Here is a 56,570-nt window from a genome sequence, read left to right as displayed (position 1 = left end):
GCGACGACCGCCGCCACGACGGCCGCAAGTAGCCGGTAGGAGGTGGGCGGGGCGCGATCGCCGCGGCGACGCTTCCTGCTGGGCCGGGCGCAATCGCCGCGGCGGCGCCCCTGGCGGGCCGGGCGTGATCGCCGCGGCGGCGCCGCCTGGTGGCCTCGCCCGGCGTGGCCCCCCGCCCCACCTCCTACGCTTGCCTCTCGTGGACATTCGCCCCAGAACCCCCGCAGACCTGCCCGCCTGCGTCGAAGCGCTCGCCGCCGTCCAGACCGCCGACCGCTACCCCGTGAACTGGCCGGACGACCCGGGCGCCTGGCTGACCCCGGACGGCATGACCACCGCCTGGCTGGCGATCGAGGCGGACGCGGTGCTCGGCCACGTGGCGATCACCCGGGACCTGGAGCTCACCCGCCTGTTCGTCACCCCCGCCGCGCGGGGCCGCGGCGTGGCCGCCCGCCTCCTCGACGCGGCCCGCGCCTCGACCCCGCTGCCGCTGAAGCTGGAGGTCTCCTCCGAGGGGCACGCCGCCATCAGGTTCTACGAGCGCCTGGGCTGGCGCAGGGTCGGCAGCAGCCGCGCGACCTGGCTGAACGCGGCAGGCGAGCCGGCCCTGCTGCACCACTACGTGAGCCCCTAGACCCCGATGTTCGCCTGCCGCCCCGCGTGCGCGCGCGTGAAGGCGGAGCCGCCGACGCGCAGGCGTGCGAGCACACCGTGGAGAGACACCTGAGCGGGTGGCGCGTAAAGGAAGGCGGGGCTTTACTCGGAGCAATCCAGCCTTAGAGTAACCGTATCAGCACTCCTGGTTACGATGGCGAAGTTCGTGCATCCATCACTCCAGGGGGCGGAAAATGACCGATGAGACGCAGGCCCAGAAGACAAGGGTCAACGGGGCGGAAGAGAGCGTGCTCGGTACCGAGGCCGCGCTGCTGCACGCGCAGGACGACCCGGTGGCCTCGGCCGCCGTGGACGAGGCCGTCGAGACCGAGCTGCTCGAGGAGACCGGGGCGGTCGACGCCCGCAGGGAGAGCGAGCGGCAGATCGCCGAGCTCAGCTCCAAGGAGCAGGAGCGCGTGCGCGGCATCCAGCGCGAGCTGCGCACCATGGGCGCCGAGGTGTGGCCGGTGTCCAGGTGGTGGGGCTACGAGATCCACCTCAACGAGTCGGCCGCGCTCCTGGCCGCCGAGATCCCGCAGCTCATCGGGCAGGTGTCGAGCGCGGTGCTGGGCTCCTGGCTGGCTCCGCTCATCGAGCGCGGCGTGCGCGCCAAGGCCGAGTGGATCGCCTCGATCGCCCGCCCGTACGGGGTCAAGCTGGCCTCGCCGTGGACGGCGCCCGGCACGCTGATCCCGGCCCGCCAGAGCGGCGGCGACACCAGCCTGTACTGGACGGTCCACGAGCCGGGCGACGGCTGGAGCCCCGACCAGCGGTTCGTCGACCACTTCAGCGTGTCGGGCCCGGCCCTGGCCGAGTTCCAGGACCGGCTGTTCCTCGCGCACCGGGGCACCGACGGCGACTCCAGCCTGTGGTGGACGTTCTACGACGCCGAGCAGGGCTGGAACGACGACGCCCTGTTCCCCCGCCACTTCAGCGCCGCGGCTCCGGCGCTGGCCGCCTACGACGGGCGGCTCTACTGCGTGCACCGGGGCAGCGGCGGCGACACGGCGCTGTGGTGGGCGCGCTGGGACGGCTCGTACTGGAGCTCCGACCAGCGGCTGCCGCAGCACTTCAGCGAGAGCGCGCCGTCGCTGGCGGCCTACGACGGGCAGCTCTACTGCGTGCACCGCGGCGCCGGCGGCGACCAGGCGCTGTGGTGGACCCGCTGGGACGGCTCCACCTGGAGCCCCGACGAGCGGCTGCCGCAGCACTTCAGCGCCTCGAACCCGGCGCTGGCCGTCTACCGCGGCCACCTCTACTGCGTGCACCGCGGCGCCGGCAACGACACGGCGCTGTGGTGGACGCGCTGGGACGGCTCCCGCTGGAGCCCCGACCAGAAGCTGCCCGGCCACCACGCCACCGAGGGCCCGGCCCTGACCGTCTACAAGGACCGGCTCTACTGCGTGCACCGCGGCGCCGCCGACCAGAGCCTGTGGTGGAGCAGCTTCAACGGCTCCGGCTGGACCGCCGACGAGCGGCTGCCGCACCACTTCAGCGCCGAGGGCCCGGCCATCATCGCCTACCGCGACAAGAACGCCACCCACGACCAGCTCCTGTGCGTGCACCGGGGAATCCGCTAGACACGGCGAACGCCGGCTCGCGAGATCCGCGAGCCGGCGTTCTCATGCCGGCATTTCCTACCCTCGGATCACCAGCCGGCGAGCTGCTCCAGGAACCACTCGATCAGCGGCCGGGAGACCGAGGTGTGCTCGGTGTTGGTCGCGTCGCAGCAGAACCGGTCGAGGAACGTCTCGTCCTTCGGCAGGTCGCTGAGGTCCAGGTACAGGTCCTCCTGCCACTGGAACGGGTCCCTGGCCAGCGCGACCGCGCTGACGGCGGGCACGAACGCGCTCGACCTGAACCGGTCCTGGATCGGCAGCCCGACCGCGTCGGCGAGCCGGCCCCACGAGTCGAGCGTGCCGCCCGGCGCCCCGTCGAACGCGCGTACGTGCGAGGTGGCGCTGGTCCACACCGGCGCGCCGAAGCGGACGGTGCCGATGTTCTGCAGCTCGCCGCCGTCCGGCTGGATGCGGGCGGTGAGCTGCAGCGCCTCGTGCTGCAGGTCGAAGACCGGCGTGCCGGGCGGCAGGTCGGGGCCGGCGCCGTTGCCGGTGCCGTTGGCCAGGCCCAGCTTGTACGGGCGCATCGGGAACCAGCCCACCCGGCGCAGGTCGTCCAGGAACTCCCGGCGCAGCGGGCTGGAGGTGGTGACCGGGCCGGAGTAGTCGGCGCTGTCGACCCAGCCCCACAGGAGCTGCTGCGCGGCCGGGCTGCGGATCAGCTCGGCCTGCCCCGGCCCGCCGGAGCGCGGGGCCAGCGCCTCGTGCAGGTAGGCGAGCTGCTGGAGCACCAGCGGGATCCACGCGCCGAGGTGCGGCGCGTCGTAGGAGAAGTACTTGTCGGTCTGGTGGTCGACGCGCTCGTTCTCCATGCGGGCCAGCGCGTAGCGGGTGACGATGCCGCCCATGCTGGCGCCGCCGACGACCAGCGGGGTGTCGCCCCGCCGCTCCTCGATGGCGCGCAGCACGGCGGTGACCGCCACGGCGGCGTTGGCCTGGATCGCGATGTGCCGCTGGTCGAAGCCCAGCAGGACGACGTCGATGCCCATCGACCTGAGCTGGTCGAGGAAGCCGGGCACGCCCTGCTGGTAGGGCTGGTTGAAGTGCCGCCACAGCGCGTCCAGGTCGCTCGGCCCGTAGTTGAAGCCGTCGGCCAGGATCAGCGGCCTGGTCAGGGCGTCGTGCCCCTCCGCGAGGTGCACGGCCGCGCGGCCGGTGGCCGTCTGGCCCTGGTGCGGCCGGTCGCCGACCAGGTCCCAGACCTGGTCGGCGGGGCGGGCGTCGCCCTGCCGCTGCGGCGGGGTGGCGAACCAGACCCCTTGCTGCCCGAGCGCGTCGGCGATCCGCTCGACCTGCTCGGCCGTCAGGCTGCTCTCGATGCCGGAGGCTCTGGTCTCGACGTCGATTCTCGGTTCCTGCGCCATGCTCGATCCTCTCGCTTTGCTGAGGGGCCGCTGGGGCCACTGAGCACACCATACGGTCACTCTCCGTGATTGCCCGGGAACGAAACGTAGTGGTATTTCCGCAGGTCAACGGCGATGACGTGACAGCCCGCGAGCACGGGGCAGAGGGCACGGACGACGACTTCCGAGCGAGGCGACGAGCCCTTCCGGACGGGCCTTTCCGAACGGGCCCTTCCGGACCGGGCACTTCTGGAGGCGAGCCGATGAGAGACCGCGACGACGACGAGTTCTTCGCCCCCGTGCTGCGGGAGCCGCCGCCTCCCCGGCAGGAGGACGTGAGCGACACCGGCGTGCCGGGGGTGCCCGGCGCGGGCCGCGGGCAGTGGGCGGAGCAGCCGCCGCCCTCCAACCGGCTCGGCCTGCGCCTGCTCGCCGCCGGGCTGGCGCTGCTCGCCGGGGTGGTGCTGACCGTGCTGGCGCTGCTCGCCGGCCGGCCGCCGCTGGCGATCCCGCCCGCGCTGGTGGCGCTGGCCGCCGCCGTCTACCTGGTCGTGACCGGCGTCCGCCGGGCCCGCTCGAACGGTGGCCCGCCGGTCTTCGGCTGAGGTTTCACCCCTCCCACGTGGGTAAACGGCCTGCGGGGGCAAGCACGAACGCGAGGAGCTGCCATGTCCGCCATGATGCTGGTCGACCGGGAATGTGTCCGCCGGTTGCTGGACTCCGAGCACCCGGACGCCACGCTGGTCTTCGTACGGGGAGACTGCGTGGTCCTGCCCGCCGCCGACGTCGACGACGCCCACAAGGGCCTGGTCATCGCCCGGCGCGACGAGGTGGTGGCCCAGCTCCCCGAGGGCGCCCCGACCGACGGGATGCTCGACGACCTGGCCGTCCGGCTGGACAACATCGTCCGCGACCTGGGCGCCTGACCGCGGGGCTCCGCGCAGGTGACCGGGCGGCTCCCGGCCGCCCTGAGAACGGGGCTTGCGCATTTGTCGATCTTGATGTCGGATGCGCAGCATGCGGGAGAACGTCGAGGTCGTCATCATCGGAGCGGGGCCGGCCGGCCTCACCCTGGCCAACCTGCTCCAGCGCGCCGGCATCGGCTGCGTCGTGCTGGAGCGGCAGAGCCGGTCGTACGTGGAGCAGCGGCAGCGCGCGGGCGTGCTGGAGCACGACGGCGCCCGCGTCTTCGAGGAGTGGGGGCTGGGCGAGAGCGTGCTGTCCGGCACGTCCAGCGACGGCAGGCTGGAGATCCGCCTCGACGGCCGGCCGCGCCTCTTCGACGTGGCCGCGCTCACCGACGGCCGGGCGGGCCGGGTCGTGCCGCAGCAGGTCCTGGTCCAGCGCCTCATCGCGACGTTCCTGGAGGGCGGGGCGACCTGCGCTTCGACGCCGCCGAGGTGACCCCGCACGGCCTCGACGGCCCCACGCCGGCCGTCACCTACACGGACGCGGACGGCGGCCGGCACGAGATCGCGTGCGCGTACGTCGCCGGCTGCGACGGCTTCCACGGCGTCAGCCGCGCCAGCATCCCCGAGGGCGCGCTGACCACCTACACCTATGACCACGGCGTCGCCTGGCTGACCGTGCTGGCCGACGCGCTGCCGCCGCGCCACGCGCTCTTCGGCATCCACCCGGCCGGCTTCGCCGCCCAGTTCGCCAGGGGCCCCAGGGCCAGCCGCTTCTACCTGGAGTGCGGGACGGCCGACAGCCTCGACGAGTGGGGCGACGAGCGGATCTGGGAGCAGTTACGGCTGCGGCTCGGCGACCCCGACCTGCCGACGGGGCCCATCACGGAGAAGCTGTTCGTGGAGATGCGCTGCTTCGTCGCCGACCCCATGAGCTACGGCCGGCTCTTCCTCGTCGGTGACGCCGCGCACATCATCACCCCCATGGGCGGCAAGGGCATGAACCTGGCCATCGCCGACGCGAACGTGCTGGCCGGAAGCCTGCGTGCGGCGCTGCGCGAGGGCGACGAGGGGCCGCTGGCGGCGTACTCGGAGACGTGCCTGAAGCGGGTGTGGGACCACCAGGAGTTCTCCCGGTGGATGCACGAGATGATGCACGAGGCCGGGAACGTGACGCTGGCCGGGCCGTTCCGGCGGCAGCTCGCGCGGGCGCGGCTGGAGCGGCTGTTCGCCTCCGACGCCGCGGCCCGGGCGTTCGCCGATCTCATGGCGTGAAACGGAGTAGGCGTCGAATGTCCCTTTTCTGCTAATATTTCGCCTCTTGGAGCTTGGCTGAGTCAAGGGGGCGTATTTTCGTGGAAAAGACCAATGAAAATCAGCCTGATGAGGAAATGTTCGTCCGTAAGGAGCTGCAGCGGCTCCGCGACAGCATCGACAACCTCGACGCCGCCCTTGTCCACCTGCTCGCCGAGCGTTTCAAGTGCACCCAGGAAGTCGGCCGGCTCAAGGCCGAATACCAGCTTCCGCCGGCCGATCCGGCGCGCGAGGCGGCCCAGATCCGCCGCCTGCGCGCGCTCGCCGAGGAATCCAAGCTCGACCCGGTCTTCGCCGAGCGGTTCCTGAACTTCATCATCGCCGAGGTCGTCCGGCACCACGAGCTGATCGCCAGCAACCACGCGGCGGCCAAGCGCGACTGACCGGTCAGAGGGCGTCGGTGTTCTGCGCCGCCCGGTAGACGGCCATGGCCTCGTCGCCGAAGAACGGGCCGAACATGAAGTTCGGGGCGAAGTTGTAGGTGAAGCTGTTGACCGAGTTCAGCCAGCCGAGGCCGGTCGACTCGTCGAAGTTCTGGAACCACGGCCCGCCGCTCGACCCGCCCGTCATGTTGCAGCGCAGCCCCTGGTCGCGGGTCATCACCGTGTCGTTGAACGCGCGCCCGCTGCAGTAGATCAGCCTCGACCCGTCGAACGGCTCGGCCGCCGGATAGCCGAAGGCGAACATCTGCCGCTGCCTGGCCTGGTTGAAGGCGATGCCCTGCCCGCCGACGACGTCCGTCAGCGTGCGCCCGTCGAGCGGCGCCACGACGACGGCGGCCATGTCGAAGTTGATGTCCTCGCGGGCGTTCCACTGCTGGGTGGTGAGCATCGTGCTGGCCACCCACGTGCCGAACGGACGCCGCCCGTTGTCGAAGGCCGGCACGAACACCCAGTTCCTGTGCGCGGCCCCGTTGAGCTTCACGCAGTGCCCCGCCGTGATCACGACGCTCTCGTTCGCGCTGGTCACGGCCGAGCCGGAGCAGGAGGCGTTGCCGCCCTCGGCGGTGGTGAAGAAGACCCGGCCGGTGGTGCGCACGACCGCGCCGCCGTCCGTCCACCGCAGCCCTGGGCTGTTGGGGATGAGGGACTGCCGCGCGGTGGTGACCGGGGCGGTGCCGCCGACCGACCACGAGGCCCCGCGGGTGGTCCACGGGCTGCGGCGGGTGGTGGCGGACGAGCCGCCCCGGGTGGCCCACGGGTCGCCCTCGGACGGGCCGCGCGACTGGGTGCGCCGGGGTGCGGGCGCGTCGAGGGGCTGCGCGGCGAGCATGCGCTGCGCGGTCCAGTACTGCGCGACCGTCCTGCGCTCCGCCTGTGAGTCCGCGGCGGCCCAGCTCACGGGCCTGGGGCCGAGCCCGTTCGTGGCGTCGGCCGCCGCGGCGCCCGCCTGCGCGGCGCCCGCCGGTACGAGGGTGCCGGCCAGGGCGAACGCGATGGCGGAGAGCAGGCTGACTCTGCGGTGCATGAAGTACCTCCCGTAACCCGGAATCTGCCGTAGGGAGGTACGTACGGAAGGCGCCATCTTCCTCAACGCCTACGAAACGGATATATCGCCATCACGCTGCGAAGTCGCCATATCGCGGACCGTCACATATCGGAGAAAGGGGATTGCTTTGCCCAATGGCCGTCCGATATTGGCGCTCTTTCACCGGCTCTTTCCCAGTACGGGAAATTCGGATTCGGCGTGGCGTTGTCATCTCGCTCGTGCCAACTGTAAGCATCGTACCGGTCTGGCGACTATGGGTCGCATTCCGAAAGGAACGGTAAATGCTCACCCCAATGAGAACAATGGCGAAGCCCGTCGCGCGCGGCATTCTCGCGGCCGTACTGGCCGTCACCATGGCGCCGGCGGCCAGCGCGGGCGACAAGGACGACGGTCCTGACCACCACAAGTTCGACCACGGCTTCGTCGACCATCACGATGACGGCGACGACGGCCGCAACTGCCGGCCGCGGACGTTCTTCCGGATCCACCAGATGTCGCCGCGGAACTTCTTCGTGCCCCGCACCCGCTACATCGACGGCCCCGGCGGCTCGATGACGGTGTCCGTCACCCGCGAGCACGAGGTCACCGCCTTCCTGGAGACGGAGAACGAGGCCCAGAAGGTCATCGACAAGGACGACGTCATCTTCAACCTGCGCCGGCTGGGCCTGCCGCACCTCGAAGAGCGGCACATGGTCTACAGCGGGCACGAGTACACGCAGGAGATCAGCGACGGCATGTACGGCAACATGTGGTACCGGGTCTTCGGTTACCGCGTGGGCTGGTCGGCCTGGAACGTCCTCGGCACGTGCGCGCATGTCAAGATCTCGGCGGGCATCGCCAACGTGCCCTCGCGCGTGGAGGGCTGGCGCTACTGGGAGACCAAGCACCCGATGTTCAAGCGCCGCAAGCTGTCCAACAAGTAGAACGAAATCCCAGGTCAGAAGGGTTTCGGCGGCCATTCGCGGGTAGGGTTGCGGGTCAGTCCGGCAGCGCCGGGCGCGCAGCCCGTCCGGCGCGCGACCCGCGTTCCGCAAGGGGGAAATCATGGCCGCGATCCAGCGATATCTGGGGTTCATCCCGTTCTTCCGGATTCCCGGCCCGGAGCCGACCTATCCGGGTGGGAACGACAGCGCCGGGGGCGGGCGCGCCCGCAGGCGCCGGCGCCGGCGCCGCTGAGCCCGGCGCCGCCCGAGATGTGAGGGCGCCCACCGACGCCCCACATCTCGCGCGTCTCACGAAACAGCTCGCGCGTCTCACGAGAAGGACGCCATCACGATGCCGAGGGTCCGCTGGTTCTGGCCGGAGCCCTTGGCGTCGAAGGAGCTGACCGAGTAGACCAGGGTCCTCGACAGGTCCCGGGTGGCGCCGATCCCGTTCGCGTAGCCGTAGCGGGCCCCGGTCTTGCCGTACGCGACCAGGCCGCCCGGCAGCACCATCCTGGTCATGCCCGAGGTGTAGGTCGCGGGCTGGTTGCCGCACTCGTCGAACATCGTCACGTCCGGCACCGTGAACATCGGCTCCAGCTGGGCCGGCGGCACGACCTCGCCGGAGAACAGCGCCTTGACGAACTTCTCCAGGTCCGCCGCGGTCGAGATCAGGTCGCCCGACGCCCAGGTGGAGGTGACGCTCGTCCTGGTCATGTCCACCAGATGGTCGTCACCGTAGGCGAAGGAGTTCTCGAAGCCCGCGGGCACGCTCTGGTAGCCCTTCTGGTGCCGGCCCCTGATCGTGGTCGAGGTGCCCGCCAGGTAGCTGTCGCGCATGCCGACCGGGCGCAGGATCCGCTCCGTCACCTCGTGCTCGTACGTCTCACCGGTGACCTTCTCGATCAGCAGGCCGGCCACGAACGTGTTGATGTTCAGGTAGTGCTGCCTGGTGCCCGGCGTGAACTCGATCGGGTTGCGTACGGCCAGGGCCACGTACTCCTCGGGCGTCCACTTCTTGAACCTGGTCTCGTAGACGTAGGAGAAGGAGCCGGGCAGGTCGGGCGCGGGCAGGCCGCTGGTGTGGTTGAGCAGCTGGCCCACCTCGATGTCCGGGTAGGAGTCGGGCAGCAGGCCGGGCAGGTGGTTCTGGACGGTGTCGCGAAGCGACAGCCTGCCCTCGGCGACGAGTTGCAGCACGACCGCGGTGGTGAACATCTTCGTCACGCTGCCCGCCCGGAAGCGGGCCTGGCCCGACGCCTTGCGCCGCGTCTTCAGGTCGGCGACCCCGCTCACGCCCTGCCACGAGCCCTTCGTCCCGCCCACGCGGACCACGGCCGCGGCGGCGTCGCCGGCGGGCAGCCCGGCGATCGATCGGGCCAGCGCCGTCCTGTTGACCGGCGGGAGCACGGCATCGGGGTTCGGCTCGATCACGGCCGGTGGCGGGCAGGACGGGGTGGAGGTGGCCGCCTGGGCGGGGGTTGCGGTGAGGGCGGTGGCGAGGGCCAGGCAGGCGGCCGCGGTCTTAAACATGGGAATCTCTCTCCAAGGTCGGGGGAACGACGGCCATCCTGCTGGGCGGCGCCCCCTTCGCGGATCGCCGACGCGACCCATTTCCTCTCACTCGTGCGAGTGAGCCTCCGAATCCCTCGCACCGGCGATGCCCGGCCCCCCTCTCCAAGGCGAGGATTTCCGGCATGAACCCCCGCTTCGCCTTCATCGCCGCACCCCTGCTCACCTTCACCTACGGGGTGATCCGGATCATCGACGGGCTCGACGGCAGCCGCGGCCCCGGCCCGGCCTGGACGATCGGCCACCTCGCGTTCATGGCGGCCCTCGTCCTGTTCGCCCAGATCTTCTGGCGGCTGCGCGCCATGGCCGGGCGCGGCCCGCTGGCCACGGTCAGCGCGGTGGCCGGGACCGCCGGCATCGCGACCCTGCTCGCGCAGTTCGGGATCGACCTCGTGGCCGGGTTCACGGCCGCCGACCACGACGGGATGGGAGTGATCTTCGACCAGGTGCAGAGCGTGCCCGGGGTGTCCCTCGTCGTCTACGACGGCGGCCCGTTCCTGTTCTACCTGGCCCAGCTCGCGCTCATTCTCCAGCTCGCCGTCATGCGCAGGGTCGGGGCGTGGACGCCGGTGCTGGTGCTGCTCGACCTCGCGCTGCCGTTCGCCGACAAGGACCTCATCCCGCTCGGCGCCCTGTGCCTGCTGATCTCGTTCGTCCCGCTCGCGCGCCGGGCGCCCGCCCGCGTCGCGGTCGCCGCCGCGTGACCCGGCGGGCACAATTGGGGCTTATGTCCGAGTCACGGTTGGTCGTGCGGCTGCGCCGCTGGTACGGCGGGCTGCCCACGATCCTGGTGGACGGCGCACTCGCGGTGCTGGTGCTCCTCGTGCAGCTCTGGCCGCTCCTGTCCCGTGCCAACCCCTACGGCGGGCCCTGGCACTGGTGGGGGTACACCGTCGTGGTCACCTCCGCCGTGCCGCTGGTCTGGCGGCGGCGCGCGCCCGTGCTCGTGCTGCTGGCCGTGTGCCTGCCCACCGGCTTCTACGACCTGGTGGACGAGGTGGCCTCCCAGCCCATCTGGTACACCACGCTGGTGGCCGTCTACACCACGGCCGCCTACTCCAGCAGGTGGAAGCGGTGGATCGCGCTGGCGGTCACGCTCGGCGGCGGCCTGCTCATCGTCGGCTCGGCCGAGTCCGCGCTACGCGGCACGGTGCAGTTCGTCGCCGCGTACGCCATCGGCCGCGCCGCCGCCGCCTCCCGCGCGCACGCCGCCGCGCTGGAGGAACGCGCTCTCCAACTTGCCCGCGAGCGCGAGATCGAGGCCGAGCGGGCCGCCGAGCGCGAGCGCGCCAGGATCGCCCGCGACATGCACGACATCCTCGCCCACGCGGTCAGCGTCATGGTCGTGCAGGCCGAGGCCGGCCCCGTGGCGGTCACCTCGAACCCGGCCAGGGCCGTGGCCGCCTTCGACGCCATCGCCGGCGCCGGGCGCGACGCCATGGACCAGCTCCGCCGCCTGCTCAACGTGCTCAAGGAGGAGGAGGGCCCGCGCGGCCCCCAGCCCACCATCGACGCGCTGCCCGCCCTCGCCGACCAGGTCAGGGGGACCGGCCTGCACGTGACATACTCCACCACGGGCTCGCCGCGGCCGCTGTCGCCCGACACGGGGGTGGCCGCGTACCGCATCACCCAGGAAGCACTCACCAACATCGTCAAGCACGCGGGCGCCACCCGCGCGGACATCGCCCTCACCTGGCAGGACCACGCACTCATGATCGACATCACCGACGACGGCCGCGGCCGGGACCTGGCGCTGCCCTCGGGCGGCAACGGCCTGATCGGCATCCGCGAGCGCGCCACCGCCTGCGGCGGCACCGCCGAGCTCGGGCCGCGCGGCGACGGGCCCGGCTTCCGCGTCCTCGTCCGGCTCCCGCTGGCGGCGTCGTGAGCATCCGCGTGGTCGTGGCGGACGACCAGGAGCTCGTCCGCGCCGGGTTCAGCATGATCCTCGACGCCCAGCCGGACATCGAGGTCGTCGCCGAGGCGGGCGACGGCGTCCAGGCCATCGCCGCCGTCCGCGAGCACCGCCCCGACCTGCTGCTGCTCGACATCCGCATGCCCGTCATGGACGGCATCGAGGCCGCCCGCGCCGTCTGCGCCGACGGCGACTGCCGCGTCCTCATGCTCACCACGTTCGACCTGGACGACTACGTCTACGACGCGCTGCGGGCGGGCGCCAGCGGCTTCCTGCTCAAGGACGTGCGGCGCGACGACCTCGTGCACGCCGTCCGCGTGGTCGCGGCCGGAGAGTCGCTGCTCGCCCCCTCGGTCACCACCAAGCTCATCGCCGACTTCACCTCCCGCGCCGCCCCGCCGCGCCCGCTCGCCCCGCCGTCGGAGCGGCTGGCGGTGCTGACCGGGCGGGAGCAGGAGACGATGCGGATGATGGCCAGGGGGCTGTCCAACGCGGAGATCGCGCAGGAGATGGTGGTCAGCGAGCACACGGTGAAGACGCACGTCAGCAACGTGCTGACCAAGCTGGGCCTGCGGGACCGGGTGCAGGCGGTGATCGCCGCGTACGAGACGGGCCTGATCGTGCCCGGCGACCTGCGTTGAGGTGAATTTTCCGGCGGTTCGATGACCCGCTGCCAGCACCGATAAGGCCGAGATCAGCGCTGCGCCGAACCCGGCATTCGCCGCTTAGTCGGTGTTTACGCCCCATGCCCCACTCTTGTCTCATCGGGACTACAGGAGATGACATGGACGCGAACGAGCCGAGCGAGCCTCGTACCGGTGGTTGGAGCCAGTTCGGCGCCACCCCGCCCTCCGCCGGAGGGTTCACCCGGCCGAACCCGGTGATGCCGCCGCCTCCGGCGCCGAAGCGGGCCGGGTTCACGCTGACCCGCAAGGCCATCGCCGGGCTGGCCCTGGCCGCCGTGGCCGCGCTGTCCGCGGCGGCGCTGGGCGGCGGGGCCGTGGGCGCGTATCTGGCGGGGGCCGACGCGCGGCCCGTGGCGACCGCGACGGCGAGCAACCCGAGCCCGGTGTTCCGCACCGCCACCAACCAGTTCACGGTGGCGCAGGTGGCGGAGAAGGTGCAGCCGTCCGTGGTGATGATCCAGGGCTCGACGAGCGAGGGCTCGGGCGTGGTCCTGTCGCAGGACGGCTACATCCTGACCAACAACCACGTCGTCTCGGGGCAGAACGGCGGGCTGACGGTCAAGTTCAACGACGGCAAGACGGCCAAGGCGACCGTGGTCGGCACCGACCCGGCCACCGACCTGGCGGTCATCAAGGCCGAAGGCGTGTCGGGGCTGGCCAAGGTGGCGCTGGGCGACAGCGACCAGCTCAAGGTGGGCGACGACGTGCTGGCCATCGGCAGCCCGCTGGGCCTCGACGGCACGGTGACCTCCGGCATCATCAGCGCGCTGGACCGGACCGTGACCTCGGGCAGCGGCCAGGACCAGCAGCAGCTCCCGCCGGGCTGGGGCGGGCAGGGGCAGCGGCAGGAGGAGACCACCACGCTCGGCGGCATGATCCAGACCGACGCGGCCATCAACCCGGGCAACTCGGGCGGCGCGCTGGTCAACGCGGCGGGCGAGCTGGTCGGCATCAACAGCGCGATCGCCGCCGACGGCGTCAACCTCGGCTTCGCGATCCCCGTCAACACCGCCAAGCACGTCTCGGAGCAGCTCATCAGCAAGGGCACGGTGAGCCACGTGTTCCTGGGCGTGAGCGTCACCGACGCCACCGGCGACGTGTCCGGGGCGCTCGTCCGGCAGGTGACCAAGGGCAGCCCCGCCGAGAAGGCCGGGCTGCGGCAGGGCGACCTGATCACCAGGATCGGCGACACGCCGGTGCAGGGCGGCGACACGGTCGTCGGCCAGGTGCGCGGGTACAAGGTCGGCCAGCAGGTCGCGATCACGTACCAGCGGGACGGCGAGGAGAACACCGTGACCGTCACCATGGAGGAGCAGAAGAAGCAGCAGTAGCCTCTCGCAGTCCTGCACTCGGATCGCCTTCGCCCGCACGGGCGGAGGCGATCTTGCTTGTGGCACTTAGTGCGGCGCGATGGGAAAGATACGCGGATTTGTGACGGGTGGGGCCTCGTCGATCGGCGTAACTCGGGTTACATTCACGTTAATTTGCCCTCTCTTATCCCCCCGAGTAGACCGAAGGAGAGAGGCATGAGCGTGAGAACCGCCATCGCGGCACTGACCGCCGCGGCGATCCTGCTGCCCGCGGGCGCCGCCCAAGCAGGCACCGCACCAGCAGGCGCAGCGGCGCCGCCGCCCGACTCCCAGTTCCAGAAGGTGACCCTCAACGACCACCCCGGCGAGCCGATGGACCTGGCGGTGTTACCCGATTCGAGGGTGCTGCACACCACCAGGAAGGGCGAGGTCTGGTTACACGACCCGAAGACCGGCCTCAACACGCTGGCCGCCCGCCTCGACGTCTACCAGCACGACGAGGAAGGGCTCCAGAGCATCGCCCTCAGCCCCGGCTTCGGCAAGGGCTCCAAGAAGGACGACTGGATCTACCTCTACTACTCGCCCCCGCTGAACACCCCCACCGACGACCCCGCCACGCCCGACGTCAACGAGGGCGACGCCCCGTTCACCGGCACCCCCGCCGACTTCGCCCCCTTCAAGGGCCTGATCAGGCTCTCCCGCTTCCGCTGGGCGGGCACGACCATCGACCTGCGGACCGAGCAGCGCATCCTCGACGTTCCCGTGGACCGGGGCATCTGCTGCCACGTCGGCGGAGACATCGTCTTCGACGCCGCCGGCAACCTCTACCTGTCCACCGGCGACGACACGAACCCGTTCCAGTCCGACGGCTTCACCCCGATCGACGAGCGGCCCGACCGCAACCCGGCCTTCGACGCGCAGCGCAGCGCCGGCAACACCAACGACCTGCGCGGCAAGATCCTGCGCATCAGCGTCCGTGACAACGGCTCGTACACGATCCCGAAGGGGAACCTGTTCAGGCCGGGCACGGCTGGCACCCGGCCGGAGATCTACGCCATGGGCCTGCGCAACCCGTTCAGGATCGAGCTGAACCGGCGCACCGGCGAGCTGTACGTCGGCGACTACTCGCCCGACCAGCAGGAGGCCGACCCGGCGCGCGGCCCGGCCGGGCACGGGAAGTGGACGGTCGTGCGCCGGGCGGGCAACTACGGCTGGCCGTACTGCGCGACGGCGCGGCTGCCGTACGTGGACTACGACTTCGCCACCGGCACGTCGGGAGCCACGTTCGACTGCGCGGCGCCCGTCAACGACTCGCCGCACAACACCGGCCTGCGCCGGCTGCCGCCCGTCACGCAGCCCGACGTCTGGTACTCCTACGGGCCCTCGCCGGAGTTCCCCGAGCTGGGCACCGGCGGCATCGGCCCGATGGCGGGCCCCGCCTACGCCTTCGACCCGTCCGACACGCGCGGGCGCACCGCCGTGGGCTGGCCGCGGTACTACGACGGCGTCCCGCTGTTCTACGAGTGGACCCGCGACTACGTCAAGGCGTTCCACCGTGACGGGCGGATCGAGCCCGTCCTGCCCTCGTTCGTCTTCGACAACCCGATGGACATGGAGTTCGGCCCCGACGGCGCGCTGTACGTGCTGGAGTACGGCGACGGCTACTTCAGCGAGAACCCCGACGCCCAGCTTGCCCGCATCGACTACATCGGCAACACCGGCAACCACACGCCGATCCCGGTCGCGGCGGCCTCGGCGACGAGCGGCCTGGCCCCGCTCACCGTCAGCTTCACCAGCACCGGCACCAGCGACGCCGACGGCGACCGGATCAGCTACGCGTGGGACTTCGACGCCGACGGCCGGGTCGACTCCCGCGCGCCGAGCGGTTCGTACACGTACAAGGAGAACGGCATCTACCAGGCCACGCTGCGGGTCAGCGACCCGAGCGGCCGCTCGGCGGCCACGTCGGTACGGATCGTCGTCGGCAACGCCGCACCCGTGGTCGAGCTGGTCCGCCCGGCGGCCGGCCAGCCGTTCACCTTCGGCGACGTCGTCGAGTTCGAGGTGCGCGTCACCGACGACCAGCCGGTGAACTGCGCGAACGTGACCGTCGACTACATCCTCGGCCACGACGACCACGGCCACCCGCAGACCACGGCCCGCGGCTGCACGGGCTCGATCCAGACCACCGTGCCGAGCGGCCACGACCCGGAGACCGACCACCTCACCGGCGTCTTCGTGGCCACCTACACCGACCCCGGCACCGGCGGCCTGCCCCCGCTGACCTCCAGCACGCAAGTGGTGCTGGAGCCGACGAGTTAGGAGACACCCTCATGTGTTACGGCTACGGCCCCAGCAGGCGCTCCCTGCTCGCGGCGGGGCTCGGGCTCGGCGCCGCCGCCCTCGCCGCCGCGTCCCCAGCGGCGGCGGCGACGCCCCCGCACCACGGCGGCCGGGAACGCGTCCCCCCGGGCCAGATCAGCATGCAGCTCTGGACGGTCCGCGACGACCTGGCCAAGAACTACGACACCACCCTCGCCTACCTCGCCGAGATCGGCTACCCGAAGGTCGAGCTGGCGCTGGGCTACTTCGGCCGCACCGCGAAGCAACTGCGCGAGTTCCTGGACGGGCTCGGCCTCCAGGCCAGCTCCAGCCACGACGGCATCAGCGCCGACGACGCCGCCCTGGCCACGAAGATCGAGAACGCGCTGACGCTCGGCCAGACGTACATGGTCGTGCCGTACCTGGCCTCCACCAGCCTGGACGAGTGGAAGGGCTGGGCCGAGCGGATGAACGTGGAGGCGCAGGCCGCCCGCGCGGCCGGGCTGCGGTACGGCTACCACAACCACGCCCACGAGTTCACCACCGACCTCGGCGGCGGCGTCACCCCGTGGGACGTGCTCACCCGCGAGCTCGACCCGCGCCTCGTCCACCTGGAGATCGACATCTACTGGGCGGTCACCGGCGGCGTCGGGCGCGGGGCCAAGGACCCGGTGAAGTTCGCGATCGACGTCATCAGGCGGGCGCCGCAGCGCGTGCTGCAGTACCACGTCAAGGACCGGCACCTGGACGGCGACATGGCCGACCTGGGCACCGGCACGATCGACTTCCGCCGGGTGTTCGAGGCCCACCGGGTCAGGGAGTACATCGTGGAGAACGACACGCCCGACGTGACGCCGCGGCAGACGTCCGAGGTGGGCTACCGCTACCTGCGCAAGCTGCGGTTCTGAGAGGGGGAGCGGGCCCGGTTCCCCGGGCCCGCTCGCCCAAGAACCCGCCATATCCCCCCAAAGTTCGCGTTCGTCCTCTCGACCTGCCGCTAGAAAACGGTCGTCGGGGAAGTTCCTCCTGTATTCCAGATATATGGGGGCCTGGGGGGAAGTATGTTTCACTCGCTCGGTGTCGTCGTCACCGTGCTCCTGACCGCTCTGCCGCCGCAGGTGGACAACATCGCCCACCGCGGCGGCGCGGCCCACGCACCCGAGAACACCATCGCCGCCTGCGCCCGGGCCAGGGAGGAACGGGCCGACAGGTGCGAGTTCGACGTCCAGCAGACCAAGGACCACCGGCTCGTCCTCATGCACGACGAGACCCTGAGCCGCACCACGAACGTCGAACAGCTCTTCCCCAAGCGGTCGCCGTGGCGGGTCTCCGACTTCACGCTCGCCGAGATCCAGCGGCTGGACGCCGGATCGTGGTTCTCCTCCCGCTACCGCGGCGAAGGCGTGCCCACGCTGGAGCGGGCCCTGGAAGCGCTGCGCGACACCGGCACCGGCCTGCTGCTGGAGATCAAGCACTCCCCGCGCAGCCCCGACATCGACCGCCGCGTGGCCGCCGAGCTGCAGGAGGAGCGCGAGTCGTGGAGCGCGGACCGGCTCACCGTGCAGGCGTTCGGCTGGCAGTCGATGCGGCTCCTGCGCGACATGGTGCCCGGGCTGCCCATCGCGCTGCTCGGCAAGCCCGCCGCCCGCCGGCTCGCCGACGTCGCCAGGTACGCCGACGGGCTCACCCTCCCGCACATCGGGCTCACCGCCCGCTACGTCAAGAAGGTGCACCAGCGGGGCATGCGCGTCTACACCTGGTCGGCCGACCGGCCCGCGCTCATCCGCCGGCTGATCTCGTACGGGGTGGACGGCATCATGACCAACCGCCCCGACCTCCTGGAGGAGGCCCGGCAACGGTGACCCTTTACCGCTTGGCGGGGCCCCCTCCGTCCCCGGCGATCTCGTTCCGCGTCCGCCTGGCCTCCAGGACGTCGTCGTGCTCCAGCACCCCGGTCAGCACCTCCAGCGCCGCCGCGCTCTCGCCGGCCGCCCGCAGCGCCTGGCCGAGCCCCGTCCGCACGAACGGGTCGTGCGGGAGCCGGCCGGTGGCCGCCATCATGTACGCCACGGCCGTGCTCCGCCTGCCCTGCTCGAGCGAGATCCGGCCGGCCGCGGCGAGGATCCAGCCCACGGAGGTGCAGTCGTTCAGCGCCTCGAACAGGGTCGCGGCGGCGAGGTAGCGCTCGACGGCCTCGTCCAGCGAGCGCTGCTCGTAGGAGAGGTTGCCGAGCAGCGACTCGATGTCGGCGCGGACCCGCATCTCCTTCGGCGGGCAGACCCGCGCCGCCTCGCGCGCCAGCCGCCCCGCCCGGCCGGGCTCGCCCTCGGCGTGCGCCCGCACGGCCGCGCACAACAACGCGGCCGCGTCCGGCGCGGCCGGCGGCCACCTCCCGGCGTCGAGCCTGCGCAACGGGGCGAGCAACCGCCGCTGCCGCAGGCCGGGGCCCGCGTCGTGGCGCGCGTCGGTGATGAGGTGCCGGTCCTCCAGCGAGTGCAGGAACGCCTCGGTGATCCTGGCCGCACGGACGGTGTCGCCCGCGCCGACTTTGCCGGCCGTGTGCACTACGCGCGCCGCGCCGGTCGTGTCGGCCGTGTTAGGCGTGTTGGCCGTGTGGGTCATGTCAGCCAGGTGGGTCGCGGCGGTCCGGTTGCGGCGCAGGAGGGTGCGGCGTACCCAGGTGTCCAGCTCGCGCCGCGACAGCTCGTGCTCGGCCGCGGCCACCGCGAGGGTCCTGCCGCACCAGTCGGTCAGGGCGCGCTCGACCTCCGCCCGCACCCGCGCCGGGGCGAAGGAGTCGCGGGCCGGGGCGCAGCTCCACAGGTGCGCGCCGGCCACCTGGAGGAGCAGCGGGTCGATGGCCCGGGTCAGCCGGCTCACGCGCCCGTGCTCGTCCCTGATCGCGCGCAGCTCCTCCAGCAGCTCCTCGACCTCCTCGGGCGGGACGTGCAGCCGCATGGCCTGCGCGGAGCGGCACACCACCTCGGTGGCGGCCTCGGGGGTGAGGGGCCTGAGGTGGTACTCGGCGCATTCGGGCCGCTCGGCGTCCTTGACCTCGTGCCGCAGGTCGTCGAGGTAGTCGGAGCGTACGACGAGGAGCAGGCGCAGGTTCGGCCGGTGGGCCAGCGCCTCGAAGAGCTCGCCCAGCAGCCGGCGGCGGTGCGCCCCGTCCGGCGCGCGGGGGCGCAGGAACGCCTCCGCCTGGTCCACGGCGGCGAAGATCGGCGTCGGGGCGCCGTCGCGGTCGTAGGTCTCCCTGCCGTGCAGGAACCGGCTGATCGACAGCGCCGCCAGCCGCCCCGGCGACTCCTCCGGGTCCCACGAGGAGAGCAGGGTGAGCACGTACGGGTTGTGGCCGGGCAGGGCGGGCGCGGGCCGGACCTGGCACGAGGTGGCCCGGCCGGGCGGCAGGACGTTCGCGCCGTCCGCGCGCAGCCTGGGGATCAGGCCCGCGCGCAGCAGCGAGGTCTTGCCGGCGGCGGCGTCGGAGTGCAGGATCGTCAGCCGGTTGCGCCGCCACAGCTCCAGCAGCCGCCGCAGCTCGTCGGAGCGGCCGAAGAAGAGGCTCTCGTCATGGAGGGTGAACGGTCGCGGGCCGATGAAGGGGCTGCGTGGCCGCCGTAGTGCCGCGGGGATTCCGGCCATGGGGAGACCTCGCTTACCGAGGGGCTGACATATCGCGCCGCCCGGGGCCTGTGGCGACAAGGAATATCGCCCCGGCCGGAACGCGATGACGTCTGAAACCGCACCACCCCCTTCACGCTACAGCACGTCGAAGGGATCGCCCGGAGGCCGCTTCCCTTTCGGGCCACCGAAAGGGAAGCGCGCTCTCGCCGCGCCGAAAACGCGTGATGCTCTCACATTTGTTTGGCGCGGGACGTCAATTCCCGGCGATATTCCATGACGTCTCCCCGCGACCCGGAACTCAGGGGATCAGCAACGTCTTGCCGAGCGTGGCCCGCTTGCCGATCGCCGCGTGCGCGTCGGCGGCCCGCTCCAGCGGGAACGTCTGCCCGATCACCGGCCGCAGCCGCCCGGCCGCGCCCTCGGCCAGCGCCCGCACCGACAGCTCCCGGACGGCCTCGGGGGAGGGGAACGCCGCGCCCATGGGCACCAGGGTGACGCCCCGCTGCGCCGCCTCCTCCTCGGCGACCACCGTCATCGACCCGCTCCCCGCCCCAAAAGCGAGGAACCGCCCACCCTTCCTGACCAGCTCGAACGCCGCCCGCCCGATGGGGCCGCCCGCCGGGTCGCAGGCCACGTCCACGCCCGCGCCGCCGGTCACCTCCCGTACCTGATCGGCCCAGTCAGGCCGCGTGTAGTCCACGCCCGCCTCCGCGCCCCTGCTCTGGGCCAGGCCGAGCTTCGTGCCCGAGCTCGCCGCGGCGATCACCCGCGCGCCCGCCTGCCCGGCGAGCTGGATCAGCAGGCTGCTGACGCCGCTCGCGGCCGCCCCGATCAGCACCCACTCGCCCGGCTGGAACGCGACCGCCTGGGCGATGCCCAAGGCGGTCCGCCCGTCGTTCAGCAGGCCGGTCGCGTCGCGGAAGCCGAGCCCGTCCGGGATCGGGATCACGAGGGACGCGTCGACCGCCACCTTCTCCGCGTACCCGCCCGAACCGCCGGTCGTCGTGGCCACCCGCTGCCCGACCAGCGCCTCGTCCACGCCCGGCCCCGCCGCCACCACGGTGCCCGCCACGCCGTTGCCCGGGATGACCGGCAGCGTCGGCAACGGCAGGGGCGCCGAGCCCGACCGCACCTGGGTCTCCACGTACGTGATGCCGATCGCCGCCGCCTCGATCAGCACCTGGCCCTCGCCCGGCACGGGATCCGGCGTCTCCTCGACCGTCAGCACCTCGGGCCCGCCGAACTCCCTCAACCAGACAGCGCGCATCCTGCATCTCCTTCACGTCGAGCAGGGGCCGGCGCCCCCGAGCCGACCCGGCGCCCATGACACCCCCGATGCCGTTCAGGACAGCCACTGAAAGATCGCCCCTATTCCCGCACCCTCTGAGAGACAGGGCTTTCTGGCGCCCGCTCGCCGACGCGGCGGGTGGCGGCCAGGTAGAGCAGGCATCCGGCGGCCAGCACCGCGCTCACGCCGAGCGCGACCGGCGCCCCCACGGGCAGGAGCAGCCCGCCGAGCGCCGTCCCCAGGGCGATGCCGAGGTAGAGCACGGAGCCGTTCAGCCCCACCACCACGGCCGTCTCCTGGGGCGCGGCGGTGATCAGCCGCAGCTGCTGCGCCGGCGTCTGGAACCAGGTGCTCGCCCCCCAGGCCGCCATGAGCAACGCCGCCGCCGGCAGCACGTGCGGCCCCGTGCCGGCGGCCAACGTGAAGGCGCCCAGCGTGAGAGTGAGCGCCGTGTACCCCACGGCCAGCACCCTGACCGGCCCGTACCGGTCGGCGGCGCGGCCCGCGACCAGGTTCGTGACGAAGGCGCCCACACCGTACAGGAACAACAGCCACATCTCGGACGCCGGCGTGGCCCCCAGCTCGTGCAGGAGCGGGACGGCGTAGGCGTACAGACCGTAGCTGGCCATGATGCCGAGCAGGGTCAGCGGCAGCACCGCGACGACCCCCGGATGACGCAGCGCGTCGAGCCTGGCCCGCAGCGGCACGCTCGGGCTGCCCGGCAGGCCGGGCAGGACGGCCAGCACGCCGGCGGCGCACACCGCGCAGAGCGCGGCGACCAGCCCGAGCGCGGCCCGCCAGCTCAGCGCCCGGTCGGCGAGGTTGCCGAGCGGCACGCCCAGCGCCGTGGCCACGGTCAGCCCGCCGACCACCACGGCCAGCGCACGCGCCCGCTGCTGCGGCGCCGCCATGGCGGCGGCCACGGCCCCGGCGTTGGGCGTGAAGGCGGCGGCCCCCGCTGCCGCCAGCACCCGGGTGACCATCAGCACCGGGTAATTGGGCGCCAGCGCCGACCCGAGATTGGCCAGCGCGAGCACGGCGAGCGCCGCGGTCAGCAGGGCCCGGCGCGGCACCCGCGCCGTGAACGTGGCCAGCACGGGGGAGAGCACCGCATACGCCACGGCGAACACCGTGGCCGACTGCCCGGCGGTGCTCTCGGACACCTCCAGCGACCGGGCCATCGCCGGGAGAAACCCGGCCACCACGTACGCGTCGGTGCCGACGGCGAACGTGCCCAGCCCGAGCACCAGCGTCCTAATCGGGATACGAGACATCCTCATTCCTGTCCTGAAACGGCCCAGTGGGGCGAAGGGGGTTCTTCTCAGCCGCGCGTGCGTGCGTGGCCAGGTTCTTCTCATGCACGCATGCGCGCGTGGCGGGGTGCTCTCAGCCGCGCATGCGCGCGTAGTTGCGGCGGGTGCGTTCACCCGAGGGGGTCGCACCCTCCATGAGGTCGGCGATCGTCTGCCCGGCCAGCTCCCGCCGCCAGGCCAGCTCCGCCCGCCGCATCGCCATGGAGATCCCGCACGGCCGGCGGAACTGCCCACCCTCCGCGCCGACGCCCCGCTGCCGGATCTCGGCACACCGGAACGCCTCCACCGGCCCTTCGAGCGCCGTCACCACGTCCATCATGGTGATCTGCTCCGGCGGCCTGGCCAGCGCGAACCCGCCCCTGACACCCGGGGTCGAGGTGAGGATCCCCGCCTTGGTCAGGGCCTGGAGGCGCTTCTTCAGGTATTCCTGCGGAAGGTCGAACCAGGCGGCCAGCTTGCGGATCGACACCGGCCCTTCGTCCTTGAGCCAGCCCAGGGTCACACAGCAGTGCAACCCCCACTCGACTCCTTCACCCATCTGCACAACCGGGATATTACACATCCCTGATCGCCGATGGGCCGCGCGGCCCGCCCGTCAGGCTGAGCGCGGGACCGCCTGGCGGGGCCGCGACGCGGGCCACCTCGGGCCTCCCTTTTGCGCGGCGGCCTTCGCACAGCTCGACGGCCTGCGCGTGGCCGGCCGCCCGCGACCGGACGCGTAGGGGCGCGCGGGGGCAGGAAAGGTCAGGATCACAGCCGGAGGCGCCGCCACGGCAGCCCCGGCCTCGACTTCGACCTTGCCCTCGACCACGGGCGCCGGATCGGAAGCCTGCGCCAGGTCGGGCGTGGGTGCCAGGTCGGCCGTCGTCGCCGCGACGGCGGCGTCACCTTCGGCTTCGGGTTTTCGCGAGTCGGCCGGAGAAGGCAACAGTGCGTCCTCCAGCAGTTGCATGAGCATCAGACCGATCAGAGCCGCCACCGGGATGGCCAATGCCGCGAGGATGATCGTCACCTCCTGCTGTGGCGCCGGGCGGCCGCTCCGCTGTGGCCGCCTCGTTCGCGTTCCGCCACCGAGCGCCCCTACCGCACCAGAACCGGACTAAACGGGCCTGATGGCGGATCGTCGGACGATCAGGCCAGGTTGCAGGTGGCGGTCGGCACGAACGGGTTCTCCGGCGCCACCCCCACGGCGTTGCTGTAGGCCGGGTACTTCCAGGCACACAACTCCGACACCGAAAGCTCCGCACCCCCGCCCGAGCACTTCATGCCCGACCACCCCGCCCCGAACGAGACCGACTGCCCCTGCGCCTTGCAGTACTCACCGGCGTCGTTCCACGTGACCGACCCCGTGGAGGGCTGAAGCGACGGCTTGGGCGACGGCCGCTCACTACCGGTGGCCTTGCTCGTGGGGGACCTGCGGGTGGCCTCGGGAGTCGCCTTCGGCTTCTTGACCGAGGAGGTGGGGCTGCTGCCAGGCGTCGCGTCCGTGTCACGGGTCGGGGACGCGGACCTACGCGGCGTCCTGGTGGGAGACGCCGGGGCACCCTCACCGGTCTTTGCGGGATCCGCGGTGGCGAGCAGCTTGTACGCGGTCGGCGCGGGCGAGGAAGCGGACGCGCTCACCGACGGCACCTCCGTCCCCACTGTTCCCGTACCGCCCGTCCCCGACTCCGGCACCCCCGCCCCCGGCGACACCGAAGCCCGCTGCGCCTGCCGTTGAGCGGTGGCGGGCGCAAGAGCGTACACACCGATCCCCACCCCGACGGCGACGACCATCGCCGCACTCGCCGAAACCACAGCAAGCACCCGCCGCCGCCGATCCCCTGAGCCGCCCGCCTCCCGGGCGGGCACGGACACCTCGGAGGCATAACCGCCGGCCACACCACCACCGCGCTGACGCCCATCCCCGACGTGCCCACCGTGCACGGGCCCGTCGGGGGCATATGGGGCAGGTGCAGTGTCGCCCTGAGGCCGCCAGCCCGGCGCCTGTCCGCCGGGCGTGGCGTGCTGGACGGGTGTGGCGCTGCCCTGTGGGCGCTCCTCAGCGGTGTGCTCGGCAGGCGTGCCATCGCCGTGCGGCCGCCAGCCTGGCGCGTGTCCGCCGGCCGTGACGTGCTGGACGGGAGTCACGTTGCCGTGCGGGCGCTCCTCAGCGGTGTGCCCGGCAGGCGTGGCCGCGCCGTGCGGACGCCCGTCCGGGGCGTGTCCGGCCGGTGTGACCTCCCCCTGCGGGTGCCCAGCCGGGGTGTGTCCGGCCGGCGTGACGTCAACGTGCGGGCGCCCATCAGCGGCGAGCTGGGTGCGGAGGTGGTCGGCTACCTCGGCGGCCGTGGGGCGGAGCGACTGGTCCTTGGACAGGCATTTCTCCAGGAGCCGGCGCAGCGGCCCCTCCACCCCGCTCAGGTCAGGTGAGCTGTGCAGGACCGAGTGCAGGGTGGCGGGGATGGACTCGCCGGGGAAGGCGCGCCGCCCGGTGGCCGCGTAGTACATGGTGGCCGCCCAGGCGAACAGGTCGGCGGCCGGCCCCACGTCGTCGTCGGCGATCTGCTCGGGCGCCATGTAGGCGGGGCTGCCGATGGGCTGGCTGCTGGCGACCGACTGGCTGAGGTCGAGGGCCTTGGCGATGCCGAAGTCGATCACCACGGGCCCGTCGGGTCCGAGCAGCACGTTGCCGGGTTTGAAGTCGCGGTGCACGACTCCGGCCGCGTGGATGGCGGCCAGCGCGGTCGCGGTGTTGATGGCCAGTCGTTGCAGGGCCGCCGCGCCGCGCGGCCCGCTCTCCTTGACGGAGTCCTGGAGTGAGGGCCCGTCCACGTACTCGCTGACGATGTACGGCCGGGCCCCCACGAAGCCGGAGTCCAGCAGTTGGGCCGTGCAGAACGGCGCCACCCGCTCGGCCGTCCGCACCTCCCGCAGGAACCTGGTCCGGGCGTCGTCGTCGGCCATGAGGTGTGAGTGCAGCAGCTTGACGGCGACGAGCGCGCCGCCGGGGCCGCGCCCCGTGTAGACCACGCCCTGCCCGCCCGCCCCGAGCCGGCCCTCCAGCCGGTAGGGCCCGACCTCGGCGGGGTCTTCCGGGAGCAGGCTCATCGGGTGGGGCACGGGGTCTCCTCGGCGTCGTGCTCAATGAAGTGCTCGGCGAAGTGCTCAGTAACGTGCTCGGGGGAGTGCTCGGTGGCGTTCAGGGTGCCGCCTGCGGGACGGGGAGCGGGCGGCCGGGCGGGAGCTGGGCGACGAGCCCTTCGGCGGCGGCGGTGAGCATGAACACGAAGTAGTCCTCCGGGGTGTGCGCGGGGATGCCGGCGCCGGCCTGCCGCAGCAGCTCGGAGCCCGCCATCACCGCCAGCGCCTCCTCCACGGCGGGCGTGGCGAGCAGGGCGGCCCGCTCCTGCTCGGCGACGGTGGCGCCGATGGCCAGGGTGGCGACGGCGGAGGAGAGCGCGACGGCGGCGGGCGGGTCGTAGCCGCGCCGGCCCAGGGCGTTGATCTGGTGCTCCAGCAGGCGTAGCCCGGACGGCCCGCGCGGGAACAGCCGCTGCATGTACTGGGCCGTACCGGGGCGGCTGAGCGTGAAGCGGCGCAGCTGCAGGGCGAAGCTCGCGAGGTGGGCGGCGGCCGGCTCGGCGGGGTCGTCGACGAGGGTCAGCTCGTCGAGGATGGCCTCCCCGACCAGGCTCTCCAGCGCGGAACGGCTGGGCACGTGCCGGTAGACGGCCGCCGTGGTGACGCCGAGCGCGTCGGCGACGCTCTGCATGCTGAGCCGTTCGAGGCCGATGCGGGTGCCGGCCTCGATCACGTCACGAAGCGTGAAGCTGGCCGTGCGCCCGCCGGTCCTCATGGGTGAGCCTTCCTAAGTTAGGGTGCCTAACTTAGAAGAGTGATCACCCCGGACGCAAGGAGTCAGGCGACCTTTGATCACCTCCCGACGGCGGTCCTCGATCGCCGCGCGCCTTGACGGCGGCGCTCGACCGATCGCCGCACTCCGGCCCCGACGACGCCGAGCGTCAGCGCCGCGCACAGCCAGGCGAAGACGTCCCCCACCATCCGGTACGGCGTGATCGCGCCGCGCATGGGCACGTCCACGATCCACGGGCGGTTGTCGCCGGTCGTGGTGTCCTGCTGCGACAGCACGTGCCCCTGGTGGTCGAAGGCTTGGGAGGAGCCGTTGAAGTCCTGCCGGACGAGCGCGTAACCGTTCTCGATCGCCCGCAGGCTCGCCATCTTCGTGTGGATGCGGCCCATTTCCGGCCAGTCGCCGCCGGGTACGAGCATGATGTCGGCGGCGACGCGCATCGTCGCGGGGAAGTCCGCGTCGTAGCAGATGACGTTGGACAGGCGGCCGTACGGGGTGTCCACGACGGGCACGGGGCCCGTGCCGGGCCGGTAGCTCTCCAGGCCGGGGATGGGGTGGTGCTTCTGGTACGTCCACAGCACGTTCCCGCCGGGCCCGATGAGCACGGTCTGGTCGCGGCCGTAGGGAGCGGCGGGCAGGTACACGTTCATGGCGAGGTTGAGATAGATGCCCTGCTCGCGGGCGAGCCGGGCGGCCTCGGCGAGGAACGCGGGCTCGTCCTCGGCGCGGATCTTCGCCGCGTTCTCCGACCAGAACACGATCTTCGCGCCCGCTCGTGCCGCCTCCCGGGTGTCGGCGAACAGTTGGCCGCTGACCAGGGCCGAGGCCGCCCGTACCGTGGCCGGGTCGATCCCGGAGACGGCCCGCAGGTCGGTCGGCTCGGCGCCGAGCAGCCGCCGGGCCGCGTCGAGGGAGGCCGCGGCCGGGTTGATGCCCGCGACCCGTACGGTCGGCGAGCCCGGCGCGGGGGCGAAGGCCAGCCGCGCCTGGCCGCCCGCCACCACCGCCGCCAGCACGGCCGCCACCACGACGGCCGGCCGGGGCCCGCCGCGCTCCCACAGGTGGTTGGCGGCGGTCGCGACGGCGCCGATGAGGAAGGCGATCGCGTAGGGCCCGACGACGGAGATCGCCTGAAGCAGCGCCAGGTCGTCGTGCTGGGTGACGGCCAGCAACCCGTACGCGGTGCCGAACGGATTGTAGGTACCCATCAGGAACGCGACCGCGGTCAGCGCGGCCGGAAAGGCGAGCAACCTCGCGAACGGCCCCAGCCGGGCCGCCACCAGCCGATCCACCGCGAAGGGCACGACCGCGGCCGACCCGAGCACGACCACCCCCGCCAGCACCAGAGGCGTGATCGGCACCGCGAGCTGCACGGCCCAGAACAACCCGCCCGCCACCCCCACCAACCACACCAGCGCGAGCCCCGGCCAGGGGCGCCCCGTCCGCACGAACCTCACCAGGAAAACCTGAAAGCCCCACGCCGCCAACGGCAGGTCCCACCGCCCCCCGACCGCGAACAACTGCAACACCAGCCCGAGCCCCAGCCAGAGCAGCCGGTGGCGAGAAGAGCGAGATGAGATCGTCATGCCCGGAACGGTACGAACGGGCACCGTGCCCGCCCCAGCACCGTCGCGCGCGAGAACCATGACCGATCCGCGCACGGCGGCCAGGGACGTGGGGCGGCGGGGGATCGTGATCGGTCCGCGCAGGGCAGCCAGAGACGCGAGGTGGCAGGGGGAAGGCACGGCCGATCGAGGCACGACGACCCCGGGATGTGAGGCGGCGGGGGAAGCGCGGCCGATTCGGGCACGACGACCGGAGACGTGAGGTGGCGGGGAAGTGCGACCTATTCGGGCACGACTATCCCGGACGTGAGGCGGTAGGGGAGTCGCGACCGATCCGGGCACGGCGACCGGGGACATGAGGTGGCCGGGAAAGCGGCGGCCAACCCGGGCACGACTACCCCGGACGTGAGGTGACAGGGGAAGTCACGACCGATCCGGGCACGACGACCGGGACGTGGGGGTGGCGGGGAAAGCGCGACCGATCCGTGTGCGGTGGCCGGCGACGTAGGGTGGGCCGGTGAGCAGCTCGACGCAGCCGGGCGACGTGGTCAGGCGGCTCGTGCGTGTCGGTGAGCGGCAGGGGCTCGACGTGGAGTCGCTGCTGCGCCGTACCGGCATCCGGCCTGGCGCGGCGCGGTGTGAGGACGTGACGCTCGCCCAGGTGGCGGAGCTGACCCAGGAGTTGTGGATCCTGACGGGGGACGAGCTGTTCGGGCTGGGCGCGCCCGTGCCGCTGGGCACCTTCCGGCTGGTGCTGCGCTCGGCGATCCACGTGCCCGACCTGGAGGGGGCGCTGCTGCGGCTGGCCGAGGCGAGCGCGACGCTGCCCGGCGTGCCGCCGCTGCGGGTGTCGGTGGTCGGGGCGCTCGCCGAGGTCGAGATCGACGTGAGCGGGCTCGACGACCCCGACCATCTGGCCGCCGAGCTGCTGGCCACGCTCGTCCACCGCCTGGCCGGCTGGCTCGCCGGGCGGCGGGTCGGCCTCCGGGAGCTGCGCCTGCCCTGGCCGGCGCCGCCGTACGCGGCCGACTACGAGGCGGTGTTCGGGCGGCATCCGGTGTTCGGGGCCGACCGGCTCGCGCTGGCCTTCGACCGCGACCTGCTGCGCGCGCCGGTCATCAGGAACGAGGAGGACCTCGCCGGCTACCTCGGCGATCAGCCTTACGTGTGGCTGGCCACGCGCGACTACGGCTCGTCCGTCGCCGACCGGGTACGCACGATCCTCGAACGCGGGCTGCGCGGCCGCTGGCCCGGCCCCGACGACGTCTCGGCCCAGCTCAACGTGAGCACGCAGCACCTGCGAAGGCTGCTGCGCGCCGAGGGCACGTCGATCGGGCGCATCAAGGAGGAGCTCCTGCGGGACGCCGCCATCGACGGCCTGCGCCGCGGCGAGGAGTCCGTCGAGGAGCTGGCCAGGCGGCTGGGCTTCTCGGAGGCGAGCGCGTTCAGACGCGCCTTCCGCCGCTGGACGGGCCACCCACCCGGCACCTTCCGCGCCCAGGACCGCCGCTCCGGTACCTTCCGCGCCTAGCCCCGCCCGCCCGGCACCTTTCGCGCCCAGCACCGCCCGTCCGGCACCTTCCGCGCCCAGCACCGCCCGTCCGGTACGTTCCGCGCCCCGCCTCGCCCGCCCGGCACATTCCGCGGGCAGGACCGTCGGTCCGGTGCGTTCCGCGCCTAGCCCCGCCCGCCCGGCGCCTTCTGCGCCGAGCCCCGCCAGCCCGGCACGATTCGCTCCCACACGAGCCTGCCCGGCCCGGTGCTTTCGCGCCTGTGGCCCGGAAGTGGTCCGTGCGGTGAAAGTTTCACGTGAAGCTGTGTATTCACGACATGCTCGCTATGCTCCCGAAACGCGTCAGATGTCGATCACTGAGTCACGGCCGGAAGGTGACCATGAGCGAGGCGTCCATGGAGCGGATCTGGACCCACCAGGACCCGGACTACCTGCCTCCGGAGATCGACACGAGCAAGCCCAGCATCGCCCGCGTGTACGACGCGTTCCTCGGCGGCAAGGACAACTTCGCGGTCGACCGGGCCATCGCGATGGAGGGCATGAAGCACTTCCCCGACGGCGGCGGGGGCGCGCGGAACAACCGGGCGATGCTGTTCAGGGGTGTGAAGTTCATGACGGAGCAGGGCATCGACCAGTTCCTCGATGTCGGCTCCGGCCTGCCGACGATGGACAACACCCATTCGGTCGCGCAGCGGATCAATCCGGACGCGCGCGTCGTCTACGTCGACAACGATCCCATCGTGCTCGCGCACGCCCGCGCGCTCCTGCAGACCAACGACAACACGCGGGTCATCACCGCGGACATGCGCGAGCCCGAGGCGATCTTCCAGCATCCGAAGGTGGCGGGGTTCCTGGACTTCTCGCGCCCGATCGGGCTGCTGCTGGTGGCCGTGGTGCACCATCTCGGTGACGACGAGCGGCCGGCGGAGCTGGTGGACACGTACAAGGCGCGGCTGGCTCCGGGCAGCTTCCTGCAGCTCACGCACTTCTGCTCGTGCGCGCCCGAAGTGCGGGCGCTCGAGGGGGTCCTGCTGTCGATGCTGGGCACCGGCAGGGCGCGCGACCTGGAGGAGATCACCCGCTTCTTCGACGGGCTGGAGCTGGTCGAGCCGGGGGTGGTGCATCTGCCGGAGTGGCGGCCGGAGGAGCCCGTCGAGCGGCCGCTGGACCTGGCGGGCATCTGCATCGCGGGCGGAGTCGCTCGCAAGCCATGAACCGCCCGTAAGCCATGAACCGCTCGTAAGCCCTGAATCCTCACCACTCCAGCAGGAGGGTGAGCGGGCCGCGGTGGTCGAGCGTGCCGCGGTACTCGATCCGCTGGCCCGGTACGAGGCGCAGCCCGGGCAGCCGCTCGGCGAGCAGGCGCAGCGAGATCTCGACCTGGCGGCGCGCCAGCCCGGCCCCCGGGCAGTAGTGGGCGCCCTGGCCGAAGACCACGTTGGCGTGCGGGGGCCGGGTGATGTCGAACGTCTCGGCGCGTTCGAAGGCGTCCTCGTCCCGGTTGGCGGAGGCCAGGCAGAGGGCGAACTCGGTGCCGGCGGGGAAGTTCCGCCCGCCGACGGTGGCCTCGGCGGTGGAGATCCGCAGGAAGATGTGGGTCGGGGTGTCGTAGCGGGCGATCTCCTCGGTGGCGTTCGGCGCGAGGTCGGGCCGCTCGCACAGCAGCCGCCACTGCTCAGGCTCCGACAGCAGCCGGAGCAGGCCGTTGCCGAGCAGCGCCGAGGTGGTGATGTGGCCGGGCAGGGCGATGCCGAGGATCATGCCGATGAGCTCGGCCATCTCCTCGAAGGCCAGGGGCCCGTCGCCGGGGGCGAAGGCGGCGACGTAGTCGCTGATCACGTCGTCCTCGGGTGCGGCGCGGCGCTCGGTCACGTACCGCTCGATGAGCCGCTGAAAGCGCACCCACGCCTGCGCGCACGCGATCTGCTCCTCCTCGGAGCCGAACCGGTGCCCCATCCCCATGGCCGCGGCCGCGCGGCTGTCGTCACCGAACGCCGTGGCGTCCTGCTCGGCGAACCCGACCAGCCGGGCGGTCACGTCCACGGGCAGCCGGTTGGCGTACCCGGCCATGAACTCGACGCCGCCGTCCTTGGCGAAGCCGTCGATGAGGGTGGTGGCGCGTTCGGTGATGTAGGGCTCGATCGCGGCGACACGTTCGGGGGTGAGCGCCGCCGCGGCGGGCGCGCGCCGCCGCCGGTGCTCCTCGCCGTCCATCGTGATGTACGAGCCGAGGTTCGGGTAGCCCTTCTCCAGCTCCGCGAGCAGCGCGGGCGGGAACGGCGAGTAGGGGCGCAGCGTGTTGGCCGAGGAGAACAGGGCCCCGTCCCGCAGGATCCGGCGCACGTCGGCCATCTTCGTCACGACCCAGGCGCCGATGGCGGGGGAGTAGAACAGCGGCTCCTCGCGGCGGGCCCGCTCGTAGAAGGGGTAGGGGTCGGCGTGGTGCTGGTGGAGCGGCTCGTACAGATCGCCCAAGGACATGCCTGTCACCTTCGCCAGCAGAAGCTCGACAGTGCGAGATATGGCAATTGTCCCGACTATAACCCGGCTCCGTTACGGTGACCTATGACCAGCGAGTCCCTTGAGACGCGGCGGCACCGCCGCGAGCAGCTTCGCGACTTCCTCCGTGCCTGCCGGGCCCGGCTGACCCCCGCCGACGTCGGCATGGTGGGCGCGGGCCGGCGCAGGACGCCGGGGCTGCGCCGCGAGGAGGTCGCCGTGCTGGCCGGGGTGGGCGTGTCCTGGTACACGTGGCTGGAGCAGGGCCGCGACATCAACGTCTCGTCCGAGGTGCTCGACGCGATCGGCCGGGCGTTGCGCCTGACCGGGCCCGAGCGCGCGCACCTGTACCTGCTGGCCGGCCTCAACCCGCCGCCCGCCGGCGAGGCGCCGGCGGGCGAGGTCACCCCGGAGCTGCGGCGCCTGGTGGACGCGTGGTCGCCGCGCCCGGCGATCCTGCGCGACAGCCGCTGGAACCTGCTGGCGATCAACGCGGCGACGCGGGCGGTGTTCGGCTACGACGACGTCGATCACAACTGCCTGGTCTCGTTCTTCACGAACGCCCGCTACCGGGGGATGCACGTGCAGTGGGACGCGGTCGCGCCGGCCGTGGTGGCCGCCTTCCGCGCCGACGCGGGCGCGCGCCCGGAGATCCGGAGTTCGCGCGGCTGGTGGCCGACCTCGGCTCGGTGAGCCCGGAGTTCGCGCGGCTCTGGGCCCGGCACGAGGTGGGCGCGCCCGTCCAGGCGGTGAAGGCGGTGCGGCACCCCGAGGCGGGGGAGCTGTTCTTCGAGATGACGACGCTGACCGTGGCCGACCGGCCGGGCTGGCACCTGGAGCTGTACAACCCGCTGCCCGGCACCGGGGACCGGTTGGCCAAGGTGGTGGTGGCAGACCCAGGCTGAGCACGCACTGTATGGCCGGCGGGCCGGTCGGCAGGCTGAGCCCCATGACGAAGACACGTTTCGACGGCAGGATCGCGCTCATCACCGGCGGCACCAGCGGCATGGGCCTGGCCGCTGCCCACAGGTTCCTCGCCGAGGGCGCCCATGTGGTCATCACGGGCCGGGACCAGGCCCGGCTGGACACCGCCCTCAAGGAACTCGACGGAGGTGACCGCGCGGTCGCGGTGCGCGCCGACGTGGCCGACCTCGACGACCTGGACGCGCTGGCCGCCGCGATCCGCGACCGGCACGGGCGGCTGGACGTGGTGTTCGCCAACGCGGGCGTCGCCTCGTTCGGGGCAGTCGGCGAGGTGGGCGAGGCCGAGTTCGACCGCATCGTGGACACCAACTTCAAGGGGGTGTTCTTCACCGTCCACAAGACGCTGCCGCTGCTCGCGGACGGCGCCGCGATCGTCATCAACGCGTCGTGGACGCTGCACCGCGGCCTGCCGGGAGCCTCCGTTTACGCGGCGACCAAGGCGGCGGTGCACAACCTGGCGCACACGCTCGCGGCGGACCTCGCGCCCCGGGGCATCCGGGTCAACTCGGTCAGCCCCGGCTACATCGAGACCCCGATGTTCCACGACAACATCTCCGCCGAAGCCGCCGCCGCTGTGCTCGCCGCGGTGCCCGCCGGCCGCCTGGGCACCGCCGAGGACGTCGCCGCCGCGGTCGCCTTCCTCGCCTCGGACGAGGCGTCGTACGTCAACGGGCAGGACCTGGTCATCGACGGCGGCCTGGTCGCCACCGCGTCCGGCCTGACGGGGTGAGCCTCAGCCCCGGCGGGCGTGCGCGCGCACGACGCGGCGGCCGAGCGCCTGCGCGGGCAGCTCCACGAACCGGTGGGTGAGCGTCGCGGCGCCGACGACGGCGGACGCCACCACCAGCGACAGGCCGATCCGCCCGGTCAGCGGCACCTGCGCGGGGTACGGCACCAGCCGCCGCAGCACCTGCACGACGAGCGGATGCAGCAGGTAGACGGAGTAGCTGAGCACCCCGAGCCGCACGAGCAGCGCGGCCGGCCGCGGCACGCGGAAACCGGCCGGCCGCGGCAGGCTGAGCCGGACGGCTCGCGGCACGCGGAAAGAGCCTGGCCGGAGCGTCCGGAACCCCATGAAGGTCAGCCAGGCCGCCACCACGGCCGCCGACCAGCTCCACCTGAACGCCACCGCCTCCTCCTCGGACATCCCCCACCCGGGCCCGAACCGGAGCGCGGCCACCACGCACACCACGGGCACCATCGCGACCACCCACCGGGCCCCGCGGTGGAGCCGCCCGTGGTCGAGCCGGTTGAGCGCCGTCCCCGCGAACATGGTGGCCACGATGGCCAGGCTCTGCCATGCCCCGACCCGGCTGTTCCAGCCGAGCAGCACGACGGCCAGCACGGCGACGGCGATCGCGCCGCACACCCGTCCACGATGGGCGCCGCCGAGGATCGCGGCCATCCCGGCCACCAGCACGGCGGTCGCGAGCAGCACGGCGGCGTCGCCGCCGAGCGCGCGCGACAGGGCTCCGGCCGGGAGCAGCCCGCCGGCGAGCACGCCGGCCATCGCGACGACGAGCACGCCGGTGGTGCGCGGCCGGTGCGGGGCGACGACGAACAGCGCCGTGACCAGGAGGTAGAACACCATCTCGTACGAGAGCGTCCAGAACACGTTGACCACGCTGACGACCTGGAGGAAGTCCTGGAGCATGGTCAGGTGGGCCAGCCCGGCGGTGACCGGGTGCTCGGCCAGCGCGTCCGGCAGCCCGGCGTACACCTGCGCGAGGCCGAACACCGTCCCGGCGACCGCCACGACCGCCCACAGCGGGTAGAGGCGGAACGCGCGGCCGATCCAGAAGCCGGTGACGCTGCCCCGCCGCTCCAGCGAGGCCGGCACCACGTAGCCGCTGACCAGGAAGAACAGCATGACGCCGTACTGGCCGAAGTCGAACCGCGGGCTGACGGCCGCGCGCACCTCGGGGAAGAGGGGGTCGAGCAGGTGCTCGAAGAGCACGGCGAGCACGGCCGCGCCGCGCAGCGCGTCCAGCCAGGTCTGCCTGCCGGCCGGCGGGGGTGGCTGCGTCAGGACGCCGGCCCGCGGCCCGCCGTCGCCTCTCAGGTCTGCCAGGTTGATGGACACCCGGTCACGCTACGGTGTCAACCTGAGCGAATGCTTGCAGTAAACCCAGGTCAGGTGCCATCTTCTCGTCGGGAAAACTATCGTTGACCCGCTTTTCCTCCGCTTCGGGGGTGCCTAGCCTCCGTAGTGACGAGGAGGTGCCGCCATGAAGATCGTGGTGATCGGGGGGACCGGCCTGATCGGGTCGAAGCTGGTCTCCTGGCTGGGGGAGCAGGGGCACGAGGCCGTGGCCGCCTCACCGCGGACGGGCGTGAACGCCCTGACCGGGGAGGGGCTGGCCGGGGCGCTGGCGGGCGCCGACGTCGTGGCCGACGTGTCGAACTCGCCGTCCTTCGAGGCCGGCGCGGTCATGGAGTTCTTCGAGACCTCCACCCGCAACGTGATCGAGGCCGCGTCCGCCGCCGGCGTCGGCCACCACGTGGCGCTGTCGGTGGTCGGCACCCGCCGCACGCCCACGAACGACTACTTCCGCGCCAAGCTCGCCCAGGAGCGGCTGATCGAGAAGTCGGGCCTGCCGTTCTCGATCGTGCACGCCACGCAGTTCTTCGAGTTCGTCCGCGGCATCGCCGACGAGTCCACCCAGGACGGCCAGGTACGCATCGCGCCCGTCCTCTTCCAGCCCATGGCGGGCGACGACGTGGCCAGGGCCGTCGGCCGGGTCGCGGCCGGGCCGCCGCTGAACGGGCGGATCGAGGTGGCCGGGCCGGAGCGGTTCCGCATGGACGAGTTCTTCCGCGCGGCGCTGGCGTCCTGGGGTGACCCGCGCGAGGTGGTCACCGACCCGCACGCCCGCTACTTCGGCACGGAGGTGGGCGAGCACACGCTGGTGCCGGACGACGGCGCCACCCTGGGCGAGATCCGCTATCGCGACTGGCCCGGCCGCGACGCCTGACCGGCTGGCATAATCACTGGGCGATCACTGACACCCAGTCGAAGCGGGGCCTCGTGAGCAACCCTCCGCGCCGGCGGGATCCGGCGACAGTGGGGCCGTACCGGATCGTCGGGCGGCTCGGCGCCGGCGGCATGGGCGTCGTCTACGCCGGGGTGGACACCGCCGGGCAGCGGGCCGCGGTCAAGCTGATCCACGACACGTACGCCGCCAACCCCGAGTTCCGGGTGCGGTTCCGGCGCGAGGTGGCGATGCTGCGCCGCGTCCGGGGTGCCTGCTGCGTACGGATCCTCGCCGCGGACGCCGAGGCGGAGCGGCCGTGGCTGGCGACGGAGTACATCGAGGGCCGCACCCTCGACGAGCACGTCAGGGAGCGCGGGCCGCTGACCGGCGACGCGCTGTTCGGGCTCGCCGCCGGGCTCGCGGAGGCCCTGGTCGCCGTGCACGCGGCCGAGGTCGTGCACCGGGATCTCAAGGCCGGCAACGTGATGGTGTCGCCGGCGGGCCCGCGGCTCGTGGACTTCGGCATCGCCCGCGCCCTCGACGGCACCTCCCTCACGGGCACCGGCCTGGTGATCGGCTCGCCGGGGTGGGTGAGCCCGGAGGAGTACCTCGGCGGCCCGACCGGCCCCGCCGCCGACGTGTACGGCTGGGCGCTGGTCGTCGTCTTCGCCGCGACGGGCCGGATGCCGTACGGGGCGGGGCGTCCGGAGGTCCTGGCGTACCGCGTCATGAACGAGGCCGTCGACACGAGCGCGGTGCCGGCGGCGCTGCGGCCCATGGTCGAGCGGGCCCTGTCCAAGTCACCGCACGCACGCCCGGCGATGCACGAGGTGCTGACGGCGGTCGCCACCGCTTGGGACGCCCAGGAGGGCGGGCGCGGTGTCGGGACGGGGAGTGCGGCGGCCGACGTGACCGCCCGCCTGAACCGCGTCTGGTCCATGCCCGCGGACGACGCCCTCGCCTGGCCGCCGGAGCCCCCGGCCGAGCGGCGCCGCGGCCTGTTGCGCAGGCTCGTGCCCGTCGCCGCCGCCGTGACGGCCCTCGGATGCACGGCGGCGATCCTGCTCAACCTGCCCTCGAACGCCAAGACCAGCGACTCCCGGGCCTCGGCGTCCCCGTCGAGAGCGCCCGCCACGACCGCGCCGCCGAGCCCGACCGCCACGACCGCGCCCCCGGCTCCGCGCAGTGCCGTGGACCTGGCCGCCGCGCTCGACCTGTCACTCAGCACGACCCCCACCGCCGACTTCACCTTCGAGGGCGGCTTCACCCAGAGCAGCGCCGCCGCCAAGGCGAGCGGCCACGTGCTGGCCGGCGACGCGAGGACCGAGGACGACTTCTCGATGCGGATCGACCCCGCCGAGGAGCCGGCCGCCCGTTACGTCATCGCGGACGGATTGTTCTACCGGGACCGGCCGGGAGCCTCGGGCGAGCTGCCGGAGGACCAGCGCCCGGCGGACGCGGACTGGTACGCGCTCATGGTCGCCGGCACGGCGGGCCCGTCGATCATCCAGCAGATCGTGCTGAACACCACGAACCTCCAGCAGTCGGGCCGCACCTACACCGGGGTCCTGCCCGCGAGCGCGGCGGGCGGCCGGCTGCGGACGCTGCTGACCTCGTGGCTGGGTGCGGACGTGAGCGACGGCGCCGGCGCCTCGTACTTCAGCTACCGGCTCACGATCGACCGGGACAACCGGCCGACGACGTTCACGCTCACGTGGAAGGTGCCCGTGAGCGGCACGGGGACGTACGAGTCGGACTTCACCACCACCTACCGGGGCTGGCGGGCAGGCGGGAAGATCTCCAAGCCGGCGGGTTAGGCTTCGGCGGCGGCCTTCAGGTCGCGCAGCCACGCGTCGAGCCCGGCGCCGAGCGCCCGGGTGGCGGTGGGGATGTCGGCCTCGACCTGGTCGCCGGTCCAGGTCTCCTCGGTGTGGACGCGAACACCGCCCTTGACCTTGGTGAACGTCCACAGGTGGACCCCTCGGTCGATGCGCAGCCCCTCGCCGATCGCGGGCCCGGTCCACAGGACGCAGGAGTCGCGCTTGAGCTGCTGGACCGTGGAAGTGATCTTCAGGGTGGTGGCCGGGGTGGTGGGCGTGGCGGGCGCGGGGGTGGTCCAGCGGAACCGCGAGCCCGCGCGCAGGGAGCCGTGGTCGAGCCGCTTCGCGGTCAGGACTGGCTTCTGCCATTCAGGCCAGCGCTCGACGTCGGTCTGCAGCTTGAAGACCCTGCTCAGCGGCGCCTTGATCACGACATCGGCCTGGTAGCGGATTCGGGCACCGGGATCCACCCCCTGGCCCCGGCACTGCTGGGCGCTGGCGGCCTGGGCGGGTGCGACGGCCTGCGCGGACGCGGCCGGGCTCACGAGGAGGCCGGCGGCGAGCAGGCCGGTGGTGAGCAGGCCGGTGACGGCGGTGGTGCTGGACATGAGGATCCTCTCGGGGTGGTTGATCACGGGTTCAGGACGACTTTCCCGGCGACGGTGCCGGACTCGGCCAGCCGCAGGGCGTCGGCGACGCGGGCGAGCGGCAGCTCGGCGGCGATCTGGGCGGTGATGTCCCCGCGCTGCAGCGCCGCGAAGACCTGGGTGAGGTCGGCGCGCAGCCGGGCGCGGAACCGGTCCTTGGCCAGGGCCCGGCCGCCCCAGACGTTGTAGAAGTAGGCGTGGCGGCGGTTGGGCAGGACGTTCCACAGCCACGTCCTGGCGAGCAGCTTGAGCACGGGCCACGACTTGGAGCCCTCGTCGTCGCGGGTGGAGGCGCTGCCGTAGGAGACGAGAGTGCCGCCGGGGGCGAGCAGCCGCCAGGAGTCCACGACGCCGCGCCCGCCGACGTGGTCGAAGACGGCGTCCACCCCGCCGGGGGCGAGCTCGCGGACGCGGGCGGTGACGTTCTCGGTGCGGTAGTCGATGGGCAGGACGCCGCGCTCGCGCAGGGCGTCGTGGTGGCGCGCGGACGCGGTGCCGATGACCCGCACGCCGGCTGCCAGGGCGAGCTGGACGAGGACGGAGCCGACGCCGCCGTTGGCGCCGTGCACCAGGATGGTCTGCCCGCCGCGCACCCGGGCCTTGCGGTTGAGCATCTGCCAGGCGGTGATGCCGTTGACGACCACGGTCTCGGCCTCGGCCGGGCGCAGGCCGCCGGGCACCGGCACCACGTCGGCGGCGTCGACGAGCACGTGGCTGGCCCAGGCGCCGACCTTGAGCAGCGCGGCCACGCGGGTGTCGGCCAGGCCGGGGTCGACGCCCTCGCCGGTGGCGAGCACCGTGCCGACCAGGTCGTACCCGGGCACGAACGGGTAGGGCGGCTGGTCGTAGTAGCGGCCCCGGCGCATCTGCTGCTCGGCGAAGGAGACGCCGGTGGCCTCCATCCGGATCAGGACCTGGCCGGCGCCGGGGGTGGGGACGGCTCCGCGCCGGATCCGCAGCCCGTCGGGCTCCACCTTGCCCGGCAGCACGACTTCCACGAGCCCTTCCTTCATGGCGACCTCCGTTGCGTTACAAGCTCTCGCGTTGGTTAGAACTTATAACGCCACGAGCCGGGAGGTCAAGCGGAAGCGTGATAGCTTCTAACCAACGCTTGAAGATGTAGCTCCTGAGAGGTGAGAGCCCATGGCGGACACGGGTGCGAAGGCTCCGCGCGAGCGCTACCGCACGCAGGTGCGGTCGGAGATCAAGCAGCACGCGTGGGAGCAGATCGCCTCGGCCGGTGCCTCAGCGCTGTCACTCAACGCGATCGCCAAGCGGATGGGCATGAGCGGCCCCGCGCTCTACCGGTACTTCGCCGGCCGCGACGACCTGCTCACCGAGCTCATCAGGGACGCCTACCGCAGCCTCGCCGACACCTTCCGCGCGGCCGCCGGCTCCGGCGCCGACCTGGCCGGGCTGGCGCACGCCCTGCGCGGCTGGGCGCTGGAGGACCCGCAGCGCTATTTCCTCATGTACGGCACGCCAGTGCCCGGCTACCAGGCGCCCGACGACGTCACGCTCATCGCCAACGAGATCATGCAGGTCCTGCTCGACGCCTGCGCGGCGCTGGAGCTCCGCGATGGGCGGGCGCCGTTCGACGAGCACCTCGAAAGCCACCGCGAGTGGGCGGCGGGCCACCCCGCCCCCGCTCCGGTCCTGCGCCGCGCCCTGGCGTTCTGGACGCGCATGCACGGCGTGCTGTCACTGGAGCTGGCCGGCCACTTCGCCGGGATGGGCTTCGACGCCGCGCTGTTCTTCGAGTCCGAGCTCCAGGAGCTGACCAGATCCGGAACGTGATTCCGGAGCTTTCCTAGCGGCGGCGCAGCCCCTCCACCAGGAGGCCGACGAGGCGGCGGGCGTCGTAGCGGGGGTCGCTCTCCGCGCCGATGCACAGGTTCCCGACGCCGCGCATGAGCTCGTACGCCTCCAGGTCAGGAAGGATCTCGCCGGCCTCGACCGCCGCCGCGACCAACTCCGCGCACACCGGCAGCAGGCGTTCGAGGAAGTAGCCGTGGAGCTGCTGGAAGCCGGCGTCGTCCGATTGCAGCACGGCGGCCAGCCCGTGCTTGGTGACCAGGAAGTCGACGAACAGGTTGATCCACCGCCCGAGCGCGGCGTGCGGGCTCGCGCTGCTCGCCAGCAGGACGGGCCCGGCCTTGGCGCACTCCTCGATCTGGTGCCGGTAGACGGCGATGATGAGCTCCGCCCGGGTCGGGAAGTGGCGGTAGATCGTGGCCACCCCGACGCCCGCCCTGGCCGCGATGTCGCGGATCGGCGCCTCGACGCCCGAGGTCACGAAGACCGCCGCGGCGGCATCGAGCAGCGCCCTCTCGTTGCGCCGGGCGTCGGCCCGCTTGCGCGGGGCCGCCTGGCCCTTGCCGTCGTCGCTGTCGTTCACGCGCCGCTTCCTCCACCTCTCGACTTGCGAAACGGAACACGGTTCCTTATCGTGAACGGTATCGGAACCGCGTTCCGCTTATCCATGATGCCAGAGCCGCATCGTTTCCTCCTACGTCAGGAACCCCTCATGCAGTACCGCACCTTGGGCCGTACCGGTGTCCGGGTCAGCACCCTCGCGCTCGGCGCCATGAACTTCGGCGCGATCGGCCGCACCACCCAGGATGAGGCCACCGCCATCGTCGACGCCGCCCTCGACGCCGGCGTCAACCTCATCGACACCGCCGACATGTACGGCGCCGGCGAGTCGGAGGAGATGGTCGGCAAGGCCATCGCCGGCCGCCGCGACGACATCGTGCTCGCCACCAAGGCCGGCATGCCGATGGGCGAGGAGCGCAACCACCAGGGCGGCTCGCGCCGCTGGCTGACCATCGAGCTGGAGCGCAGCCTGCGCCGCCTCGGCGTCGACCACGTGGACCTCTACCAGCTCCACCGGTGGGACCCGGCCACCAGCGACGAGGAGACGCTGTCCGCGCTGACCGACCTGCAGCGGGCCGGCAAGATCCGCTACTTCGGCTCCTCCACCTTCCCCGCCTACCGCATCGTGCAGGCCCAGTGGGCCGCCAAGGAGAACCGTCTCGGCCGGTACGTCACCGAGCAGCCCAGCTACTCGATCCTGCAGCGCGGGATCGAGGCGCACGTCCTGCCGGTGACCGAGGAGTACGGGCTCGGCGTGCTGGCGTGGAGCCCGCTCGCCTCGGGCTGGCTGTCGGGCGCGGTCCGCGCCGGGCAGGAGGTCGCCACCCACCGCTCGGCGTTCCTGCCCGAGCGCTTCGACCTGTCCCTGCCGCACAACCGCGCCCGGCTCGACGCGGTCGAGCGGCTGGCCGGGGTCGCCGACGCGGCCGGGCTCACCATGATCCAGCTCGCGCTCGGCTTCGTGACCGCGCACCCCGCCGTGACCAGCGCCATCATCGGGCCGCGCACGCTCGGCCACCTGCACTCACAACTCGCCGCCGCCGACACCGTGCTGCCCGCCGACGTCCTCGACGCGATCGACGAGATCGTGGCGCCGGGCCTCGACCTGGCGCCCCAGGAGAAGTTCGACACCCCGCCCGTCCTCCTCGACCCCGCACTCAGACGCCGCTGAAAGGGCGATTCTCATGCCGCATCACCCCCGCCCCAGCTTCGGGATCATGACCGCTCCCTCCCAGGTCGGCTACGACGACGTGCTGCGCGTCTGGCGCGAGGCCGACGAACTGCCGCAGATCGAGCACGCCTGGCTGTTCGACCACCTCATGCCGATCTTCGGCGACCCGGACGGCCAGACCTTCGAGGGCTGGACGCTGCTGTCCGCCCTGGCCGCGCAGACCCGGCGGCTGCGGCTCGGCGTGCTCGTGACCAGCAACCGCTTCCGGCCGCCCGCGATCCTCGCCAAGATCGCCACCACCGTCGACATCGTCTCCGGCGGCCGGCTCGACTTCGGCATCGGCGCCGGCTCCCGCCCCGGCCATCCGATGGCCCGCCGCGAGTACGACGCGCACGGCCTGCCGTACCATGACGCCGCCCACGCGGTGGCGAGCCTGGCCGAGGCCTGCACCGTCATCAAGCGGCTGTGGACGGAGACCGAGCCGTTCGACTTCGACGGCACCCACCACCGGCTCACCCAGGCGTACGGCAACCCGAAGCCCGTCCAGCGCCCGCACCCGCCGATCGTCATCGGCGGGCGCGCGTCGGCGACGCTGCGGGTGGTCGCCGAGCACGCCGACATCTGGAACATCCCGGGCGGCGACCTCGACGACGTGGTCCAGCGCAGCGCGCTGCTCGACCGCTACTGCGCCGAGATCGGCCGCGACCCCGCCGCGATCGTCCGCTCGATCCACGTGCCGGTCTCGTACGAGCGGCCGGCCCCCACCCGGGACATGATCGCCCAGGCGCTGGACGCCGGCTTCCGCCACGTCGTCCTCGGCCTGCCGGCCCCCTTCCCCGAGGGCGTCGCTCGCTGGGTGGCCGACGAGCTGGTCACCCCGTCCGCCTAGTGGTCGTCGCAGCAGGAGGCGCGGGCCCTGCCCAGCTCGGCGGGGTCGTTCCACCAGTAGCCGGCGGTGCTCGCGTGGGCGGGCAGCGGCTCCTTGACCTTGTTGGCGGGGGCCTGGGCGGTCGTGGCGGCCGACGGGTACGGCGCGAGGAGCTGCTCGACCGTGTGGTGCCGGCCGCCGACGAGGACGGCGGTGACCTTGGCCGCGTCCTCGATGCGGGCCAGCGGGTCGCCGTCGACGATGGCCAGGTCCGCGTACATGCCCTTGCCGATCCTGCCCAGCGGCAGGCCGAGGTAGGCGCCGGACGTGCTGGTCGCGCAGGTGAGCGTCTCCAGTGGCGTGAGGCCGTACTTGACCATGGCCCGCAGGTTCATGTGCAGGCTGATCGCGACGTGGTCGATCGGCGCGTCGGTGCCGGCGGTGACCACGCCGCCGCCGCGGATCATGGCGGCGAGCTGCGCGACCTGGTTGGCCAGGTTCGTCAGCGTCACCTGGATGGCCGCCGGGTCCGCGTTCTGGGCCGTCGCGACCGTGGCTCTGAGCGCCGCCAGCCGCCAGTTGGGGTAGAGGCGGCGGACCCGCTCGTCGTCGGCCAGCGAGGTGTCCTCCCGGTAGAGGGCGCTGGAGTTGAACAACGTGGGCGTCCGCGCCATCTTCGACGCGTTGAACATGGCGATGACGTCCGAGTAGGCCGAGCCGACGTTCGTGACCGTGCGGGAGTAGCCGAACCGGCTCGTCGCCCCCACGTGCTCGGTCTGGTCGCCGCCCATCGCGATCGCCGGGTAGTGGTAGTGCGAGGTGACCGGCTTGCCCCGCCGGTGGGCCCAGTCGATCACCTCCTTGTGCCAGACGACCGGCAGCCGCACGTAGCACTTCATCAGGTCGTAGTCGAGGGCGGCGGCCCGCTCCAGCTCCAGGCGGAGCTGGTCGTGGCCGAACATCGGGCGCATGAAGTTGTAGTAGATGCGCGGCCCGTCGATGGCCTCGCCGGTCGCCAGGTAACGCGGCGCGAGCCGCGCGCCCGACTGCACCGACTCGCGCTCCTCCACCATGTGGTAGGCCGGTGAGCCCGGCGAGCGCGTGGTCGTGACGCCGAGGGCCAGCCACAGCGGGCCCTGCCGCGAGCCGTAGGCGTACCCCTGCATCTCGCGGTGGTGGTGGATGTCGATCAGGCCCGGCATGACGAACCGGTCACTGGCGTCGATCAGCGTGCCGGGCCGCCCGTCGCGGTGCGGCTCCACCGCGACGATCCGCTGGCCGCGCACGACGATGTCCACGTCGCGGGCGACGGTCCGGGAGACGCCGTCCCACATGCGGCCGGCGTGGACCACCACCTGCTCGGGGCCGGGGTCGTTGCGCCAGGTCAGGCGGTGCGGGACGGTGCGGGTCGCGGTGCCGTCCACGCGCACGGTGCGCAGCCGCCCGCCGTTCAGGTAGAGGAGGGTGCTTGAGCCGCCCGCCCAGACGGGCGCGTCCGACACCTCGCGGGTCACCTGGCGGGCGCGGCCCGCCGGCCGCCCGGTGCCGTCCACGGGCAGGACCCACAGCACCGACTCCATGGCGAAGGCGAGCATGGTGCCGTCCGGCGACCAGACGGGGCCGTCGTCGCCGCGCGTCTGCAACGAGCGGTGCGGCGCCGGATCGACGTACGTGCCCGCGCCCGTCGCCCGGTCCACCAGAAGGATCTTCGACAGGCCCTCGCGGTAGCGCCGCGAGTACGGCACCACGGCGGCCAGCGCGATCGTCCTGCCGTCCGGCGACCAGGTGGGCCGGCCCGGCTCGAACGTCGCGTTGAAGATCTTCTGGACCTCGCCGGTGGCCACGTCCAGGACCCAGAGGGCGCCGTCCTGGTCGAGGTAGGCGATCTCCCCGCCGTCCGGGGACCACCGGACCGACAGGGCCGCCGAGTCCGTGAGGTGGGTGAGCTGCCGGTCGGCGCCGGTGTCCAGGTCGCGCACCCAGATGTTCAGCGTTCCCGTACGGTCGGTGACGAACGCCAGCCGCCGCCCGTCCGGCGAGAAGTCCGGGTCGGCCTTCCACCAGCGGTCACGGAAGAGCGGCCGGGGAGCCTCGCCGATCCGCATCAGGTAGATGTCGTTCAGCGCGCGGAAGGCGACCGTGGACCCGTCCGGCGAGACGGCCGGGCTGCCGATCCCGGCCACGGGGAACGAGCCGGGCGCGTCGAACACCCGCACCCGCTTCGTGTACTTCGGCGTCGTCGTGGTCAGCGCCGCGGTGAACCCGACCGTCCCTGCCGCCGCCGACCCCAGCCGGCGGGTGCGGACGGTGCCCGACGCGGTGTAGAAATAGCGCCCGTCCGGGGCGAACCGGGCGCGGAACGGGAAGACCTCCTCGCCCGTGACCAGCGTGCCGGACGTGCTGACGAGCTCGTTCTGGCCCGCCCGGAACAGGTGATAGGCGAGGTCGGTGCCGTTCGGCAGCCAGGACGGCTGGTGGATCACCTGCCCGGCGGGCACCGTGACGGCGGTCTCGCGCGCGCCGGTGGCCACGTCCACCACGTCGATCCTGGTGTCGGCCACGACGAACGCCACCTTGGCGCCGTCGGGCGACCAGGCCGGCTCGTACTCCTCCACCGCCGTGTCCGTCAGCGCGCGCGACGCCCCGGTGGCCACGTCGAGCAGGTGGATGCCGTAGCTGCCGCCGCTGTCGGAGGAGTACGCGATCGTGCGGCCGTCCGGGCTGTAGCGGGGCTCGCGATGGTCGAACGGGCCCGTGGTGAGCTGCTTGATCGCGGAGCCGTCGGGGCGGATCGTCCACAGGTTGAAGACGCCGTCGCGGTACGACTGGAACACGATCGTGGAGCCGTCGGGGGACCAGTCGGGCTGCGCGATGTCGTACAGGTCGCTGGTGAGCCGGCGCGCCGTGCCACCGGAGGCCGAGCACACCCACAGGACGCCGAGCAGGTCGAGCGCCAGCCGGCGGCCGTCGGGGGAGGGGGCGACGGCGAAGTCCGTGCCGGTCGCGACGGTCGTCCTGCCCGCCGCCGCGGCCCTCGCCGGCGGGGCCGTGGCGGGCGCGAGCGCGGCGGCGAGGGCGGCGCCGGCACCGCCCGCCAGAACGGTCCGGCGGGTCGGGCGGGGCAACGAGCCAGGGGCGTCAGGTGACATCGGGGCTTCCCTCCGGGAGATCGCGCTCGACTCGGGATCTTCGCTACGGCGTGCATACGTCGGCCGGAAGGATCGGTCAAGAGGCGCGGTCAAGGAGGGCTGTCGCCGGGTCGCTTGCTCTCAGTCGGCGACGAGCCGCGTCTGGTCCGCCTGCTCGCGCTGCCGGCGCAGCTCGTACGTGCCGGGCGCGATGCCGGCGTAGGCGTGCTCCGGATGCGCCAGGTACGCGGTCGCGCCCTCCTCGACGGTCAGCACGCCGAGCGTCAGCGCGCGCCCGGACCGGTCGGGGGTGAAGAACGCGGGCCCGGTCGCGACCAGGAGATGCGTGTTGGCCTGGGCCTGGCCGCGCACCACCGGCACGCCCTCGGCGGGGATCGGGGTACGGGCCGGCGACGCGGTGACCGGCACCACGGCCACGTCGCCCTGGAACTGCAGCCCGGACAGCACGGGGATCTCGGCCTGCCGGTCGAGGTGCTCGTCCACGGTGACGCCGAAGGTGGCGATGGCCTGTTCGATGGTGAGCATCGGGTGAAGGGCTCCTTTGGGGGTCAGGATCGGCGCTGGGCCTGGGCGTACTGGGCGGGGGTGAGGCCGTAGGTCCAGGCGGCGGCCTCGATGGGGTCGGTGCAGGCGGCGGGGACGGTGAGGCCGAAGCGGCGGCGGGTGCCGTCCCGCTCGACGGTGCCGTTCGTGCACAGCAGGACCCGCACGTTCGTGGGGTAGACGCCCGGGGGCACGTCGTGCAGGGTGAGCGTCTGGCCGGGGTTGCCGGGGTCGGGCACGGCGGGGCCGATCTGGTCGAGGCGGGCCTCGATGACGAAGCGGTCCCAGCCGCGGCGTTCGATGGCGCAGCGGCGGATCTCGGCGTTGGGCTCGCGGATGATCTCGTCGGCGGTGAGCGTGTCGTCGACGACGGCACGGGGGACGTGCGTGCCGCGCCAGAAGCACAGCCCGAACCCGTCCTCCCAGGCGACCGCGGGGCCGTCGGCGCGATGGAGGCGCGGCCTGGCCGTCTCATCCTCGCCGGCCGGCTCCCGGTGCACGTCGCTCGGAGGCGGGCAGAACAGGACGAAGTCGCGGAACGGCCACCACCACCAGACGCCGGCGGCAGGCAGGCGGGCCCGCCACAGCCGGCGGATCTCGCCGCGGATGGTGTCCTGCCGCGCCCCGCCGACGGCCGCCTCCACCGCCGCCCGCAGGTCCGCGTCCACGGCCTCGTTCACGGTGTCCCACAGGTCGTCGCGTTTCGCCCGGCCCCTGGCCGCCGGCAGGTCGGCGTGCAGGGCGGTCGCCGCGGCGCCGTGCACCGAGCCCCTGGCCGGGCCCGCGGTCGCGGCCTCGACGGCGTCGCGCACGGCCCGGCCGATCCGCTCGCCGGCCGTGTCGTCCACCGCGCGGAGGACCGAGTCCAGCACGCGCCGGTTACGATGCCCGGTGGCCAGGCAGGCGGCGATCGGCGCCGCGAACGTACCGGCCAGCGGCGAGGACACCCGCACCACGCGGTCGGGAAAGGGCACCCCGATCTCCTGGTAACGGGCGCGGGCGGCGGCCTCGAACGCCTGCTCCTCCTCCACCAGCGGTGTGTTCACAGCGGGGACCTCCCATGTCGTGCGTGACCCGTGCGATCGGGCGCTCGTTCTGGGCGAAACGCCTGCGGCCAAGGTCATTTCGGCGGTAGCTTATCGGGACTTTGTCTTGACATGTCGAGTATATTTCGTACATTCGTTCGAATGGAAGTCATGGCCATCGAGGAAGCACTACGGGCGCATCCCGACGACCTCACCGCCTGGCACGCGTACAGTGACCGGCTGCTGGAGCGGGGCGACGCCCGAGGCACGCTGATCCGCCTGGAGCAGCGCCTGCCCCGCACTCGCCCCGCCGACCGCCCCGCGCTGGAGCGCGAGATCGCCGACCTCGTGGCGGAGCACGAGGACCGGTGGGACGACGGGCTGCCGGGCGCGGCACGCGTGCGCTCCCGGCGCTACGGCTTCGCCACGGAGGTGGCCGTCACCTGGTCGGACGACGTCCGCGAGGTCGTGGAGCAGGTGCTGCGCGCCCCGTTCGTCACCACGCTCAGGCTCACCTCCAACGCGGCGGACGATGACGATGACGACGAGGAGTGGGAAGAGGACTGGGACGAGGAGGACGAGGACGGGTGGGACCTCGCGGTCGACCGTGGCGCGCCGCGCCCGGGCCGCCTCGACGTGCGGGCCCTGGCCGGGCTCGACCTCGGCCGGCTCACCGAGCTCGACCTGTCCTACCTCAGCGTCGGCTTCGACGGCGCGGAATTCCTCGCCGGCCTGTTCGTCTCGGACCGGCTGCGGGCACTCGACCTGCGCTACTGCCGCGTCGCCGACACCGGCCTCGCGGCGCTGACGGCCCGCCCCCAGCTCGCCGGGCTGCGCCGCCTGCACCTGCAACGCAACAGGCTGACCGCCGACGGCGTGCGCTCCCTGCACCGGCTCGCCGAGCTGACCGAGCTGGACCTGCGGTACAACGACCTCGGCGAGGCGGGCGCGCGGGCCCTGCTCGCCGCCCCGTTCGCCGGCTCCCTCACCCGGTTGTGGCTGTACGACTCCGACGTGGGCGAGGACGGCGTCCGGGAACTGGCACAGGCCGCGAATCTTCCGCCGGGGCTGCGGAGCATGTGGAGGTGCGTGTGAGCATCGAACTTCGGGACCGCTTCTTCGTCCTGTCGGCCGGGGACGCCTCCGCCGAGGAGGTCGCCCGCTACCGCGCGGAGGTGGACGCGGCCGACGCCGCCCCCGCCGCGACGGTCGACGGGCTGGACGTCTGCTGGCATCCGACGGCCCGGTTCAAGGCCGTGCGCTTCATCGACGCCGAGCTCATCGACGAGCGGGTGCGGGAGCTGTTCGCCCGGCCCAGCGCGCAGGCGCCGTACCTGGCGGCGGTGTTCGCGGACCCGCACGAGCTGTCGTTCCGCACGTTCGAGAACATCGTCCCGCTGGACCGCCTCTTCGAGAGCGTCCCGCTGGAGATGGAGCTCGACGGGGCCACCGAGCACGCGGAAGGCGTGCTCTCGTACACACTGCGCCTGCCCGAGCAGGCCCGCGACCGGCTGGCCCGGCTGGACGCGCTCGGCCTGTACGTGCCGCCGCTGAACGCCGCCTCCCGGGGCGGCGAACGCTTCATCTTCCACTCGGCGCTCCTCGCCGAGGCGCTGACCGCGGCCGTCGCCGACGCGCTGCCGCCGTCCGTGGCGGAGGGCTTCTCGCACGTGAACCCGGTGTTCCGGTGCAACGCCTTCGAGCCCGGCGACGCGAACTTCCACCTGCACCGCGACACCCCGTACTACGACGCCGCGCGCGGGCACATCTCCCGCTACACGCTGCTCCTGTACGTGACCGGCGGCACCGGCTCACCCGCGCTGGACCTGGCCGGCGGCGCCGCGCTCGCCGAGATCGGCCCGTTCACGTGCGTCATCTTCGACCAGCGGTACGAGCACGAGGGCGCCCCCTACCGCGACGGCCGCAAGGTGTTCCTGCGCACCGAGCTCGTCTTCGCCGCCGGCGAGGTCACCGAGCAGCCGGAGATCGGCGCGCTGTTCAGCAAGGCGTGCTACCTGACCGGCGAGAGCGTGTTCGCGCCCGAGCTGGCCCGGCACGCCGACGCGTACTACAACCAGGTCGCCGCCGCCCACTGGAGCGGCCTTGGCGACGGCCCGGCCCGCGAGACGTTCGTGCACAAGGAGTTCCGCGGCCTGCACTTTGTCACCAACGGCTACGACTTCTGGTTCCCCGCGACCGACGCCCTGCCGGCGGCCGAGTGCGCGGCCGTCACCCTGCTCGACTACTTCAACTGCAAGCTCGGCGACACCCCGTTCCGCGCCCTGTGCCGGACGGAGGTCATCGAGGCCGACGACGCCGCGTGGATCCCGGACTTCCTCCGAGACCAGCACCCCACCCTCTCGGTCACGACCCAAGTGGACAAATCCGCCTTCTTCCCCGACCCGGAGCGCCCCGACGGCGCCAACTGCTGCCCGTTCCACTCCTCCGGCCGCTTCGACCCCACCCGCTTCGACGACGTCATCAAGCTCTACGAGGACGCGCAGTCGTTCGCCAAGGCCCACATCCTGCCCGCCCCCATCCTCATGCTCGGCGAGGACGTGGCCCTCGACCCGGACCGCTTCGTCATCGACGGCGACCTCATCCACGTGCTCGGCAAGCACGCCCTCACCCCGGTCAACTTCGCCGCCTGCTGGAACGACGAATCCATCCCCGAGGACTACGTCGTCACCGCCGCCCGGGTCGGCGTGCAGCAACTCCTCGTCCCGCCGATCATCCACCACGAGTCCAACGGCTGCCGCCACCTCAGCTTCGACTTCTTCCGCAACTCCTGGATGGTCGACCACCGCCAGGCCACCATCCCCGTCCCGAGGATCACCGAGCTGATGTGGGCCGACCCCGACGACAGCCACGCCTGGCGCCGCGACGTGGACGACTCCCTCATCGACGCCGAGCACCCCTTGGAGTCCAGCGACCTGTGGGACGACGAGGACGACGACTGGGACGACGACGAAGAGGACTCGTGACGGCCCGCCCGGTGCCCCGTGTCACGTCCCGTACTCGAAGCGGGCGACGAGGGACCGGGCGGCGTCCTCGTCGAGCAGCAGGTCCAGCAGGCTCAGGTACAGCTCCTCCCGGTTGACGGGGGTCTCGTAGAAGCCCTTGCGTCTGCGGTGCTCGCGCAGCCGGCGCCACAACTGGTCAAGAACGCCCTCGGTCTCCTCGCCCGGCTCCGCACCGCCCAGCTGGACGGCCGACCAGAGGGAGGTGGCGAGTGCGGACAGTCCACTGTCGTTCATCGGTCGCCTTCGTTCTCGTTGGCAGTTCTTGTCCGATGGCGGGGCTCAGATCGGCCACGAAGGTATTCGCCCGCGAGGCTGATGGTTTCACGGGAGAATGTTTCACGTCCGTCTCAGACGTTGCAACCAGAATCGAGTTTCCCATTACTGCTCTGGTGCCTCTAAAGGGGTGATGGCGCAAGAGCCGCAGCCGGCCCAGAATCGTGAATTATTCTCGCAACCTACTCGAAAGAGGATCTTCGCCTTACCGGAGGCAAGGAAACCATTGCGGGGTCGGCCCCGCCACGTAGCTCCGATACGTTGGGGCATATGGCGACCGCCCCCCACCAACCCTCCCAAACGGTCCACCGGCTCGCCTGGCTGGACGCCTTACGTGGCGTCGGCGCGCTGGCGGTCGTGGGCGAGCATCTGACGACCTGGGCGATGCCCTGGTTACGGCCCACCTCGTTCAACCTCGGTGTGTACGGCGTGCTGGTGTTCTTCCTGGTGAGCGGTTACATCATCCCGACCTCGCTGGAGCGGCACGGCGACGTGCGAGCGTTCTGGATCGGCCGCCTGTTCCGCCTCTATCCGCTCTATCTCGCGGTCATCGCCGTGGTCCTGGCCCTGGCCTGGTGGATCCCGATCCGGCCCGAGGTGCCAAGGGACGGCTCGGCGGTGGCCGCGCACGCCACGATGCTGATGGACGCGGTGGGCTCGGCCGGCGTCCTCAACACCATGTGGACGCTCTCGTACGAGATGCTCTTCTACCTGCTGGCCGTGGCGTTGTTCGTGACGGGGCGGCGCGACCGGTGGGGGGTCGTCCCGGTGCTGTTCGCGCTGCTGGCCGCCGGCACGGGTCTGTTGCTGGCGGGGCCGCCGGTGGTGGGGGCGTGGCCGGCGTGGGCGTCGTGCGCCGTGTTCGTGGCCGGGCTGGCCTGCGTGCTCGCGGGGCGCGGCGGCACGGCCGCGGTGTACGTCCTGGGCGCGATGGCGCTGGCGCTGATGGCGAGCAGCCGGGTGCCGTGGTTCGGCGCGGCGATGGTCGCGGTCATGTTCACGGGCACCGCGATCCGCCGGTGGGAGGCCGGCGAGGGCCGCTTGTGGCCGGTCGGCGTGGTCGCGGTGCTGGTGGGTTCGACGCCGATGTGGGCGCTCAACGCCGGCTGGTGGTGGGTGCGCCCGGACCGGTGGGGCCTGACGATCGTCCTGGCGGTCCTCACGTTCGCCGTCGCGATGGCGGCGCGGGGCCGGCGCGTCCCCTCGGCCCTGACCTGGCTCGGCACCGTCAGCTACTCGCTCTACCTGGTGCACCTGCCGATCCTGCTCGTCATCATGGAGCTGGTGGGGGAGATGCGCTGGTCACCGCTGCCCGCCCAGCTCGGCGTCGGCGCGGCCTTCCTCGCGGTGCTCCTGCCGGCGTGCTGGCTGAGTCACCGGCTGGTCGAGCAGCCGCTGCAGCGTCTCGGCCGCCGCCTGACCGCCCGGCGTCCGGTCGTCGCCGCCGCCTGACAGCACCGTCCACATGCGGACGGTCGCGCCCAGGGTGGTGAGCAGGCAGGCGAAGTCGGCGTCCCGGACGTCCTGTGGGTGGTGGTCGAAGCGGCCGGCGGCCTCGCTCGTGGCGAAGCCGAGGACGGCGGTGCTGATGAGGCGTTCGGCGCGGGCGGCCTGCTCGTCGTCGAGCCCGGCCGCGCGCAGGGCGGCCTGGACGCCGTCGCGCACCCGGCGGGCGTGCTCGGTGGCGGCGGGCCGCTGCAGCAGGAGCGGGAACACGCTGGGGTGCCGGGCGGCGGTGCTCCTGAGCGCGGTGGCCTGGTGCTGGAGCCGCTCCTGCCACGGCAGCCCGGCGGCGGGCGGCGGCACCTCCGTGAGCAGCGCCTCGACGAGCCCGTCGAGCAGGTCGTCCTTGCCGCCGACGTGCCGGTAGAGGGCCATGGGGGTGACGCCGAGCCGCTCGGCGACGGCCGCCATGGTGACGGCGGCCAGGCCGTGCTCGTCGGCGACGGCGAGGGCGGCCTCGAGGACGGCGGTGCGGCTGATCTGTGCTCGGCGGCCCATGGCAAAAGTATACAACATATGCTTATGTCATATACAAACCAGGGAGGCCGTCATGCGGATCCTGCTGTCGGACGGTTCTGGCCTGACCTCGCGCCAGTGCGCCACGCTGCTGTCGCGGGCCGGGCACGCCGTCGAGGTGCTGTCCCCCGACCGGCTGTGCGTCTGCGCCTTCACCCGGCACGTACGCCGCGTGCACCGCGTCCCCGCCTTCGGCCACGATCCGTTCGCCTGGCTGGACTCGGCCCTGGAGGTGTACGCGGCCGGCGCCTTCGACGTGCTGTTACCCACGCAGGAGCAGGTGGCGGTGCTGTCACTGGCCGCCGACCGGCTGCGTGAGCAGGGCGTGGCCACCGTGGTGCCGCCCTTTGCGGCGCTGGCCATGGTGCAGGACAAGGTGTCCGCGTTCCACACGCTGACCAGGCTCGGGCTGCCGCAGCCGCGCTCCGCGGTCATCACGGGCGCGGCGGCGGCGTGGGACGCCTTCCCCGCCTACGCCAAGCGGCCCATCGGCACCGCCACCAGTGGGGTGCGCCGTCTGACCGGGCACGCGGACCTGGACGGGCTGGAGGACGGCGTGCTCGTGCAGGAGGAGGTGCCGGGGCCGCTGGTGATGGTGCAGGCGGTGTTCGCGGCGGGCGAGCCGATCGCCTTCCACGCCTGCGTACGGGCGGGCGAGGGGGCCAGGGGCGGCGCCGGGCGCAAGCGGAGCGTCCTGCTGCCGGAGGTGCGCCGGCACGTGCAGCGGCTGGGCGGCGAGCTGCGCTGGCACGGCGCGCTGTCGGCCGACGTCATCCTCGGCCCGGACGGGCCGGTCGTCATCGACGTCAACCCGCGGCTGGTCGAGCCGGTGAACGCGCTGCTGTCGGGCGTGGACCTCGTGACGCCGCTGCTCGACCTGGCCCGTGGCCGCCCGCCCGTCCCGCAGCCCGCGTCGGTGCCCGGCGTGCGCACCCACCAGCTCCTGCTGGCCGTCCTGGGCGCCGCCGAGCATGCGGGGCGGCGCGGCGCGATCCTGGCGGAGCTCGCCGCCGCCGCGACGCGCAAGCGCGGGTACGCGGGCAGCAGGGAGGAGCTGATCCCCGGCTTCGACCCGCCCGGCACGCTGCTGCTCGCGCTCGCCACGACCGCCACCCTCATCCGCCCTGACCTGTGGCGATGGTTCGCCTCGGGCAGCGTGGCCGGCTACGCGCTGAGCCCGGCGGGCTGGCGGCGGATCGTTGAATTCAGCCGGACGCGGCCAGGCTCCACTGCAGGGACATGGAGTGAGCGAGGCGATCGGCGCGGATGAGCATGCGGCTGCCGTCGATGGTGGCCTGGTCGTGCACGAGGGCCGCGCCGTCCACCCCGCGCGTGATCCGCTCGCTGGCGAACGCGGCGCCGCCGGCGGGCAGCCGCAGCAGCTCCGCCACCCGCGCCGGCAGCACGACGGGCCTGATCGACTCGGTGGCGGCGGCGATGGCGACCTCGCACCTGGTGGCCAGCGCGTGGTAGAGCGGGGTGGCCGCGAAGTCCGCGTCCCTGATCTTTGTCGCGTACGGCTCGGGCACCCATGAGACCTGGTGCACCGCCGGATCGCCGTCCACGAGGCGGACCCGCTCCAGCCGCAGCCCGCGCGCGCCGGCGTCGGCGCCCAGCTCGGCGGCGACCCCGGCGGGCAGCCTGCGCAGCTGGGCCGACAGCACCCGCGTGACGACCTCGCGCCCCTGCGCGCGCAGCTCGTCGGCGAGGCTGCGCAGGCTTTCCAGCCGGTACGCGGCCAGCGGCGGGCTCACGAACGTGCCCCGGCCCGGCTCCTGGACCACGAGCCCCTGGTCGGACAGGCCGCGCAGAGCCTGGCGGAGCGTCATGAGCGTCACCCCGAGCGAGGCCGCGAGCTGGCGCTGCGGGGGAAGTGCCTGGCCGGGACGGTAGACGCCGCGCCGGATCCGGTCGGACAGCTCGTCCTGCAGAACCCGGTACTTCGGCCGCTGAGGGCTCCCGCCGTCACCCGACTTGTCCATGGCCGCCCATCGTATCGGCCCGCCCCGAGCTTGCGCGGGCGTGCCCGGCTCATCAATACTTTGCTTACAGTTCTAGAACGGAGACCAACATGAGCATCGCCTTGCGAGGCCCGGGCGACGACCTGATGCACCGGCGTCGCTCCGCCATGAGCGACCCGGGCCCCAGCGGCCGCTTCGGCCGGTTCGGCGGGCGGTACGTGCCGGAATCGCTCATCACCGCCTGCGAAGAGCTCGAGGAGGCGTTCCGCGACGCCTGGGACGACCCGGCGTTCCGCGCCGCGTTGAGCCAGACCCTGGAGCTGTACGCCGGCCGCCCCACGCCCGTCACGCCGGCCCTGCGCCTGTCCGCCGACCTCGGCGTGACCCTGCTCCTCAAGCGGGAGGACCTGACCCACACCGGGTCCCACAAGATCAACAACGTGCTGGGTCAGGCCCTGCTCGCCCGGCGCATGGGTAAGACACGCCTGCTGGCCGAGACGGGAGCCGGCCAGCACGGCGTGGCCACCGCCACCGCCGGGGCGCTGCTCGGCCTCGGCGTGACCGTCTTCATGGGCGAGCGCGACATGGAGCGCCAGCAGCTCAACGTCTTCCGCATGCGGCTGCTCGGCGCCGAGGTCGTCGGCGTCTCCAGCGGCAGCCGTACCCTCAAGGACGCCTGCAGCGAGGCGCTGCGGCACTGGGTCGCGGCGGCCGACGACGCGCACTACTGCATCGGCTCCGTGATGGGCCCCCACCCCTACCCGTGGATGGTCCGCGAGTTCCAGCGCGTGGTCGGCGAGGAGGCCCGCGGGCAGTGCGCGAGCCTGCTGCCCCGCGCCGTGCCCGACGTGGTCGTGGCGTGCGTGGGCGGCGGCTCCAACGCGGCCGGCACGTTCGCCGGGTTCGTCGACACGCCCGCCCGGCTCGTCGGCGTCGAGCCCGCGGGCGGGGCGGCGGTGGCCGGCGGCGAGCCCGGCGTGCTGCACGGCTTCCACTCCTACGTCCTCCAGGACGAGGACGGCCAGATCCAGGAGGCGCACTCCATCTCCGCCGGCCTCGACTACCCGGGGGTCGGGCCCGAGCACGCTCACCTCGCCGACACCGGCCGCGCCACGTACGTCTCCGTCACCGACGACGAGGCCGTCGCGGCGGTCGCGCGCCTGGCCCGAACCGAAGGCATCCTGCCCGCGCTCGAATCGGCGCACGCCCTGGCCTGGGTGCTCAAGGCGGCCGGCACGCCCGACCTGCCGGCGGGCTCGACGGTGCTCGTCACCCTGTCCGGCCGCGGCGACAAGGACGCCGACCAGCTCGCGAGGCTGATATGAGCGCGCGGCCGGCTCCCGAGGCTGACATGAGCACCCGGCCGCCCAAGATGAGCATGGGCACGCTGGAAACGCACCTGAGAGCGCGCCGCGACGCCGGGCAGGCGCTCCTGGTCCCGTACGTGACCGCGGGCCTGACCGCCGACTGGCCCGACTACCTGCGCGCCTACGCCGACGCCGGCGCCGACGCGATCGAGGTCGGCCTGCCGTTCTCCGACCCCATGCTCGACGGGGGCACCATCCAGGAGGCGTCGGACCGGGCGCTGCGCCGGGGCGCCACCCCCGGCCGCCTGCTCGCCGAGCTCTCCACGGCGAACCCCGGCGTGCCGCTCGCCGTCATGACGTACGCCAACCTGGTCTTCCGTACGGGCGCGCGGGCGTTCTGCGAGCGGCTGGCCGAGGCGGGCGTCACGGGGCTGATCGTGCCCGACGTCCCGCACGACGAGGCCGGCCCGCTCTCCGAGGCCGCCACCGCCGCCGGCGTCGACCTCGTGCTGCTGGCCGCGCCCACGACCGCGCCGGCCCGGCTGCGCGGCATCGCGGAGCGCAGCCGCGGCTTCGTCTACGGCGTCACCGTCATGGGCACCACCGGCGAGCGGGCCGCGCTCGCCGACTCCGCCGGGCCGCTCGCGGGGCGGCTGCGCGAGCTGACCACCTGCCCGGTGCTGCTCGGGTTCGGCATCTCGACGCCGGAGCAGGCCG

Annotated in this window: 51 protein-coding genes and 2 pseudogenes (2 of these 53 running past the window's edge); 31 read left to right on the top strand and 22 right to left on the bottom strand. The window is 72.7% G+C overall.

What is annotated here, in order from left to right; genetic code table 11:
* From KIS93_RS29825 to KIS93_RS29815, 3 genes are all read left to right on the top strand, one after another.
* On the top strand, positions 1-32 hold the end of the coding sequence (locus KIS93_RS29825; RefSeq protein WP_080044518.1) for a hypothetical protein. 466 nt of this gene lie to the left of the window's left edge; only the last 32 of its 498 coding nucleotides appear in the window; the start codon falls outside the window, past its left edge; its stop codon occupies positions 30-32.
* Between the two features lie 167 nt (positions 33-199).
* Complete coding sequence (locus KIS93_RS29820; RefSeq protein ID WP_230465736.1) at positions 200-634, top strand: GNAT family N-acetyltransferase; 435 nt, start codon at positions 200-202, stop codon at positions 632-634.
* 214 nt (positions 635-848) lie between these two features.
* Positions 849-2,234, top strand: coding sequence for a PLL family lectin (locus tag KIS93_RS29815; RefSeq protein WP_080044519.1), 1,386 nt, complete (start codon positions 849-851; stop codon positions 2,232-2,234).
* 68 nt (positions 2,235-2,302) lie between these two features.
* Here KIS93_RS29815 and KIS93_RS29810 read toward each other — a convergent pair whose 3' ends face one another.
* On the bottom strand, positions 2,303-3,637 hold the full coding sequence (locus KIS93_RS29810) for a hypothetical protein (protein WP_080044520.1): 1,335 nt from the start codon (positions 3,635-3,637) through the stop codon (positions 2,303-2,305).
* 242 nt (positions 3,638-3,879) lie between these two features.
* Between KIS93_RS29810 and KIS93_RS29805 the strand changes: the two genes are divergently transcribed.
* From KIS93_RS29805 to KIS93_RS29790, 5 genes are all read left to right on the top strand, one after another.
* Positions 3,880-4,221, top strand: coding sequence for a hypothetical protein (locus tag KIS93_RS29805; protein ID WP_080044521.1), 342 nt, complete (start codon positions 3,880-3,882; stop codon positions 4,219-4,221).
* Positions 4,222-4,284: 63 nt separating this feature from the next.
* Entirely contained in the window at positions 4,285-4,542 is a 258-nt protein-coding gene (locus tag KIS93_RS29800) for a hypothetical protein (RefSeq protein ID WP_230465737.1), read from the top strand.
* Positions 4,543-4,624: 82 nt separating this feature from the next.
* Positions 4,625-5,020: an FAD-dependent monooxygenase gene (locus tag KIS93_RS67660; RefSeq protein WP_222107659.1), complete on the top strand. Its 396-nt coding sequence runs from the start codon at positions 4,625-4,627 to the stop codon at positions 5,018-5,020.
* Positions 5,017-5,799 (top strand): FAD-dependent monooxygenase, encoded by a 783-nt coding sequence (locus KIS93_RS29795; protein WP_222107658.1) that lies wholly within the window; start codon positions 5,017-5,019, stop codon positions 5,797-5,799. The genes KIS93_RS67660 and KIS93_RS29795 overlap by 4 nt, the downstream gene beginning before the upstream one ends.
* An 80-nt stretch (positions 5,800-5,879) precedes the next feature.
* On the top strand, positions 5,880-6,221 hold the full coding sequence (locus tag KIS93_RS29790; RefSeq protein ID WP_230465738.1) for a chorismate mutase: 342 nt from the start codon (positions 5,880-5,882) through the stop codon (positions 6,219-6,221).
* A 4-nt stretch (positions 6,222-6,225) separates the two neighbouring features.
* Here KIS93_RS29790 and KIS93_RS29785 read toward each other — a convergent pair whose 3' ends face one another.
* Complete coding sequence (locus KIS93_RS29785) at positions 6,226-7,305, bottom strand: trypsin-like serine peptidase (protein ID WP_080044524.1); 1,080 nt, start codon at positions 7,303-7,305, stop codon at positions 6,226-6,228.
* 323 nt (positions 7,306-7,628) lie between these two features.
* Here KIS93_RS29785 and KIS93_RS29780 point away from each other — a divergent pair, with 323 nt between their 5' ends.
* The gene (locus tag KIS93_RS29780) at positions 7,629-8,249 is read left to right on the top strand and encodes a hypothetical protein (RefSeq protein ID WP_080044525.1); all 621 of its coding nucleotides are present in this window, start codon (positions 7,629-7,631) and stop codon (positions 8,247-8,249) included.
* A gap of 330 nt (positions 8,250-8,579) precedes the next feature.
* Here the strand turns inward: KIS93_RS29780 and KIS93_RS29775 are convergent, their stop codons facing one another.
* On the bottom strand, positions 8,580-9,782 hold the full coding sequence (locus KIS93_RS29775; RefSeq protein ID WP_155128918.1) for a serine hydrolase domain-containing protein: 1,203 nt from the start codon (positions 9,780-9,782) through the stop codon (positions 8,580-8,582).
* Between the two features lie 164 nt (positions 9,783-9,946).
* Between KIS93_RS29775 and KIS93_RS29770 the strand changes: the two genes are divergently transcribed.
* The 7 genes from KIS93_RS29770 (at position 9,947) to KIS93_RS29740 (ending at position 17,916) form a co-directional block, all read left to right on the top strand.
* Entirely contained in the window at positions 9,947-10,525 is a 579-nt protein-coding gene (locus KIS93_RS29770; protein WP_155128920.1) for a hypothetical protein, read from the top strand.
* A gap of 23 nt (positions 10,526-10,548) precedes the next feature.
* Positions 10,549-11,709 (top strand): sensor histidine kinase, encoded by a 1,161-nt coding sequence (locus tag KIS93_RS29765; protein ID WP_080044527.1) that lies wholly within the window; start codon positions 10,549-10,551, stop codon positions 11,707-11,709.
* On the top strand, positions 11,706-12,377 hold the full coding sequence (locus tag KIS93_RS29760; protein ID WP_080047426.1) for a response regulator: 672 nt from the start codon (positions 11,706-11,708) through the stop codon (positions 12,375-12,377). Before KIS93_RS29765 ends, KIS93_RS29760 begins: the two co-directional genes overlap by 4 nt.
* Before the next feature lie 143 nt (positions 12,378-12,520).
* Complete coding sequence (locus tag KIS93_RS29755) at positions 12,521-13,753, top strand: S1C family serine protease (protein WP_080044528.1); 1,233 nt, start codon at positions 12,521-12,523, stop codon at positions 13,751-13,753.
* A gap of 195 nt (positions 13,754-13,948) precedes the next feature.
* Positions 13,949-16,054 (top strand): PQQ-dependent sugar dehydrogenase, encoded by a 2,106-nt coding sequence (locus KIS93_RS29750; RefSeq protein WP_080044529.1) that lies wholly within the window; start codon positions 13,949-13,951, stop codon positions 16,052-16,054.
* A gap of 11 nt (positions 16,055-16,065) precedes the next feature.
* A complete protein-coding gene (locus KIS93_RS29745) occupies positions 16,066-16,962 on the top strand; it encodes a sugar phosphate isomerase/epimerase family protein (RefSeq protein ID WP_080044530.1) in 897 nt (298 codons plus the stop codon).
* Between the two features lie 183 nt (positions 16,963-17,145).
* Positions 17,146-17,916, top strand: a complete 771-nt coding sequence (locus tag KIS93_RS29740) for a glycerophosphodiester phosphodiesterase (RefSeq protein ID WP_246005381.1) — start codon at positions 17,146-17,148, stop codon at positions 17,914-17,916.
* Positions 17,917-17,920: 4 nt separating this feature from the next.
* On the opposite strand, the gene KIS93_RS29735 is transcribed toward KIS93_RS29740, so the two are convergent.
* The 8 genes from KIS93_RS29735 to KIS93_RS29700 form a co-directional block, all read right to left on the bottom strand.
* The gene (locus KIS93_RS29735) at positions 17,921-19,699 is read right to left on the bottom strand and encodes an nSTAND1 domain-containing NTPase (protein WP_080044531.1); all 1,779 of its coding nucleotides are present in this window, start codon (positions 19,697-19,699) and stop codon (positions 17,921-17,923) included.
* Positions 19,700-19,979: 280 nt separating this feature from the next.
* The gene (locus tag KIS93_RS29730) at positions 19,980-20,948 is read right to left on the bottom strand and encodes a zinc-binding dehydrogenase (RefSeq protein ID WP_080044532.1); all 969 of its coding nucleotides are present in this window, start codon (positions 20,946-20,948) and stop codon (positions 19,980-19,982) included.
* 101 nt (positions 20,949-21,049) lie between these two features.
* Positions 21,050-22,243, bottom strand: coding sequence for an MFS transporter (locus tag KIS93_RS29725; RefSeq protein WP_222107657.1), 1,194 nt, complete (start codon positions 22,241-22,243; stop codon positions 21,050-21,052).
* 112 nt (positions 22,244-22,355) lie between these two features.
* The gene (locus KIS93_RS29720; RefSeq protein ID WP_230466596.1) at positions 22,356-22,820 is read right to left on the bottom strand and encodes an RrF2 family transcriptional regulator; all 465 of its coding nucleotides are present in this window, start codon (positions 22,818-22,820) and stop codon (positions 22,356-22,358) included.
* Positions 22,821-22,877: 57 nt separating this feature from the next.
* Positions 22,878-23,294, bottom strand: a complete 417-nt coding sequence (locus KIS93_RS29715; RefSeq protein WP_080044535.1) for a hypothetical protein — start codon at positions 23,292-23,294, stop codon at positions 22,878-22,880.
* Positions 23,295-23,413: 119 nt separating this feature from the next.
* Complete coding sequence (locus KIS93_RS29710; RefSeq protein WP_155128924.1) at positions 23,414-25,384, bottom strand: serine/threonine-protein kinase; 1,971 nt, start codon at positions 25,382-25,384, stop codon at positions 23,414-23,416.
* A 79-nt stretch (positions 25,385-25,463) separates the two neighbouring features.
* The gene (locus tag KIS93_RS29705; protein ID WP_080044537.1) at positions 25,464-26,120 is read right to left on the bottom strand and encodes a TetR/AcrR family transcriptional regulator; all 657 of its coding nucleotides are present in this window, start codon (positions 26,118-26,120) and stop codon (positions 25,464-25,466) included.
* A gap of 77 nt (positions 26,121-26,197) precedes the next feature.
* Positions 26,198-27,721, bottom strand: coding sequence for a carbon-nitrogen hydrolase family protein (locus KIS93_RS29700; protein ID WP_080044538.1), 1,524 nt, complete (start codon positions 27,719-27,721; stop codon positions 26,198-26,200).
* A gap of 496 nt (positions 27,722-28,217) precedes the next feature.
* Between KIS93_RS29700 and KIS93_RS29695 the strand changes: the two genes are divergently transcribed.
* Complete coding sequence (locus KIS93_RS29695) at positions 28,218-29,231, top strand: AraC family transcriptional regulator (protein WP_080044539.1); 1,014 nt, start codon at positions 28,218-28,220, stop codon at positions 29,229-29,231.
* Positions 29,232-29,593: 362 nt separating this feature from the next.
* Positions 29,594-30,427, top strand: coding sequence for an SAM-dependent methyltransferase (locus KIS93_RS29690; protein ID WP_080044540.1), 834 nt, complete (start codon positions 29,594-29,596; stop codon positions 30,425-30,427).
* A 40-nt stretch (positions 30,428-30,467) separates the two neighbouring features.
* Here KIS93_RS29690 and KIS93_RS29685 read toward each other — a convergent pair whose 3' ends face one another.
* Positions 30,468-31,694 carry a cytochrome P450 gene (locus KIS93_RS29685; protein WP_080044541.1) on the bottom strand — a complete coding sequence of 409 codons (1,227 nt, stop codon included), beginning with the start codon at positions 31,692-31,694 and terminating at the stop codon, positions 30,468-30,470.
* Positions 31,695-31,778: 84 nt separating this feature from the next.
* On the opposite strand from KIS93_RS29685, the pseudogene KIS93_RS65775 reads away from it, so the two are divergent.
* Positions 31,779-32,617 (top strand): annotated as a pseudogene (locus tag KIS93_RS65775) (helix-turn-helix transcriptional regulator).
* A gap of 44 nt (positions 32,618-32,661) precedes the next feature.
* Positions 32,662-33,426, top strand: a complete 765-nt coding sequence (locus KIS93_RS29675) for a glucose 1-dehydrogenase (protein WP_080047428.1) — start codon at positions 32,662-32,664, stop codon at positions 33,424-33,426.
* A gap of 3 nt (positions 33,427-33,429) precedes the next feature.
* Here the strand turns inward: KIS93_RS29675 and KIS93_RS29670 are convergent, their stop codons facing one another.
* Complete coding sequence (locus tag KIS93_RS29670) at positions 33,430-34,779, bottom strand: acyltransferase family protein (RefSeq protein ID WP_080044543.1); 1,350 nt, start codon at positions 34,777-34,779, stop codon at positions 33,430-33,432.
* A gap of 145 nt (positions 34,780-34,924) precedes the next feature.
* Here KIS93_RS29670 and KIS93_RS29665 point away from each other — a divergent pair, with 145 nt between their 5' ends.
* Positions 34,925-35,671: an SDR family oxidoreductase gene (locus KIS93_RS29665; protein WP_080044544.1), complete on the top strand. Its 747-nt coding sequence runs from the start codon at positions 34,925-34,927 to the stop codon at positions 35,669-35,671.
* 53 nt (positions 35,672-35,724) lie between these two features.
* Positions 35,725-37,488: a serine/threonine-protein kinase gene (locus KIS93_RS29660; RefSeq protein ID WP_155128926.1), complete on the top strand. Its 1,764-nt coding sequence runs from the start codon at positions 35,725-35,727 to the stop codon at positions 37,486-37,488.
* Here the strand turns inward: KIS93_RS29660 and KIS93_RS29655 are convergent.
* A complete protein-coding gene (locus KIS93_RS29655) occupies positions 37,485-38,099 on the bottom strand; it encodes an SRPBCC family protein (protein WP_080047429.1) in 615 nt (204 codons plus the stop codon). The genes KIS93_RS29660 and KIS93_RS29655 overlap by 4 nt on opposite strands.
* Positions 38,100-38,122: 23 nt before the next feature.
* A complete protein-coding gene (locus tag KIS93_RS29650; protein WP_080044546.1) occupies positions 38,123-39,151 on the bottom strand; it encodes a medium chain dehydrogenase/reductase family protein in 1,029 nt (342 codons plus the stop codon).
* A gap of 130 nt (positions 39,152-39,281) precedes the next feature.
* Here KIS93_RS29650 and KIS93_RS29645 point away from each other — a divergent pair, with 130 nt between their 5' ends.
* A complete protein-coding gene (locus tag KIS93_RS29645) occupies positions 39,282-39,935 on the top strand; it encodes a TetR/AcrR family transcriptional regulator (protein ID WP_080044547.1) in 654 nt (217 codons plus the stop codon).
* A gap of 13 nt (positions 39,936-39,948) precedes the next feature.
* Here the strand turns inward: KIS93_RS29645 and KIS93_RS29640 are convergent, their stop codons facing one another.
* Complete coding sequence (locus KIS93_RS29640; RefSeq protein ID WP_080044548.1) at positions 39,949-40,536, bottom strand: TetR/AcrR family transcriptional regulator; 588 nt, start codon at positions 40,534-40,536, stop codon at positions 39,949-39,951.
* A gap of 129 nt (positions 40,537-40,665) precedes the next feature.
* Between KIS93_RS29640 and KIS93_RS29635 the strand changes: the two genes are divergently transcribed.
* Entirely contained in the window at positions 40,666-41,685 is a 1,020-nt protein-coding gene (locus tag KIS93_RS29635) for an aldo/keto reductase (RefSeq protein WP_080044549.1), read from the top strand.
* A 46-nt stretch (positions 41,686-41,731) separates the two neighbouring features.
* Entirely contained in the window at positions 41,732-42,574 is an 843-nt protein-coding gene (locus tag KIS93_RS29630; protein ID WP_230465739.1) for an LLM class flavin-dependent oxidoreductase, read from the top strand.
* Here KIS93_RS29630 and KIS93_RS29625 read toward each other — a convergent pair.
* The 3 genes from KIS93_RS29625 to KIS93_RS29615 all read right to left on the bottom strand — a co-directional run bounded on the left by KIS93_RS29625 (position 42,571) and on the right by KIS93_RS29615 (position 47,291).
* Positions 42,571-45,702, bottom strand: coding sequence for an amidohydrolase family protein (locus KIS93_RS29625; protein ID WP_080044551.1), 3,132 nt, complete (start codon positions 45,700-45,702; stop codon positions 42,571-42,573). The two genes, KIS93_RS29630 and KIS93_RS29625, sit on opposite strands and share 4 nt — an antisense overlap.
* Positions 45,703-45,822: 120 nt before the next feature.
* On the bottom strand, positions 45,823-46,227 hold the full coding sequence (locus tag KIS93_RS29620; RefSeq protein WP_080044552.1) for a hypothetical protein: 405 nt from the start codon (positions 46,225-46,227) through the stop codon (positions 45,823-45,825).
* Positions 46,228-46,250: 23 nt separating this feature from the next.
* The gene (locus KIS93_RS29615) at positions 46,251-47,291 is read right to left on the bottom strand and encodes a DUF6745 domain-containing protein (RefSeq protein ID WP_080044553.1); all 1,041 of its coding nucleotides are present in this window, start codon (positions 47,289-47,291) and stop codon (positions 46,251-46,253) included.
* A 141-nt stretch (positions 47,292-47,432) separates the two neighbouring features.
* Between KIS93_RS29615 and KIS93_RS29610 the strand changes: the two genes are divergently transcribed.
* Together KIS93_RS29610 and KIS93_RS29605 are read left to right on the top strand one after the other, a co-directional pair.
* A complete protein-coding gene (locus KIS93_RS29610; RefSeq protein ID WP_186404510.1) occupies positions 47,433-48,365 on the top strand; it encodes a TIGR02996 domain-containing protein in 933 nt (310 codons plus the stop codon).
* On the top strand, positions 48,362-50,254 hold the full coding sequence (locus tag KIS93_RS29605) for a hypothetical protein (RefSeq protein ID WP_080044555.1): 1,893 nt from the start codon (positions 48,362-48,364) through the stop codon (positions 50,252-50,254). Before KIS93_RS29610 ends, KIS93_RS29605 begins: the two co-directional genes overlap by 4 nt.
* A gap of 21 nt (positions 50,255-50,275) precedes the next feature.
* Here the strand turns inward: KIS93_RS29605 and KIS93_RS29600 are convergent, their stop codons facing one another.
* Positions 50,276-50,527, bottom strand: a complete 252-nt coding sequence (locus KIS93_RS29600) for a hypothetical protein (protein ID WP_080044556.1) — start codon at positions 50,525-50,527, stop codon at positions 50,276-50,278.
* A 309-nt stretch (positions 50,528-50,836) separates the two neighbouring features.
* On the opposite strand from KIS93_RS29600, the gene KIS93_RS65765 reads away from it, so the two are divergent.
* A complete protein-coding gene (locus KIS93_RS65765) occupies positions 50,837-52,018 on the top strand; it encodes an acyltransferase family protein (protein WP_080044557.1) in 1,182 nt (393 codons plus the stop codon).
* Between the two features lie 45 nt (positions 52,019-52,063).
* Here the strand turns inward: KIS93_RS65765 and KIS93_RS65760 are convergent.
* Positions 52,064-52,567: pseudogene (locus tag KIS93_RS65760) on the bottom strand (TetR/AcrR family transcriptional regulator); the annotation flags it as partial.
* 52 nt (positions 52,568-52,619) lie between these two features.
* Here KIS93_RS65760 and KIS93_RS29585 point away from each other — a divergent pair.
* Positions 52,620-53,855 carry an ATP-grasp domain-containing protein gene (locus tag KIS93_RS29585; RefSeq protein ID WP_186404509.1) on the top strand — a complete coding sequence of 412 codons (1,236 nt, stop codon included), beginning with the start codon at positions 52,620-52,622 and terminating at the stop codon, positions 53,853-53,855.
* Here the strand turns inward: KIS93_RS29585 and KIS93_RS29580 are convergent.
* Complete coding sequence (locus tag KIS93_RS29580; RefSeq protein ID WP_080044558.1) at positions 53,791-54,567, bottom strand: GntR family transcriptional regulator; 777 nt, start codon at positions 54,565-54,567, stop codon at positions 53,791-53,793. The two genes, KIS93_RS29585 and KIS93_RS29580, sit on opposite strands and share 65 nt — an antisense overlap.
* A gap of 125 nt (positions 54,568-54,692) precedes the next feature.
* Here KIS93_RS29580 and trpB point away from each other — a divergent pair, with 125 nt between their 5' ends.
* Both trpB and trpA read left to right on the top strand, forming a co-directional pair.
* On the top strand, positions 54,693-55,871 hold the full coding sequence (gene trpB / locus KIS93_RS29575; protein ID WP_418115102.1) for a tryptophan synthase subunit beta: 1,179 nt from the start codon (positions 54,693-54,695) through the stop codon (positions 55,869-55,871).
* A gap of 53 nt (positions 55,872-55,924) precedes the next feature.
* On the top strand, positions 55,925-56,570 hold the 5' portion of the coding sequence (gene trpA / locus KIS93_RS29570; protein ID WP_230465740.1) for a tryptophan synthase subunit alpha. Its footprint extends 131 nt past the window's final position; the window shows 646 of its 777 coding nt (coding positions 1-646); the start codon lies at positions 55,925-55,927; the stop codon falls past the right edge of the window.

This window comes from [Actinomadura] parvosata subsp. kistnae, assembly GCF_900323885.1.
Lineage (GTDB): Bacteria > Actinomycetota > Actinomycetes > Streptosporangiales > Streptosporangiaceae > Nonomuraea > Nonomuraea composti.
The sequence above is the reverse complement of the archived record's forward strand: the minus strand, read 5'-3'. Positions and strand labels throughout refer to the sequence as shown.

Coding starts and splice junctions, on each gene's coding strand:
- KIS93_RS29600 (WP_080044556.1), bottom strand. CDS start 50,527: ATGAACGACAGTGGACTGTCCGCACTCGCCACCTCCCTCTGGTCGGCC.
- KIS93_RS29735 (WP_080044531.1), bottom strand. CDS start 19,699: ATGGCCGGAATCCCCGCGGCACTACGGCGGCCACGCAGCCCCTTCATC.
- KIS93_RS65765 (WP_080044557.1), top strand. CDS start 50,837: ATGGCGACCGCCCCCCACCAACCCTCCCAAACGGTCCACCGGCTCGCC.
- KIS93_RS29765 (WP_080044527.1), top strand. CDS start 10,549: ATGTCCGAGTCACGGTTGGTCGTGCGGCTGCGCCGCTGGTACGGCGGG.
- KIS93_RS29745 (WP_080044530.1), top strand. CDS start 16,066: ATGTGTTACGGCTACGGCCCCAGCAGGCGCTCCCTGCTCGCGGCGGGG.
- KIS93_RS29720 (WP_230466596.1), bottom strand. CDS start 22,820: ATGGGTGAAGGAGTCGAGTGGGGGTTGCACTGCTGTGTGACCCTGGGC.
- KIS93_RS29725 (WP_222107657.1), bottom strand. CDS start 22,243: ATGTCTCGTATCCCGATTAGGACGCTGGTGCTCGGGCTGGGCACGTTC.
- KIS93_RS29675 (WP_080047428.1), top strand. CDS start 32,662: ATGACGAAGACACGTTTCGACGGCAGGATCGCGCTCATCACCGGCGGC.
- KIS93_RS29810 (WP_080044520.1), bottom strand. CDS start 3,637: ATGGCGCAGGAACCGAGAATCGACGTCGAGACCAGAGCCTCCGGCATC.
- trpB (WP_418115102.1), top strand. CDS start 54,693: ATGCACCGGCGTCGCTCCGCCATGAGCGACCCGGGCCCCAGCGGCCGC.
- KIS93_RS29650 (WP_080044546.1), bottom strand. CDS start 39,151: ATGAAGGAAGGGCTCGTGGAAGTCGTGCTGCCGGGCAAGGTGGAGCCC.
- KIS93_RS29800 (WP_230465737.1), top strand. CDS start 4,285: ATGTCCGCCATGATGCTGGTCGACCGGGAATGTGTCCGCCGGTTGCTG.
- KIS93_RS29655 (WP_080047429.1), bottom strand. CDS start 38,099: ATGTCCAGCACCACCGCCGTCACCGGCCTGCTCACCACCGGCCTGCTC.
- KIS93_RS29755 (WP_080044528.1), top strand. CDS start 12,521: ATGGACGCGAACGAGCCGAGCGAGCCTCGTACCGGTGGTTGGAGCCAG.
- KIS93_RS29645 (WP_080044547.1), top strand. CDS start 39,282: ATGGCGGACACGGGTGCGAAGGCTCCGCGCGAGCGCTACCGCACGCAG.
- KIS93_RS29805 (WP_080044521.1), top strand. CDS start 3,880: ATGAGAGACCGCGACGACGACGAGTTCTTCGCCCCCGTGCTGCGGGAG.
- KIS93_RS29775 (WP_155128918.1), bottom strand. CDS start 9,782: ATGTTTAAGACCGCGGCCGCCTGCCTGGCCCTCGCCACCGCCCTCACC.
- KIS93_RS29750 (WP_080044529.1), top strand. CDS start 13,949: ATGAGCGTGAGAACCGCCATCGCGGCACTGACCGCCGCGGCGATCCTG.
- KIS93_RS29580 (WP_080044558.1), bottom strand. CDS start 54,567: ATGGACAAGTCGGGTGACGGCGGGAGCCCTCAGCGGCCGAAGTACCGG.
- KIS93_RS29620 (WP_080044552.1), bottom strand. CDS start 46,227: ATGCTCACCATCGAACAGGCCATCGCCACCTTCGGCGTCACCGTGGAC.
- KIS93_RS29610 (WP_186404510.1), top strand. CDS start 47,433: ATGGAAGTCATGGCCATCGAGGAAGCACTACGGGCGCATCCCGACGAC.
- KIS93_RS29635 (WP_080044549.1), top strand. CDS start 40,666: ATGCAGTACCGCACCTTGGGCCGTACCGGTGTCCGGGTCAGCACCCTC.
- KIS93_RS29730 (WP_080044532.1), bottom strand. CDS start 20,948: ATGCGCGCTGTCTGGTTGAGGGAGTTCGGCGGGCCCGAGGTGCTGACG.
- KIS93_RS29625 (WP_080044551.1), bottom strand. CDS start 45,702: ATGTCACCTGACGCCCCTGGCTCGTTGCCCCGCCCGACCCGCCGGACC.
- KIS93_RS29690 (WP_080044540.1), top strand. CDS start 29,594: ATGAGCGAGGCGTCCATGGAGCGGATCTGGACCCACCAGGACCCGGAC.
- KIS93_RS67660 (WP_222107659.1), top strand. CDS start 4,625: ATGCGCAGCATGCGGGAGAACGTCGAGGTCGTCATCATCGGAGCGGGG.
- KIS93_RS29665 (WP_080044544.1), top strand. CDS start 34,925: ATGAAGATCGTGGTGATCGGGGGGACCGGCCTGATCGGGTCGAAGCTG.
- KIS93_RS29685 (WP_080044541.1), bottom strand. CDS start 31,694: ATGTCCTTGGGCGATCTGTACGAGCCGCTCCACCAGCACCACGCCGAC.
- KIS93_RS29815 (WP_080044519.1), top strand. CDS start 849: ATGACCGATGAGACGCAGGCCCAGAAGACAAGGGTCAACGGGGCGGAA.
- KIS93_RS29585 (WP_186404509.1), top strand. CDS start 52,620: ATGCGGATCCTGCTGTCGGACGGTTCTGGCCTGACCTCGCGCCAGTGC.
- KIS93_RS29630 (WP_230465739.1), top strand. CDS start 41,732: ATGACCGCTCCCTCCCAGGTCGGCTACGACGACGTGCTGCGCGTCTGG.
- KIS93_RS29700 (WP_080044538.1), bottom strand. CDS start 27,721: ATGACGATCTCATCTCGCTCTTCTCGCCACCGGCTGCTCTGGCTGGGG.
- KIS93_RS29780 (WP_080044525.1), top strand. CDS start 7,629: ATGGCGAAGCCCGTCGCGCGCGGCATTCTCGCGGCCGTACTGGCCGTC.
- KIS93_RS29770 (WP_155128920.1), top strand. CDS start 9,947: ATGAACCCCCGCTTCGCCTTCATCGCCGCACCCCTGCTCACCTTCACC.
- KIS93_RS29705 (WP_080044537.1), bottom strand. CDS start 26,120: ATGAGGACCGGCGGGCGCACGGCCAGCTTCACGCTTCGTGACGTGATC.
- KIS93_RS29785 (WP_080044524.1), bottom strand. CDS start 7,305: ATGCACCGCAGAGTCAGCCTGCTCTCCGCCATCGCGTTCGCCCTGGCC.